Genomic DNA, 57,671 nt, shown 5'->3' with positions numbered 1-57,671 from the left:
TGGCGATATTGATTTTAAAGGGTCAATTGTAATACAGGGAATCATTAATGAGGGATTTAGTGTCCGTTGTTCAGGGGATCTTGTGATCTGTAACGGAATTTATAACGGACGTATTAATTCACTTGGACAGTGTATTGTCAGGAATGGAATTGTAGGTGAGAATTGCGTCGTTCGTGCTTAAGGTATAGTTCAGGCTGGCTATGTTGAGTATGCGACTGTTATTTCTGCGGAAGATATAGAAATTGCAGGTTATTCTCTTTTTTCGACTCTTAAAGCAAAGAATAAAATCATAGTAAAGGGTAAACGTTATCGTGGAATAATAGGAGGTACTGCCCACGCAGGGAGTGGCATAGATACAATTTCCGTGGGGTCTGTTATGGAGCCATATACCTATCTTCAGGTGGGAGTAGATCCTATTCTGGTAGAAGAACGAGAACGGAAAGATAAAAAGATAGAGGAGCTTTTATGGTTTAGAAATAGAATTGAACAGGCAATTTTATCTTTTACGTCGAATGATACCTCATTTGATATAGAAAATTTGTCTGAAAAAGAACGTCAAAAGCTTTTCATGCTCATACGGCAGATGAAAAGACTAGAGGAAACAGCAGAACAATTAAAAGTTTCAGTAGCAGAAATAAGTAAGGTCCTGGATAGCGAAAGGCAACATAATCCGCGTATCAAAGTTAGAAATGTAATTTACCCCAATGCAACAATTGGTATTTGGGAATCAGTTTTTAAAATCCAAAAAATAGATTCTTACTGTTCATTCTTTTATAACCGCCAACGTCGGGAAGTTGTTCGGGGAAGTTACTAATATAAAGGATGCAACTTCAAATAATGAATCAAAAAGGAGGGCAAAAGCCCTCCTTTTATATATCATCTCTCCATAGAGGCATAGTAGAACATCGAGGTCCGCCGCCGCCTTTCACAAGCTCGTCAGCTTCTACTGCGACTACATCAATGCCGCCTTTTTCCAATGCCTTTATAGTGGCGATATTGCGATCCCAGATACAGACCTTTCCGGGTTCAAGATTGAAAGTATTTCCGCCTGAGCCGGCGCGTTGTTCTGCAAAAGCAACGGCTTCACTTTCATCTCCGCCTACTTTAATAATGCGTATTCCATCAAGATTCAACACTTTTTTAATAGCTCCGAAAAGTGAACTTTCACGTTTGACTCGAAGATGTCCCTGCTTTCCTCGAGTTATGTGAAGCACTGTAATTTTCTTTTCTATATATGGGAAGAAAAGAAACGCGTCATGATCTATCATATTTAAGAACATATCAACATGAACAGAAAGACCGATAGAATCGGTGGAGCTTAATCTCGGATTTTCAAACATGAGAGCAAGCACATCTGTTATTTCTCCATCAGCCATTGTCCGCTGGGCAATTTTTTCTATAGAAGCAGGATGTGTTCTTTCGTTAATGCCGATAATAAAGACATTACGGCTGTAACAGTGCACGTTTCCTCCTTCTACAGGTGTTGTATCGTCGGGGCTTTCTCCATACCATGTCTTAAAACTCAAATTTTTAAAATCAGAGTGATTTTTGAAGATAGCCTGAATACAATATGGTTCTTTGATACGGTCTCGGTTAAACATATTCCCATACACTATTCCATTTCCTAATATGGCAGCAGGATCTCGGGAATAGAGCACGTTTGACATCGGGAAAAGACACCACTCATTTTTATTATCTACCAGGTCAACAAGAGAAACTTCTCCTGTGGCTTTGTTGAGCTCTTCCTTTGTCATCCCAAAAAAAAGTTGGTCTACAAGTTTGGAAGCAGAGAGATCTAGAAGGTATTCTTCGAGTACCTCCATTGTTTGTGTCGTAATAAACTGGTGTTCCGTTTGTACTATTTGAGATACAAGGTCTTTTTTTACTGTTGATATAGAGAGTACTTTGCGTAAAAGATCTTCAAAAAGGTATACCTTTGCTCCAAAGCTTTCTACAGCAGCTACCCATTTCTTGTGTTCTTCTGCCGCTTTGTGCGGGCTTGGTACAGAGTCCCATGCAAGGGAACCAATGTTAAGAGGAGTGCATCTTTCAATGCCTTTCCCGGGGGGTTGCATAATAACTGCGCGTAGCTTACCAATTTCTGAGTTGACCTGAATTTTCATTCCTGTTATCTCCGTCCCTTTCTAAATGCAGTCAAAATTGGTGTAAAAATTGATCATGAGAAAGACTACCATTCTTTGTTTTTTTCGGCAATCAGAAAATGAAGCAATTTTATTTATCTTCATACCGTGGTATCCTTTTAATTTAATTCTATTCCCAAAAGAGGAGGAGGTAATATCTTATGAATCAAGAGCAGCTGAAGAAAGAAGTATGTAAAGCTATCGATAAAAGGTCAGAAGAAGTTGTTCGCATAGCTCAAGAAATTCTCAATAATCCTGAGTTGGGTTTTAAAGAGAAGCATACGGCCTCTATTGTAACTCACTTTTTTAATTCGCTGAAACTTCCGGTCAAAAGTAATGTCGCTCAGACGGGAGTTATTGCGTCATTAGAAGGAAAGGAAAAGGGACCGAATGTAGCTCTTATGGGAGAGCTCGATGCTGTCTCTACATATGGAAGTCCTTACGCCAACCCTGATGCGGGCGCTGCTCATACCTGCGGACATCACTTGCAGGTAGCCATTATGCTTGCTGTTGCAGCTGCCTTTGTCGATGCTAATATCCAAAATTCTATAGCAGGAACGCTTACGTTTATGGGGGTTCCTGCAGAGGAGTATGTGGAGCTTGATTGGCGTCTCTCTCAGGTGAAAGAGGGAAAACTCCATTTCCTTGGTGGAAAGCAAGAAATGGTCTATCAAGGAATTTTTGATGACGTCCAAATGGCAATTATCACTCATGCTCTTGGAAATATGCCAGAAGCAGCGTTAGGCGTATGTAACGGATCGAACGGTTTTGTAGGAAAAACGATTCACTATATAGGGAAAGCGGCACATGCTGCGGCAACTCCCCATGAAGGAATCAACGCTCTTAATGCAGCCATGTTGGGATTAATGGGGGTACATGCTCTACGTGAAACATTCCGTGACGAGGATCATATCAGAGTACATCCCATCATTACCAAAGGTGGCGATACTGTAAACAATGTTCCTGCAGATGTTCGTCTTGAAGCTTATGTTCGAGGAAGAACTCCTGAGAGTATTGAAGACGCTCACAAAAAAGTAGACAGAGCCCTTCGAGCTGGAGGTGACGCCGTTGGCGCAAAAACAGAAATTCAGACCATCCCGGGATATCTTCCACTATCCTGTTCTTCCGAAATGAACGATATCTTTTTAGATAATTCGAGGCAGCTGATCTCGTCAGACAAGGTTTCTAATATAGGAGACTTTGCAGCATCTACTGATATGGGAGATATTTCTCAACTTATACCTTCCATACATGCCTTTATGGGAGGAGTAGACGGCACTCTCCATACGCCAGACTACAGAGTTGCCGATTATAACGCTGCCGTAATACTTCCTGCCAAAGCCGTTGCCATGACGATCATCGATTTAATGACAAATGGGGCGGAAAAAGCGGAGGGCATAATAGAACGTTTCAAGCCTTCTTTTACTATTGAAGAGTATATAAAACAACAAGAATCCTATTGGAATTGTCAATAAAGAATTAATTTTACTTTTTAAGGAGAAAACGTCACCATGAGAAACGTCAAAAATTACATTATCGCAATAATCCTCATTGTCATTGCTGAACGTATGGGCATAAAAGTATTACAGTTTGGCCCAGGGAAAGTAGTTCTTCTCCCAATGTTATATGCACTTGTTTTAGGTGGGCTCCTTGGGCCTAAGTTTTTTAAAACTCTTAACAACAAAGATATGAACGATGCAACGCCTTTTATTAGCTGGGGGCTTATGATTCTCATGGCTGAGTATGGTACTTTTGTGGGGCCAAGCATTCCTAAAATTATTCAGGCTGGTCCCGCTCTGCTTTTACAGGAGTTAGGTAATTTAGGAACAGTGTTATTTGCTGTTCCCATTGCAGTGCTCTTAGGTTTGAAAAGAGAAACAATAGGCGCTTCGCACTCTATAGCGAGAGAAGGAAACCTTGCCCTTATCGCTGATGTTTATGGCATGGATGGTCCTGAAGGTAGGGGTGTCATGGGCGTATATCTTACAGGAACATTACTTGGAACCATAATATTCAGTCTCATGGCCTCTCTTTCTATTGCCTTTCTTCCTCTTCATCCCAAAGCTTTAGCTATGGCTTCTGGAGTAGGTAGCAGCAGTATGATGGCCGCTGCGTCTGGAACGCTCAAAGCGATATTCCCTAACATGGGAGACGAACTTCTCGCTCTTGGCGCTACCAGCAATATGTTGACAAGCCTTGATGGAATGTATATTTCACTCTTCGTTGCATTGCCCTTTGCAGAGTGGCTCTATAGAAAGATGTACTACGTTCGTTACGGGGTGTTGCTCGAAAAAAAGCACATATTGACGTCTACTAACGATAGTGAAAACGGGGCATCTTCTAAAAAAGGACTGAAAGGATTAGGCAAAGAACTCGCAGTTGCATTCCCTGGTTTGCTCATTATGGGGTGTATGGCTCTTATAGGAAATAGAGTAGGTTTTTCTCATTCAATTATCACGGCATTCCCTGGAATGTTGATTTTTGTCTTTATTGCTATGGCAGGTATTATCGTTGCTCGCCTTATTCCCGGGAAAATTCCTAGTGTAGCCTTCATGGTGCTCATTGGTTGCATCTTGACGATTCCTGGAGTTCCTACCGCTGATTTTATCTTCAACTTCACCAAACATGTTAACTTTCTTTCGATGACAACGCCAATTCTTGCTTTTATGGGACTCGCTGTTGGCAAAGATCTGGATTCCTTTAAGAAGACTGGTTGGAGATTAGTTGTCGTCAGTGTTTTTGTGTTTATGGGAACATACTTTGGCTCAGCCATGATCGCTCATATTATTTTAAAGGTGATAGGACAAATTTAATAAGTATACATCATTGCAATTTTCTGTATATTTGGTCTATAATGTATCTGTACAACGAAAGGAGGAGTGATGTATGAAAAAAGCTTTGGTAGCGATTGACCAGAGTCAAAATAGTCAGTTTCTTATTAGTTACGCCTTTCGTTTTGCAGAGAAAAATAGTATAGAGCGCTTGGATTTTATTCATGTTGTAACTCGGATCGATCTTTCTATTCCAGGTTATGTAGACTATCCGCCCCACTATAATGAGGAATCTATTCGTCAGTCATTCCTCAATATGATTGAGAAAGGGATGAGAGAGTCTGGAGTTACAGCTACGCCCTTTGAGTTCGTATTATCGACGGGGACACCTTATGAAGAAATCATCAAGATGGCCGAGAAAAACAGATATGAGCTAATTCTTATTGGACATCGTGGACTTAGTAATCTTGAACGTTTCTTTATCGGTAGCGTTGCGGCTAAAGTTGTTCGCCATGCCCCATGCACAGTTCTCGTGCATCTGCCGAGAGAAACGGAGGAAGCTGCACAAACATGATTATTCGATCGAGCCAGATAGAAGATCTTGAAAGCCACCCCCTTTTTGGGGTTCTTGACGGGGTATCGAGTCGCTCTATTAACCCAGATGATTTTTATGAAGAGAGTGCTTTTCACGAAATTAACTGGGTTGAAATGGAACCGCGGTCTCTCATTCCAGAACATGAGCATGAGGGATGCGAAGAAATAAAAATAATAGTCTATGGCATAGGAATATATTCGGAAGACAAACAAAAAGAGCGCGTTGGCGCTGGGGATGTAATCCTAACGGAAAAAGGCTTAAAACATTCCCTTGAAAATATAGGGAATTACCCGTTGGTTTATATAGCTATTTCTTCGAAGTGTATGAAGTGAGCACCCCCTCCATTCAGCTTGGGCAGTCGGCGGCAGGGCCGAACTGCCCTTTTTTTATGAAAAAGGACTAGCCAAAAATAGAAGAAGTTGTTATAATACCGAGCGTTGCAGGTAAGGAGAAGTGGCCGAGTGGTCGAAGGCGGGCGCTTGGAGAGCGTCTGAACCGCGAGGTTCCGTGAGTTCGAATCTCACCTTCTCCGCCATGAATATTTAAGCTGCCCTTTGGGGCAGCTTTTTTTGTGCCCTTTTACTTTTGGGGTGTAGTTTATGTGTTGACGATGACTTTGACACTGACGATGCCAATAGTAAGGTTGCCCCTTTGTATGTATTCAGATAAATAGAATAATTTTCTGCCTACATTTACTTCCAAAAATGTACTAAAATATACTAGAGTTGCTTAATTTTAACGAACGTACCCATCTATGGATAATGAACGGACTTTGGGAGGTAATGTGAAATGTATCAGGTAGGAGATTTAATTTTTTATGGCAACACAGGAGTATGTGAAGTTAAGGGTATTACAACACGAGATGCAGGAAAAGCAAACGATAAAGAACTCTATTATGTCTTAGAACCCGTGTATCAGAACTGTAAAATATTTATTCCTGTTAATACAACTGAAGTATTTATGCGTCCTGTTATTTCTAAAGACGAAGCTAAACAGCTTATTGATACGATTCCTACTCTTCAGGTAGAAACATATGAAGACTATACTTCAAGTCAACTTACAGAATGTTATGAGTCTTTAATTAAAACACACGATTGTGCTGACTTAATAGAATTGACGATGTCTATTTATACGAAGAAGCAGCTTGCTGACCAAAAGAAACATAAATTTGGGGCTATTGACGATAAATTTATGAAACGTGCAGAAGAGCTGCTTTTTGGAGAACTAGCAATAGCTCTTGATATTCCAAAAGAGAAGGTGCCTGAATATATAGCCAAAAGAGTTGGCAGAAAAAATAGAGCTAATAAAAATGAATATAATTAATTTTCTCTAGTTTTACCATGCTATTTTATTTTTCCCTGCATTTTTAGCGTCGTAAAGCAGCATGTCTGCTCTGTGAATAAGAGATTGTAACGTATCTTCTTTTTGGAGGAATGTTATTCCTCCACTAATGGAGATGGTTTTATCTTTTTCAGCTATATTCTGTAATATTTTTTCTCTAAATCGCTCTGCTGCCTTTACGGCGTTGCCTAACGGTGTTTCCGGAAAAATAACTAAAAATTCATCGCCTCCATATCTTCCCAAGAGGTCAGTTTCCCTGAATGTTTGTTTCATTGTTTCCGTCGCTTTTATGATTATTCGGTCTCCTTCCTGGTGTCCGAATGTGTCGTTTATATTTTTGAAGCCATCCATGTCAAATATTCCCACAGATAAAGGTGTTTTATAGCGATTAGCTCGTCGTATTTCTTCTTCCAACCTCCTACAAATATGTTTATGGTTAAAAAGATCTGTCATTCCATCTTTAATAGACAGATTTTTGAGTGTCTGAATTTGTTTGTCGATAATTTTCTTATTCATAAAGGTTTTGGTTTTCATTTGATAGGTCAACCTGGAAATGACAAGAGCCAAAACCAACGCAGCGAAAGAATTAAAAATATGATTTCGCGCAATAACGGGGTTATGCTGAAATTTAGGAAGAAAAGTGACGAAAATCCATTGAGCTGCACTAAAGATAGCAATCATATGAGGAAATGGGATATAAAAAAAGGACGCAATGCAGAAAAGAACAATTACATATACTGTAATGGTTCCAGTATAAATTTGATTGGCAAAACTTAGCATTACTGCAAAGGTAAGAAGTCCTAAGAAATAAAAAAATAAGAACCAGGAAGAATATCGAGGTAATTTTTCATTTTTTTTATTATTGAAATAGATTATTACGGGTAGAAAAACAATATAGATAAGAAAAAGAGTCACATACAAAGGGATATAACAAGAGAGACCAGCCTTATAGACATAGCCAAATGCCATGCTTTCAATAAGCAGTCCTAAAAGGCTGAATATAAGAATGTGGTGTATGTTTTGTTGCCAAAGAAAAAAGCGTAGTTCCTCACGATAATCATTTGTTGAATTTTGCCGCAGATTTTTCATTAAGTAATCTCCATTAAAAAGACATTCTAACTCTGCTAATTCCATTTTACACAAAAGATTGTTAATTATAAACGCCTATTTAAGAATTTAATGATTTTTCCCTAAATGTAACAATTTCCTTCAAGTCAGTAGATTCCACCTTGACGAGTATATATAAAACTTTATAATACCTACCGTTGAATATGACTATTAAGTCATATTTTTGGCCTTATAGTCAAAACGACAGGAGGATGTGGATGTCTCAGCTTCAGAAAAAAAAGAAACAGATGTTAAATGACCTTATGCGTGAGACGCTATATAAGTCAGCTCGCACCGTTATAGAGGAATATGGTTGGAAGGGTACAACTATGGAAAGAGTTGCACTTGAGGCAGGAATTGCAAAGGGCACGGTTTATAACTATTTCAAAAATAAAAGAGAATTAATGCGTTTTGTTATGGAGAAGCATGTTGAACCTCTTAACAAAGAGATTGAATTTATTGTAAATCAAAAAATATCTTCTATGGCTAAAACATTAGCTCTCATAATAGAAACAGTAACAGTAGGGATGGTGAGAAACAAAAGAATAATTTCATCAATGATACTTGCTTTCCATGAAGATGTAGATCTACGCCGTGATTTTGATCCTAAGATTCATCCTTTAGAGCAAACGCAATTGGCTATAGTAAAAATTATTGAAAAAGGCATTCAAAATGGAGAGTTTCGTTCCACTATGGATGCTATGTTAGCTGGGGCAATGATACATGCCCTTTTTACAGGTCTTTCGCGTCAAATCGCTTTAGGCTTGATCGATGTTACAGAAGAAAAAATAGCACAGGATGTTACATCATTTGTGCTACGTGGTTTATTAGCTTCGCCTGAAGGAGGAACACTATGAAGATAACAGACTTCTCTTTACGCAGACCTGTTACTGTATTAATAGGAACATTTGCTCTTATCTTTTTCGGTTTATTGGCGATGAAAAACATGGGAATGGAGCGAGTTCCTGACGTTGACTTCCCCCTTGTTGCCGTTTCGACGACAATGCAGGGAGCAAGCCCGACTGTTATGGATAATGACGTAACAGACGTTTTGGAAGAACAGTTAAATACTATTTCAGGAATAGAGAATATCAGGTCAAATACATATGAAGGTCGCTCTATCATTTTAGTCGAGTTTGAGTTGGGGCGAGATATAGATGCGGCGGCGGCAGATGTTCGAGACAAGGTTAATCTGGCTGTTTCCGATTTGCCGGAAGAAGCAGAAACACCCATTGTCCAAAAATTCAATGCTGGTGACAGTCCGATTATTACGTTAGGTATTACAGGGGTAGCTTCGTATAAAGAGCAGTCGCATTTTGCAGACAAAGTAGTGAAAGAGCGTTTGCAGACTATTGATGGTGTTGGTAGTGTCGATACTATAGGACTTCGCGAACGTGAAATACGAGTTTGGCTTGATCCTGCTCTTTTGGAATCACGTAATTTAACAGTTAAAGACGTAAAAGATGCCATAAAAGATAAGCACGTTGAACTTCCTGCTGGGCGTCTCGAATCTGACCGTAGAGAATTGAGCATACGCCTTGAGGGTGAATATGGGTCTGTTGAAGAGCTTGAGCAGCTTCCTATAGTTTCACGACACGGGGCTGTTATACGTTTACGAGATGTGGCCAGAGTCGAAGATGGATACGAAGATGTGCGCTCTATAGCGACGTATAACGGGAAACCGGTTATACTTCTTGAAATCCTTAAGCAGCGAGGAGCAAATGAAGTTGCTTTGGCAGATGGTGTGTATAAGGAACTTGATTCCCTCAAAAAACTAGCTCCATCAGATGTCAATATTGAAGTCTTGTCTGATACTTCTTCATTCGTTCGTAAATCTATGGCCGGAGTCGGAAGTGATACTCTTATAGGTATTGGTCTTTGTTCTCTTATAATGCTTTTCTTTTTGCGAACGATGCGGGCAACCTTTGTAACAATTGTAACAATTCCAGTCTGTTTGCTCGGTAGCCTTATTATTCTTAAGGGGCTTGGCGTTACGATTAATAACTTGAGCATGATGGGACTCTCTTTAGCTGTAGGTATGGTCGTTGATGCAACTACAGTTGTTCTTGAAAATATTCATAGGCACCTTGAAAATGGCAAATTACCCATGGAAGCGGCATCACAAGGAACGAGCGAAGTAGGTTTTGCCGTTTTGGCAGGAGCTGCGACGACAATATGCGTTTTTGCCCCTGTCGCATCAATGGGTGGCGTTATTGGTCGTTTCTTTTATGCCTTTGGAATCACAGTTGTTTTAACTATTGCTATTTCACTTGTTCTATCTTTGACATTGACTCCCTTTTTATGTTCAAGAATACTCCGTAAAGATCGTCCTGGAAAAGTAGCTCTTAAAATTGAAGCTTTTCTGGAATGGCTGGAAAATACCTATCGGAAGTGGCTGGGACGTTGTCTGAGACATCGATTTATTGTTTTGGCTGGTGCAGTAGGGATCTTTGTTTTGGGTATCTTTATGGCAGGCTTTCTGGGCACAGGGTTTTTCCCAAATGAAGATAGAGGCGATTTCGCAATCAGGTTTGAGCTTCCAGCCGGAGCATCTCTTGATGAGGGCAAAAGATTTTTAGATGAGCTTGGAGAATCTGTTCGTCTCTATCCTGAAGTTGCATATACCTATGGAACCATAGGTTCAGGAATGGGACAAGAGGTAAACAAAGGAAAACTTAATGTTACATTGGTTCCGAGAAATAAACGCGCTTCGTCTACGGAAGTCATGGGAAAGATGAGAAAACAGTTTTCTACTTATAAAGACGTGGAACTTACATTTGGTACGTGGGGATCTGATATTAGTATTACACTTGTAGGTCAAGATACCGAACAATTAGATGCTGTAGCTCAAAAGATGAAGAAAGATATTGAAAAAGACGGTCGCTTAACAGACGTTTCTACTGACGTTCGACTTGATAGCCCCAGAATTAATGTAGAAATAAACAGAGGGCTGGCAGATGAATTGGATGTAAATGTTCGAGATCTTTCTCAGGAGATACAGGCTTATTTCGGCGGAGTCAAATCTGGTGTTATGAAAGATGGTGGGTATCGCTATGATATCCGTCTGAGAGCAGAGGAAGAATATAGGCGTAACATCCAGGATATTCAGAATATAGCTTTTAAAGATGGAAATGGAAATCTCATAAAAGCGCCAGGTCTTGTTAAAGTTAAAGAGGGGCAAGGTCCTACTCTTGTAAAACGTTATAACAGGCAACGTTCTTTAACAATTACTGCGAATGCAACGGGAATTTCTTCAGGTGAAGGTGTAACTCTCGTAATGGATTCCTTTAAAAAATATGCACCTTCTGATGGCAGTGTTCGTGTTATTCCAACTGGCGTTTCGAAGCATATGAAAGAAAATTTTCAAGAACTTTTCAAAGCTCTTGCTATTGCCATTATTTTGGTTTATATGGTTATGGCAGTACAGTTTGAATCTTTCATCTATCCTTTAATGGTTATGTTTTCATTACCCCTTGCAACGACAGGTGTTTTTGGAATCCTCTTAGTTACAGGCATGGACTTAGATATGATGAGTTTCATGGGAATTATTTTGCTCGTCGGTATTGTCGTAAACAACGCCATTATATTGGTCGATTTTGCTAACCAACGCCGAGCTGCTGGTTATGGTCGATTGGAAGCTATGCAAGAGGCTGGACCTTTACGCCTGAGGCCAATACTTATGACAGCGCTCTCTACATCTATAGCGGCTATTCCCATCGCCTTGGGGCTCAGTGAAGGCGGAGAGATACGACAGCCCATGTCTACAGCTGTTATAGGAGGAATGCTTACATCGACATTCCTGACACTGTTTGTAATTCCGGCAGTCTACGTTATTTTAGGTGATGCCAAAGAGAAAATAGCGCAGATTATTGTACGTTTGACAAAAAAGTCTACGGTGACGAGTATGAGTGGAGGGGAAAAATGAGATATGCAAAAAGAACAGCTTTAGTTTTTATGCTGCTATTGTTAATGGTGCAGATTGGATGGGCAGCCTCTGAGAATAGTATGGTCTTGACATTAGAAAAAGCACTTTCTATAGCGGAAGAGCAAAACTTGGATATCCTCTCAGCTCGCCAGGAACTTATTCGTGCTGGAGGAAAACAGGTAGAGGCAAAAGCCGGAGGACTTCCTTCATTAGATGCTGGGGCTACCTATACACGTAGAGAAAAACCTGATGCTGGTTCGGATGAAGAAAATGTAAATACTGCTTCTTTAACACTAACTCAACCTATATATCAGGGCGGACGGATCACGGCAGCAAAGCGTCAGGCATCCATAGAACAACGGCAAGCTGAGTTTTATTACAAAGAAGTATTTGAACAGGTTGCTTTGAATGTCTACAATCGTTTCTATTCCGTATTGCTTGAGAAGGAAAATGTTAAGACAGCTGAGGATGCACTCCTTTTTGCGGAGAAATATTTAGAGGAAGTCAAAAAGAAGAGAGCCTTGGGCTTAGCGACAGGATTAGAGATTACACGTGCGGAGAAACAGCTGGCTGAAAATAGAACGGGCTTGATCCGTGCAAATAATAATTTGGAAATAGCTAAAATAAATTTGCTTGAATTGCTGAATATACGACCGGAAACATCATATGAAATAGAAGGGGCGCTTTCATACAACCCTATTGAAGGGGATATGGAATCCTCTTTAACGAAAGCTCTTTCGTCTCGTGCCGATTATCAACGAGCAGAACTACAGGTTAATGTTGCCGATCAGCAGATTGAAATAGCGAAAAGTGGCATGAGGCCATCTGTATCAATAAAAGGTACATATCGGTATGATGACCCTGAACAAACTCTTTACAATAGTAAAGATACATGGCAGGCAAGTATCAATGTTGATATTCCTGTTATGGATAGTGGCCTTACGCATGGTAGAGTTGTGCAACAGAAGGCTGTGCGAGAACAAGCTGTTCATGCTGTAAACAAAAAGGAAGAGAGTATTCTTACAGAAGTAAATAGTGTTTATCTTGATTTAGAAACGGCATCGCAGGTTGTGGAAGAGGCTCAGATCAACTTGGAACTCGCAAAAGAGACATTGCGCTTGTCTGAGGTGGGATATAGAGAAGGGGTAGGCATTCAATTGGATGTATTGGATGCACGGGCTTCTTTAACGAATGCTCGTCGAGAGTACTCTTCTGCTGTAAAAGATTATGCCTACGCTATAGTACGTTTACGCAAGGCTGAGGGCATTTTAACTGAAGAACCAGTTCTTCCTTAAAAAGACTAAGGAGTGATTCAATAGTGCGGTCTACAAAAAAAATACTAATTGGCGTTATCGTTATCCTTCTCGGTGCCGGCTTCTTTGTTTTTGGCCCGTTGAGAAATAGACCAGAAGCTTCTCAAGACACTTCCTCCGCACTTTCAACAGCGGCAAAAGTATCTGTGATGTCTGCGAAAAAAACACCTGTCCTTCGTGATGGTTTTGAAGAGAACAGTACAATAGAGGCTATTGAAAGGGTCGTTGTCTATCCAAAAGTTACAGGACGCCTTGAATCTCTCAAGGTAAGCCAGGGTGATTTGGTGCAAGCAGGCCAAACGATAGCTGTTCTTGACCATAGAGACATTGATGCCCAAATTTCTTCGGTAAAAGCAAGTATTATTGTGGCAGAAGCTCAGGTTGCTGAAGCACGGGCGGGGCTTGATAATGCCAAAATAGAGAGAGAACGTTATCAGCGACTTTTAAAGGAAGGCTTCTCGACTCAACAGCAGCTTGATGCTAAAGAGACAGCCTATCTCCAGACAGAGGCCAGATATAAGTTGGCAGAGGCGACTGTTCTCCAAGCGCGTTCAGAGCTAAAAAATCTTGAGGTTAAACTTTCTGAGTATTATATAAAGGCTCCAATATCAGGAACAGTATTAAATGATTACTCCCATACTATTGGAACAATGATGAGCCCTTCTGTTGCTGTTGTCGAAATAGCAGATATGGGCACACTTAAGGCCGTTGTCAGAGTACCGGAGTCACGAGCTTTTGGTCTCTCTTCAGGAATGAAGGGGCTTGTTCGCAGCGATGGCCTTGGCAACAAAGTTTTTGAGGGAACAATAGCTCGGGTAAGCCCCTATGTAAAAGAGGACACGAGAACAGTACAGGTTGAAGTGTTTATAGATAATAATCAAAATGGGGTATCTCTTCGACCTGGAATGTTTGCTCGAGTTTTCTTAATACGACAAGAGGCAAAAGATGCTTTAGTTGTTCCTTCTGATGCTCTGATAGAAGGTGAAGAGGGAGTAGCGTTACGACTTGTTAAAGACGAGCAGTTGCGAATAATTCCTGTAAAGTTGGGAATACGAACTGACTCTACCGTTCAAGTTACGGAAGGTTTGTCTGAAGGAGATTATGTTGTAGTTGCTGGTGGCAAGCTTCTTAAAGACGGCGATAAGGTAGAGTTTTCAGTAAGGGAATAATTCTTCTTAATTTTATATAGACTCTTAATAGCAAAATAACAAAGCTCTCTGGGTAGATTTTCGTAGCTTCCCAGAGAGCTTTGTTGTAGTATTGGGTATCATCTTTTCTGGAGGTTTATTGCGAATAATGAAACGGTTTTCTTCGTTTTTGTTACTGTTTGTCTGGGGGATTCTTTTGTGTGTGTCGCCTGCTGCAGAAGGGGCTGTTACTTTAAAGGAAGAAAAAAAGTATGATCCCATAGAAGTTTTGCAAGCGCTCAATTATTGCACCTATTCACTGAGCAAAATTGTTTCATACAATGATCGTGTTGTCCTCTCGTTTGAGTATGACAATATCATAAATAACTTGAACTTAAATGCTATTCCTGACGAAGATATTGTTAAACTTCTGGCCAAACTTATGGATACGCTTAAAGATGAAATTATTTCTGAACGTAAACGTGAGCGTATAGAGAAGAGCTATCAGAGAAAATTGGAACGTACATTATATAACCTTCTTGCAGGGGTAAAGCTTTCCCCGCAAAGTGTAGTGTCTGCTGCCGTAAGTGCGGTTTCCTCAATGGGCTCTATGTATGTGAACTATCAACGACAGATAGAGGAGTACTTGAGCGAAAATGAAGAAATGATCGAAGCTCTCGACGATGAAAAGCTCAACTCGATTAATGCGATACGAAAAGATTTGTTAACGGCATCGTGGAATATAGTAAAAAAATATAATATTGATGATCAGTACAGATTGACAGAAAAACAGATCAATGAGTTTGTAGAAAGTGTGAAATCAGGGGGAGAAGAAGTTCAGCATCGAAAATTGGCGCGACTTCTTCGTGATAATGTTGCTTTTCAGTACTTCCCTCCCTTTTGGTATTATTATGCTCTTTCCAACAAGGAGAACGAGACGTTTTTCCTTGATTGCACGGATAAGTTTTTACAAACACACCGACCTATCTTCAGAAAGGATCCTCTTTGGGCGAGCGTCTTGATGGAACGTCTACGTTTGCAGAAAAAAGCGGATTCCAAAAACAGTGACGATATTCAAAGTGTAAGGGAAGATTTAGAGCAAATAATAAACCAGTCAAACAATTCAGATTGGCAGAATTTCCTTTTTGTCGGGTTAACATATGCCCAAATTGGTATGTTGGAAGAAGCCCGCGAAAACTTGCAACGTAATATTGACAACGGATATGAGGTGTCTCTGAATGGTCGACTGCTTGCAGAGCTCTTGCTGGATGGCGGAGATATAAAGGAGTTCAATACAACTCTCAATAAAATGCTCAACGACACTCGAGTTGTGAATAGCGACAAGCTCTATCTTATTGGTCGATGCCGTAACGCAACCTATCTAAATAGATTTAAGAATGAAATTTCAGAAATCCGGCTTATTGCTATGAACGAGGCTGCCGTTACGGAGCTTATGAGTCCTACATATCTTTTAACGATACCTAACAAGTGGCTTATTGAAGACGCTCCTTTTGATGTGAGGATCTTTAACGAAAATATGGATAAATCCCATCATTATGAATCTCTTGATGATCCGGAGCTTATCATAAGCACAAAGAAAAAACGTGTGGCGATTAAATTTCCCGAAGCAGATCATACAATAGCGAGGAAACCTGAGAAGAATATTTCAGTGAATATAAAACACCCATTGATAGATATGACGTTGAATTATGAGTTAGAGAAAAAAGACGTGGGGCGGTCTGCAAAAACATTAATTGAGGCTTTCGTTCCTTTTTATTCCGAAGTTTTGGGCACATATCGTTTAAAAGAGATAGTTTTTATGGATGATAAGTATGTTTTTACTCCTAAGGGAGTAATTGCTGAGAATAAAAATTGATTTTAACCTTTTTTTACGAGAGGCCGTTGAAAAACGGTCTCTTTTGTTTTTTCTCTTTTATTTTAAATTGACAAACCATCTAGAAGAATCTATTATTAACGAAGGAAAACCTTCATAAATAAAAAAATTAGTAGTCATTACTTCTCATGTTAACCTTCTTTATCTATATTTTATTCCTGCTTAATTTTCTACGTAATGTTTCGTATCGTTTTATCCTAATTATTTAGTTAAGGGATTTTCTCTGTGAGTTCCGGCCGGACGAGAACAGAGGTAGTTGGAATGTGTATTAAAACACAGAGAGGGGATGGTTTGCGTGCCAGAATATGGGGCGATGATTCCTCGTAGCTACAAAACTGCCCTTAAAAAAGCTGTTAGAGGTGAAGGAATATACCTTTTTGATGAGGATGGAAAAGCCTACATTGATGGGTGTAGTGGAGCATTGCTTTCCAGTGTAGGCCATGGAAACAAAGAGATAGCTGATGCTATATACAAACAGCTTACTTCTCTTGAGTTTGCCCATCCTTCACGGTGGTATAACGAGGCCACTATGGAAGCGGCTAAAGAAGTTGCTTCGTTTGCGCCAGAAGGGCTTAATTATGTTTGGCTTGTCAGTGGTGGCAGCGAAGCTATCGAATCGGCGCTTAAATTGGCAAGACAATATTTCGTCGAACGTGATGGAGAGAGTTCTTCAAAATATGTCATGATTGCTCGTTGGAACTCCTACCATGGAAGTACCATAGGAACTATGGGGTTAGCGGGTAGCATGGCTCGTCGTAGAACTTTTTATCCCTTGTATCAGGATTATCCCAAAATATCTTCACATTATTGTTACCGTTGTCCTTATGGATTGTCATATCCTTCTTGTGATATTCGTTGCGCTCACTCACTAGAACATGAAATCAGAAGAATAGGAGCTCAATATGTTGCCGCTTTTGTGGCAGAACCTATTGTAGGTTCCACTGTTGGTGGACTTCACCCTCCTAAGGAATATTGGCCCATTATTCGCGAAATCTGTTCTAAATACGATGTTTTGCTTATTGCCGATGAAATTATGACTGGAATTGGTCGTACAGGTGCTAATTTCTGCCTGAATCATTGGAACGTTATTCCCGACATGATTTGTTCTGCAAAAGCCTTGTCAGGAGGGTACTCACCAGTAGGAGCTCTTATAGCCAAAGACGAAATTGTTGAGATATTGAAACAGGGAAGCGGTGCTTTTCAACATGGTCATACCTATAACGCCAATCCAGCCACAGCTGCTGCTGTTACTGCAACTCTCCGTTTGATACAGCGAGAGAAGTTGGTAGAAAATGCACGCATTCAGGGAGATCGATTCTCAAAGAAACTAGAGTCTCTGTATAACATCCCTATCGTTGGAGAAGTAAGAGGAATGGGGCTCATGAGAGGCGTTGAAATTGTTGCAGATCAGAAGACACGCGAGGCCTTCCCATCTTCAGTAAACGCGGCTGGTGTTGCGACCGGAGAGTGTCTGAAACAGGGACTTGTTGTTTATCCAGGGCGGGGACAAATAGATGGAGTAGAGGGAGACCAATTTTTAGTTGCGCCTCCTCTCATAGTGACAGAGAACGAAATAGATGAAATTGTTGTGCGTTTGGAGAAAGGATTGAGGGCAGCAAGCGAAAAATTGTTGTCTGGTTTGTAGGGTAAGAGTCGAGGGCCTAAAGTTAAAGGAGGGTATGTGTATGAATAAGAAATGGATAGCCCTGATAGCTGTTTTAGCTCTTGTAGTATTTGGAAGTGCAGCAACAGCTGTGACATTTATTACTATCGGTTCAGGTGGAGTTGGAGGAACGTATTATCCCCTAGGTGGGGCCATGGCTGAAATATTGACGAAAGCCAACATTGGTGTCAAAGCTACATCCCGTTCAACTGCGGCTTCCAAAGAGAACTGCCGCCTTGTTGCTTCTGATAAAGCCCAGATAGGAATGTCTATGGGATCGACTTTATATCAGGCCTATACGGGAACCGAAGCATTCGGGCAAGATGGAAAACTTCCTTTAAGGATTCTTATGCATATGTATCCTGCCCCTCAGCATCTTGTAACAACAACTAAAACAGGGATAAAATCTTTTGAAGACATTAAAGGGAAAAAAGTTTCTCTTGGAGCTCCTGGTGGTGGAGACCAGATTTTAAGCCGAATTATTCTTGAAACTGCTGGAATAGATCCGGACAAAGATTTACAAAAACAACAGTTGACTCAGCCTGAAGGTGTTATGGCACTGAAAGATGGAAATGTTGATGCTGTCTTTTGGAATTTTGCAGCTCCAGGCTCTGCTGTATTAGAGGTTGCTGCTGTTCGCGATATCGTACTCATTCCTCTTCCTGAAGAGCTCGTTAAAAAGGTAGTTGAAACCCATCCATTCCTTTTCCCATATACCATAATCAAAGGAACATACCCCGGCATAGACAAAGACATAATGACTGTAGCAGATGGTAACTTCCTTGTTGTTCATGAGAATATGCCCGAAGAATTGGGGTATAACTTGGTTAGCACAATTATAGGAAATGCCAAAGCTTTCATGGATATTACTCAGCAGGCATCTCACTTTGTACCAGAAGAAGCGAGCGTTGGAATTATTCCATTTACATCTGGTTCAGTGAAATATTTCAAGGAAAAAGGCATAGAGGTGAAATAGGTCTCTTTTACTGCGGGGGAGAGTCTCTCTCTCCCGCCATTTTGAGATGAGACTGGGGAGGGAAACATGATGACAAATCCTTCAATACCGCCGCAGAACATTCAGCCAGTAGATGTAGATGTAAAAAAACGAGAACTTCACGGCTGGCAATATTGGATTGTAGCTGCTCTAGCCCTGTCGGCATCTGTTTTTCACCTCTATACGGCTGTTTTTGGGTTACGTTCAGCTATGTACCAGAGAAGTATCCACTGGCTTTTTATGGGAGCGTTAATGTTCCTTTTATATCCCATATCGAAAAAAAGGCCAAAAAATCGTATTGATTGGTGGGACTGGATTTTTGCAGCACTGCTCATCGTTGGTTGTCTCAACATTATTTTGAATTGGGAAACCATTACTATGCGTGAAGGTGCACCTATTACTTCAGATATTTACTTAGGATCGATGATGATCCTCCTCGTTCTTGATGGAACGAGACGGTCAATGGGACTACCCTTGCCAATTATGGCGACAATTGCGATGATTTATGCCTTTTTAGGCCCCTATTTCCCGGGGATTTTAGCTCATGGAGGCTTTGCCCTCGATGAAATCGCGCCGTTCCAGTATTTACGAACCGATGGTATATTTGGCGTTCCCTTAGGTGTTTCAGCATCATTTATATTTCTTTTCGTTTTGTTTGGAGCTGTTCTTAAAGTGTCGGGAGCTGGACAGTTTTTTATAGATCTTTCGATTGCACTGACTGGTAAAAGCCGCGGAGGTCCAGCAAAAGCGGCAGTGGTTGCCAGCGCTCTCATGGGAACTGTCTCGGGAAGTTCTGTTGCCAACACGGTGACGACAGGAGCTTTTACTATCCCTCTCATGAAAACGGCAGGATATAGCTCAGAATTTGCAGGTGCAGTTGTTGCCGCTTCTTCAACAGGAGGTCAAGTTATGCCGCCTGTCATGGGGGCAGCCGCCTTTATTATGGCTCAATTTCTTGGTATTTCGTATTGGGAAATAGTGGTTGCAGCGGCTATACCAGCGGCACTTTATTTCTTCTCAATTTGGGCCATGGTGCATTTCAGAGCAGGGAAAAAGGGTATAAGGGCGATGACCAATGAAGAGGTTCCTCCTATATGGCCTGTCTTAAGAGAAGGCTGGCATCTATTAATACCTATCATTACTCTCATAGGTTTTTTGGCAACAGGATATTCTGCTGTAAAGGCCGTTTTCTGGTCGATTGTCTGTCTGATTGGAGCCTCATGGTTAGGAGAAAAGAAATATCGTATGACACCGCAACGAATACTTAATGCTCTTATTGACGGAGCTATTGGCGCAGTCGATGTCGCTGCAGCTTGTGCGTGTTCTGGCATTGTCATTGGAGTTATTGGTATAACCGGAGTTGGGCTTGCATTCTCTTCTTTTGTTATGAGCCTTTCTCACGGAATACTTCCCTTGGCACTTCTATTGACAATGATCGGATCAATTATTCTCGGTATGGGAGTTCCTACCACAGCACAATACATCATTACATCAACACTCGCCGCTCCAGCGTTGGCTCAAATGGGGGTTCCCATGATGTCTGCTCATTTATTCTGCCTTTATTTTGGAGTCTTGGCAGATGTAACACCTCCAGTAGCTTTGGCTACATATGCTGCTGCTGGTATAGCACGTTCCAACGCTATGAAAACAGGATTTACGGCCCTTGTCGTTGCTGTGGCAGGATTTATTGTCCCATATATGTTTGTGTATAACAGCTATCTTCTTTTCCAGGGCAGCCTTATAAAAATTATTATTGGCTGTGCAACTGCTTTCCTGGGAATAATAGGGTTGGCAGCAGGTGTTCAGGGGTTCTTTGTTACTCATCTTCCAATTTGGGGAAGAGCTGCGTTGCTTGCGGTTCCTTTCTTGTTAATTCATCCAACCCTAATAGCCAATGTCGTTGCTGTTGCTATCGTTGCGTTTATGTTTATTACTCAGAAACGCAGAGCATCTCGTGTTGTCTCACCTATTTTAGAGAACACGGAACAACAATAAAAGGGAGGTTCGGCATATGCCCAAAAAAACCATTAAACCTGTTATGTCAGCAGAAGAGGCAATTCGCTATGTAAAGCCGGGAGCTTCGCTGATGGTCGGAGGGTTTAATTACGGAGGAGTTCCTTACACCTTAGTGGATGCATTGGCTGCTTCGAAAACAAATGATTTACACTTGATTTCCAATGATACTTTATATGCCAATGATAAATATCCAGAAGGTATTGGACAAGGCCAGCTCGTTGTTAATGGTCAGGTTCGTAAAGTTACAGCTTCTCATATCGGTTTAAATAAAGAGACGCAACGTCTTTTTAATGAGAATAAGTTAGAACTTGAACTTGTTCCTCAAGGGAGCTTTGTTGAACGTATCAGAGCGGGAGGTTTTGGATTAGGAGGCGTATTGACGCCTACCGGAGTAGGAACGTGTTATGAAGAAGATAAACAAGTAATAGAAGTGAATGGTAAACGATACATTCTTGAACTCCCCTTACGGGCTGATGTTGCTTTTATTCGGGCGTATCGTGCTGATCGTTGGGGAAATTTAACGTATTTTGGAACGAACCGGAATTTTAACCCTGTTATGGCAACGGCAGCGAATATTGTCATAGCAGAAGTCGATTCCATTGTTCGTGAAGGTGAAATTGACCCTAACGATGTTGTTACACCTGGAATTCTGGTAGATATTCTCGTGCTGAAAGGAGATGGATACTATGCTTCCAGAACTTGATGAAAAGGTAGTGCGAGAACGAATTGCAAAACGAATAGCCCTTGATTTTGATAATGGCGCCGTTGTCAATCTGGGCATAGGTATTCCTACGCTTGTTTCAGATTTCATCCCTCGTAGTGTCAGGGTAATCATGCAGACAGAAAATGGAGTTGTTGGTGCAGGCCCAGCGCCAGAGGAACACGATCTTCGCTTTATAGGAGCGGGAGGACGAGGGTTAAGCCTTATTCCAGGATCATCAATAGTTTCGAGCGATATGAGTTTTGGTCTCATTCGAGGTGGTCATCTCGACGCCACTGTTTTGGGTGCATTAGAAGTTGATGAAGAAGGCAATTTGGCAAACTGGTGGATTCCGGGAAAACTCATACCAGGGATGGGTGGAGCCATGGATCTCGTATCCGGAGCAAGAGCCGTCTATGTCGCCACAACGCATTTTGATAAGAAAGGACGGTCAAAACTTGTAAAGAAATGTGCTCTTCCTCTTACAGGTGCAGGCGTAGTTTCTACAATTGTGACTGAGTATTGTGTTGTAAGAAAGCGCGACGGGCACATGGTGTTAACAGAGATAGCTCCCAACGTGGATGTTAATGAATTGCTGGAAAAAACAGCTATGAGTTTTGAGGTGAGCAGTGATCTTTGCTTAATGAAAGGCATTGAAGAAGAATGTTGTTGCGAGGAGGCATCGAAATGACAAAGGCTGTTATTCTGAGTGCCTGCCGAACTCCTGGCGGAAAATATGGAGGATCTTTAAAATCTTTTGAAGCTCCTGATCTTGGAGGCGTAGCTATAGCTGAAGCCGTAAAACGATCTGGTGTTAAAACTGATGATATTTCAGAAGTAATTATGGGAAATGGCTGGCAGGCAGGTGTAGGAGCCAATCCCGCTCGTATCGCTATGGTCAAGGGAAAATTACCGCAAGATATTCCGTCATTTACCGTGAATAAACGATGTGGCTCGGGTTTGCGGACTATCATGCTTATAGCTGACCGTGTCCGTCTTGGAGATATTAATGCTGGAGTGGCAGGGGGAATGGAAAGCGCAACGAATACTCCCTATCTCCTTCCCGATGCACGCTGGGGCCATAGAATGGGAGAAAAGAAGGCTTTAGATGTGTTACATCAGGATGGTTTTGTGTGTCCCGTGGCAGGAGCCCTCATGGGGACACTAACAGAACGCCTGGTTACGGAATATAATATATCGAGACAAGAACAAGATGAATATGCTTTGCAAAGTCATCAAAAGGCAGTTCGAGCTATGGAAGAGGGCTTGTTCGCAGAAGAAACTGTGTCTTTAACCTATCGTGATCGTAAAAAAGGTGAAATCGTTGTAGACCGTGAAGAAATTCCAAGAAAAGATACCTCTCTTGAAGCTCTTGGCCGTCTCCCTGCTATCTTTAAAGAAAATGGAACAATTACCGCAGGAAGCAGCTCAGCTTTATGCGACGCTGGCAGTGCTGTTGTCGTAGCGAATGAAGAATGGGCCAAGCAACAAGGTCATAAGCCAATAGCGCGAATTTTAGGGTATGCAAATGCGGCTCTTGACGCTGGCTTGTTTGGAATAGCGCCAACTATTGCCATGCCTAAAGCTCTTGAAATGGCGAATCTAGCCCTTGAAGATATGGATCTTATTGAGATCAATGAAGCATTTGCTGCGCAGGTTATAGCTTGCCATAGAGTTCTTCCCTTAAATATGGAAAAACTTAATGTTCATGGTGGAGCCATAGCATTAGGACATCCCATAGGAGCTACCGGGGCTAGAATTCTTACTACATTACTTTATGCACTCAAGACAGCAGACAAAGAACTTGGCATTGCCAGTGCGTGTATCGGTGGTGGGCAGGCAGTAGCGATGGTCGTGCAACGACTTTAAAATACTTTACAAAAATTAGCTAGTTATAAAAATAAAAAGACTTCTGTTTTCAAATTGAGGCGGAAGTCTTTTTTTGTTGTACCACTCACCTGATATAATGACAATAACCATATTATCCCGAATATTAAAAATTAAATTCCTTATTAATGCTAGGTAAAATTGTTCATGAGTTTTAGATGAAATAGTTGCGCAAAATGTCTGTTTTTATTAAAATAAAATAAAATAAATTCTTCCGTTTGAAGGTGGAGGCTCATATGAAGGATGACACGATTTATACCAAGTTAAAAAGCATTCATAACAAAGTACAGGGGTATATCGCATCCAACCTATCAAGCGTTTCTGGTATTCGACATGAAGAAACCCAGAGGCTTAAAGAAGTGCGGGAAAAACTCGAATACATTCAGAAAAATATTTATGAAACTATTGAAGCTTCTGACAAAACGGAGCAGGCTTATAAAAGTGCTCGTCAACGTTTAGTTGATGCTACACGTGATGAAGATGAGAAGTCTCAGCAACAAGCTTATGATCGTGCCGAGCAGCTTATGAAAATGCAGGCCACCTTAGAAGAACGTGAGCGTAGCTTACGTCAACAGCGTGAATACTTAATGAAAGAAGAACGGGAAATCATACAATCCCTTGCACGCAGTGACGAAATGGCCAATAAGTTTCGTTTGGCCCTTGAACTTTTGGAAGACCAAGCTGTAAATGCTATGTTAGGTGCAGATAGCGAGAAAAGCTTTAAAATTCTTGCGGCAGCTTTCAGCTTAGCTGAAAGGGATAGTAGGGCGTTGGCCAGAGATCTTCACGATGGCCCCGCACAGAAGCTTTCAGGAGCAATTATGCTTTATGATTTAGCAGAACGATATATTGAAACTGGGAAAAATCATGAAGCAATAGAAGAGCTTCGCAAAGTAAAGAAACAGATGCAAGAGGCAATGGCGGATATTCGTACCTTCCTTTTCCAGATTTATCCTCAAGGTCTTGAAGAGGGGCTTGATGTAGCCCTTCAAAGATATGCGAAACAGGCAAGTGATCGTTATGGGGTAGAAATATCTTTTCAGGCTTCCGGAGATATTGTGAGTATTCCAATGGCTCTGCGCAGCAATCTCTTTAGAGTCATTCACCAAGCTATGGACAATGCTATACAAAAAGGAGACGCAAAGAACGTCAAGATTGCTCTCAGCGCTGGGACAGATGCTTTTAGTGCCAAAATCAGTGACGATGGCAAAGGCTTTGACGTTGAAGAAGCAAAAGCTGATGCCAGAGAACGAGGATCTTACGGTTTAATGAACATGGAAGAAAGAACGCGTCTTTTTGGAGGAAATATCTCTATCGATAGCTCCCCTGGCAGGGGGACCACCGTCTCAATGAGAGTGCCAATTCCGGAGGATGATTATTAATGGGAAAAATTACTGTAGTCATAGCAGATGATCATAACCTTTTTCGAGAAAGCGTTAGAAAAGTTCTTGATATGGAATCTGATATTGAGGTTATAGGAGAAGCACGAGATGGGCAAGAGACTATAGAAGTTGTTGAGCGTATGTCTCCACAAATTGTTATGCTTGACATACGTATGCCCAAACTTGATGGCATAGAAGTAGTCAAGAAATTACGTGAAAAGGGAGTTAATTGTGCTTTTGTCATTATCACGGCACTTGATGGTGAAAATCAGATAACACGTGTATCAAGAGCAGGTATTCAAGGGTATGTCTTAAAGTCATCGGGATTGGCAGAGCTTCTTACTGCGCTACGAATTGTTGCTTCTGGTGGTCGTTATGTAGATCCTCAAATAGCCTCAAAACTCCTCTCTTCTTTTTCTCCCCATGCCGAATTTAAAGAGAAAATTGAAACTTTGACGCTCAAAGAGAAACAAATCCTTTATTGGATCTCCCATGGACTCTCTTCCCGAGAAGTAGCAAAACGAATGATCCTTTCAAATAAAACAGTACAAAATCATATGAGCCAAATATTGAAGAAACTTGAAGTACAAGAAAAAGGCCAGGCTGTTGCCCTCGCATGGAAATGGGGATTGCCTGAGCATGCACCATCAGAAATTATGGATTCTGCTGGCGAATAAGTAAGAAAATACATACTTCTTCCCCTTATCCATTGGGACTTTTTCCCAACGGCATAGATTAACTTTCCCTTCATTTTGATGAATTTCACTTTTTTTTCGTGGAGCTTAAGATATAAACAAGCGGGGATTAAGCATTTATTATTATTGTAAAACAGTAGCAAAATATTCTACGTTAGAAGAGAAGGGGAGGGAATATAAATGATAGAAAAACTTCGTAACCTCGTGTGGGATGAGGAAGGCCAGGGGCTGGTTGAATATTCGTTAATAATAGCTTTAATTGCATTAGCTGTCTTAGTAGGAACTCAATTTGGCTTGGCGGATGCTATAGGAGGAATTTTCACTAAAACAACAACTGCTTTAAATGAAGCTGGAAACTGATACAGGGTTTTTTAAAATAATTGGGTCTTTCGTTAAAATTACAAATGTTTAAGCTGAAAAATTTTAGTCAAAGGGCAGGTTAACCTGCCCTTTGTTTCTAAAACGGGAGGAGCTTCTATGGAATGGGCAACTTTAGTAATTTTATGTTGGGCAGGTTTTTATGATCTCAAATATAAAAAGGTTCCTAATTGGCTCACATATGGGGTGCTCTTTGCAGCGTTGCTCTTTCATGGTTTCCAGGGTGCGTTTATGTCCTCTCTTTTAGGTGGTTTGTTGGGATTAGGATGGTTCCTTATTCCGTATATGCTGGGAGGAATGGGGGCTGGAGACGTTAAGCTTTTAGCTGCAACTGGGGCGGCAGTAGCTTGGCCTGGGGCTTTGTATGTTGTTTTATATTCATCTATTGTTGGTGGTCTTTTAGTTCTCGTTTTGGCTTTTAAAGATGTTGATTATAAAAGTGTTTGGTTAGCGTTAGCAGGTGGCGCGGGTAAGTTTTTCAAGAGTATATGGATATCAGGGCGAGAGCATAGAAAAGAAAAAGTTCCTTACGCACTTTCTATCGCTATTGGGTATGCTCTGTATCTCCTGCTATGAGCGGGGGTGATGAAATGAGAAAAATATTGAAAAAACGAAGTAAAGGGCAGGCACTTGTTGAATTTGCGCTAGTGTTGCCCCTTTTGCTTCTTCTCGTGATGGGAATTATAGATTTCGGTTTGATTATGCAACAATACTTAACCTTGCAACATAGCGTTCGAGAAGGGGCTCGCATGGCTTCTGTTGGTGGTAATGACACCGATGTTATCAGCAGAGTTGAAGAAATTTTAGCTTCACGTTGGGCAAGTGATGAGGTTACCGTAAATGTGGCAAAGACCAATAAGGGAACCTATGAAGAATCTGTTGTAACAGTAAATGCTCCTGTTGCGTTTATAACACCTCTTGGGTCTTTTGTGGAGGGGCTTGTGCCTAATTGGCAAGCGCAAGCCGTGGCCGCTTTTAGATCGGAGTGAGAGAAATGAGAGAAAAGAACCGAAAGGAAAATTTTAAACGAAGTCGGGGAGCTGTTCTTGTGTGGGTAGCTGCCAGCATGGTGGTGTTATTTGGTGCAGGTGCTCTTACTTTAGATTACGGTCGTCTTGTTATGACTCGCTGGCGTCTTCAGACAGCTGCTGATGCAGCAAGTCTTGCTGGGGCGTGGGAACTTGGAAATGCAATGGCAAGTCAGACTCTTCGAGAAGCAAGTGCTACGCAAGTTGCTGCTGAAGTCGCTGCTGATAACAAATCAGAAGGAAGTTACTCTGTAACTTTTCCAGATACGCTTACATGTCGTGTAACGGCGCAAGAGATAGTTGGCATGACTTTTGCCCGCATCTTGGGCATAACGTCTAGTGCTGTTTCTGCCCGTGCCGCAGCGCAAATTTCATCGGCCTCTTCTTCTATAGGATTACGTCCGTTAGGCATAGAAGAGCCTGAAACAGGATTTGTTTTTGGAGAACAGTATCTTTTAAAAATTGGTCCTCATGATCCTTCTGATCCCGAAGACCCAGGGTATCAGCATCACGGGAATTTTCATGCTCTAGCTTTTGGTGGAAAGGGCGCAAATAATTTTCGAGAAAAACTTAAATTTGGTTACGATGCCATTGTAAAAGAGGGCATGATGATAACAACAGAACCTGGAAATATGTCTGGTCCAACAGAAGATGGTATCGATTATATTATCGCTCTTGAAATCATCAAAGAAGGTGTAGATTATATTCTTGATGAAGACGGACGTATTTCATGGGATTGGTATTCAACCCATCTTGATGATTTATACGAAAGCCCACGATTGATTACTTTACCTGTCGTTGCAGGTTGGGAGGTATACGGACGCAAAGAAGTGGAAGTTGTGGGGTTTGCCAGTTTCTTTCTTGAAGGGGTAGAGGGTACCGGTAAAGATTCACGAGTTATTGGCCGTTTTGTGGAAAGAGTTATTCCAGGCAGTTCTGGTGGTGGAAGTGGCTCTTTTGGCGCTTACTCGGTTAGTTTAATTCAATGAAGGTGAGGTGAGGACGTGAAAAAGAGAGGAATTTTCTTAGTAGTTTCTTTGTTATTAGGAATTATGGCAGCTTTTTTAGTATATCAGCAGATCCGTAGTTACAAACTAAAGATTGCCCGGGCAGAAAGAGAGCTTATTTCTGTTGTGGTGGCAACACGTCCCAAAGATGCTTTTTCTATTATTACATCCGAAGATGTAAAGACTGTTAGAATGCCAAGAAGCAGCATTCCTGCAGATGAAGTGTTATCTTTAGACGAAGTTGTCGGAAAAGCTTCTATGATGGAGCTCTCAACTGGCGATCCTGTATTAAAAGGGAAATTGTCGCTAGATCCTGAGAAGCTTGGAGTAGCATTTCAGCTTCCAAATGGTCGCGTAGCCATAGCTTTACCTATTGATGAGGTACGGGCTACTGGAGGTCTTCTTCGCCCAGGTGATTACGTTGATGTTTTCCACGTTTACAGAGAGAAAGATGAGGTTAGTCCTACATCTCGTCTTCTTCTTTCTAGGGTAAAGGTTCTCGCTATTGGTGGAGTTATGGGACGTAAAGAAGAGAAAGAAACAAATAAAGAAAAACAAATGGTGGCACAAACAGCGGTAGTAGAAGTTTCTCCAGAAGAAGCGGCAGTGGCAGCCTGGGCGCAGAGTCTCGGCAATTTATGGTTGGCCTTACGTCCGGCTCATGAAGAGACACAGACCCCCCTAGTTGTGTATAAAGGGCCCGGAAACTCCAATTCACCGAAAGGTGTGGCCGAGGCAGCGCCAATGAAGTCTGTTGTTAAAAGAAGTGTACCTGCCATACCTAAGGGCTGGAAAATAGAAATGATTCAGCCTGGAAATATAACAACAGTAACAGTTTCTCCTGATGGGAGGTCTCGTTGATGACTCGTCTCGTTAGAAAGATAAGCACTTTTTTTGTTATAGCGTTAGTAGTAGCTCTTTGGGGCGTTATTCCAGCGGTAGCTGCAACTTATCATCTTGATGTGGGAGACAGTGCTGTTCTTAAATATCAGAATGTAAAGAGAATGTCGGTAGGAAATCCAGATGTTCTTGATGCTGTGCCTCTAGATAATAACCAGATTCTGCTTACGGGGAAAGTCGAAGGCGGAGCGGCTCTTATAGTGTGGGATGGCAAAGGAATGCATATGGAAAAGATACTCGTTCATCCTTCAACAGATGCCCCTTCGTGGGAGCTAAAGGAATTGCTGAAAGCAGAAAATGTTGATGTTACCGTTCGCGGAGGTGCTGTTGTTCTTGAAGGTAAAGTGAAAACTCCAAGAGATCGCATACGAGCTGTTGCTATAGCAGGTGCTTTTGGTGAAAAAATAATAAATTTGTTAGAAGTTGAAGACGCTCCTCAGATAAAGCTTCGTGCCATTGTTATGGAGCTTAAAAAGCAAGATGGGGATAAACTTGGCTTGAAAAGTTTAGAGTATAACGATAATCATTTTTGGGGCATTTTTGATTTCAATCCAGATAATGCTCACGTTATCGATTACACACAGAACAATGATTTGCCAACAAGCATCAATGCAGTAATCAACGCTCTTATAGAGAATAAGCAAGCTAAAATTCTAAGTAAACCCTACCTATCTACGTTAAGTGGAGAAGAAGCTTTTCTCAATGTAGGAGGAGAGATTCCCGTTCCAGTGGGAGTGGATAACAACGAGATTAAAGTTGAGTGGAAACCATACGGAGTGATTATGAAATTCACGCCAGAACTTGATGGACTTGGTGAAATTTGGCTGACATTTGAAGCAGAAGTTAGTGAAATTGATTGGGAGAATGCCGTTGAAACTGAAGGCATAAAGATCCCAGCTATTCGAAGTCGAAAAATAGCGAATAAGGTACGTTTGGCTCATAATGAGTCTCTTGTTGTTGGTGGTTTACTTGACAATAAGCAATCAAAATACGTAAAGAAGATTCCGTTGCTTGGCGATATTCCTATTATTGGGCAACTGTTTAGAAGCAAAGAGTTCACGAACGATGAGACAGAACTCGTGATCACAGTGACACCGGAGGTGGTGGGCCTATGATTCGAGTATTCATAGTAGATGATGATTCTGTAACAAGAGATGTTATTCGCGGTATGTTGCAGATGGAGCCGGATGTGGAAATTATAGGGGAGAGCGATCGACTTGAAGGTGTGATAGAGACTGTCACTCGATTGAGGCCGTCTGTTCTTCTTCTTGACGTTCAGCTTCCTGATGGAGATGGGCCGGAATTAGCTGAAAAATTGGCGGAAATGCCTGTCCACCCAGGGATCATTATGATCTCTGTGCAAAAAGACGTTGCGTTTTTGCGAAAAGCCATGCAGGCTGGCGCACGTGACTATTTGTTGAAGCCTTTTACGAGCGCTGAACTTGTAGATGCCATTAGACGAGTCAATACAGAAACTCTTTCAAAAGGTGGCACACGTCAGGCTGAGAGAATTGCTGTTTGGAGTTGCCGAGGTGGTGCCGGAGGTTCCTCTTTTTCTATATCTTTAGCATCTCAGCTTGCCATGATGGGCAAACGTACGGCTCTCATAGATGGTGATCTCTATATGGGTGACGTGGCCTTTCTTTTGAATACGCCCTATGAGTTAAGTTGGACAAACTGGGCAAATGAATGTCTTAGCGGAGTAGCCGATGGCGAACGTTATCTTGCTCTGGGGCCTAACAACCTCATGATTATGCCAACAGCTAAAAATCCTGTACAGGCCGAACTTATCAAAGCGGGAATGGCAGATCGCTTGATTCAATCTCTTTCTGATCGTTTTGACTATATATTTGTTGACTTGCACCGTAATCTTGATGACATAAGCGTCGAACTTGCTGAAGCATGCCAACGCTTATGGCTTGTATCAGATTGTAGCTGTACTGGCGTAAAAAATTTACATTTGGTTTCGGGTCTTCTCGATCAGTTACGTATTCCCTGGATTGAAAGAGCTGTCATTTTAAACCGAGTTGAACGAGAGCATCGTTCTATAGTAGAAAAAATTGATAAGGAATATACAGTAAAAGGTATTCTTCCCTTCGAATCAAAGCTTGAAAACGGGTGGCTAAGGGGGGAACCGCTTATTATCGACCAGCCTCGGGCAGCCTACTCGAAGATAATACGAGAGATAGCTTCTGCTCTTGAGGTGCGAGAGAAGGTGACAAGCTAATGAGCCTTTTACGACGTTTGGCTGGTGATACAGCAGGTCAGCGGCGAGGTCGAGGATCTGTTTCCGAGTTATATCGTGAAACTCATCGTCGTATCTTATCTCGGTTGGCTGATGAAGTTGATATGGAAGAAATAGCGGCTCAGCCTGATTGGGGTAAATCATCCTTGGTTAAAGAACAGATCACCCTTGAAATTCAATCTATGCTTGAGGAAGTTAAAGGCCTTAATGCGGCTGAATTAAGCCGTCTTGAAGACGACCTTTTAAATGAGGTTTTTGGGTATGGACCGATTCAACCCTTATTAGACGATGATACAGTGACAGAAGTAATGGTAAACGGTTGCGATATGGTGTATGTAGAACGGTGGGGCAAAATAGAACCTGCGGATGTTTTCTTTAATGACGACAATCACATACGCCGAATTATTGATAAAATTGTTGCCCCATTAGGCCGTCGTATAGATGAGGCGTCACCTATGGTCGATGCCCGTTTGCCTGACGGTTCACGTGTCAATGCTGTTATTCCGCCTATTTCCATTGACGGGCCGACGTTGACAGTTCGAAAGTTCAGACGGGAACCTTTTTCTGCCCAGGATCTTATTGCTTTAGGTACGCTTTCAGATGAATCCGTGAGTTTTTTACGTGTAGCCACAGAAGCTCGGTACAACATTCTTGTTACAGGTGGAACTGGTTCGGGTAAAACGACAACGTTAAATGTACTTTCAAGTTTTATACCGAATCGAGAGCGTATAGTCACTATAGAAGATGCGGCAGAGTTAAGTATGCAACAAGACCATGTTGTTCGTATGGAATCTCGTCCTGTAAATATAGAAGGAACGGGAGCTGTAACTATACGAATGCTTGTGAGGAACTCGCTCCGTATGCGTCCCGATCGAATTATCGTAGGTGAGTGTCGCGGAGAAGAAGCTTTCGATATGCTTCAGGCTATGAATACTGGTCATGATGGCTCTTTAACCACTCTTCATGCTAACTCACCGAGAGATGTTCTCTCTCGTCTTGAAAGCATGGTTCTTATGGCGGGGATGGAATTGCCTATACGGGCTATTCGTGAGCAGATATCGTCAGGTATAGATCTTATCGTTCATCAGGAACGACTGAAAGATGGTTCTCGTCGTGTTCTTACAATTTCAGAGATAACAGGTATGGAAGGTGACACGATTCAGATGCAAGATCTCTTTACTTTTAACCATCAAGGTTTTGACGATGCGGGGCGAGTTCGAGGAAATCTTGATCCAACGGGTATTCAACCCCATCGTAGCTATAAATTTGATATGGCTGGGGTAACATTGCCAAAAGATATTTTACGGGCCAAAAGGGGGAGTTAAGCATGGGAGGGATACTCTTTGCTTTGGTAATAGGTGTGCTTCTCTTCTTAATGGCGGTAGGGCTTTCTATGATCTGGATTGGAGAAGAGACAGATCAGGTTTCACGTACGGAATCATGGTTTACGCGAGGGCGAGAACAGAAAAAAGTTGACGATAAAAAAGTTTTTGCAAAACATCTTACATCCGATGCTTTTCTTAAAAAAATGGAGGCAGACCTTATAAAAGCAGATATGCCTCTTAAACCACAGGAAGCTTTACTCATATGGCTTGGCATTCTTATCGTTATCCCTTTTCTTTTCTTTATAGTACGAGGCCCCTTTGGGTTGGCTGTCGGGTTGGTTGGGGCTATTGTAACCCCTATTTTTGTTGCTAGAGTTCGTAAACAAAGAAGACTTCATAAATTTGAGCGCCAAATACCTCCAATGCTTGATATGATTTCTTCTGGATTGCGGGCTGGTTTTAGCTTTTTACAGTCTTTACAGAATACGGCGTCACAAATGGAAGCGCCTCTAGGGGACACGTTACAACAGGTTGTTGCAGAAATTTCTTTGGGTTTAGATCTTGAAGACGTTCTTAACCGTTGGGTTGATCGTGTTGGAAGTATGGATCTTGAGTTAGTAGTAACATCCATTCTTATTCAAAAAGAGATTGGTGGAAATTTGGCTAAAATTTTAGAGAATATAGCACGTGTTATGCGTGATCGGCAGGATGTGGCCGCTCAAATGAGAGCATTGACGTCGCAAGGGCGCCTTGAGGGACTCATTATCTCTATACTACCTGTAGCTATGGCCGTTATTATTAATCTTATGAACCCGGGTTATTTAACTCCTCTTTTCACCACGCCTACAGGACAGAAAATGTTGGGAGTAGCTGTTTTCTTTGCTTTTGTTGGAATCCTGATTATACAACGTATTGTTAAACCTCGTTATTAAGGAGGTGGAGACGTGGAATTTCTTGTTATTGTATTTTTAATGCTCATAGTTACGCTAGGAATTTTTCTGGTTCTCAATACAATTTCTCCTCAAAAAGCGGATTCTTTTGACAGAGCAGCGCGTTTTACGGGGGAAGAGGAAGAAGAAATTGCTACGTTCAAAGAGCGAGTTGTCGATCCTTTTCGCGTCAAAATAAGCCGTGTTGGTCGTTTCTTCTTTCCAAATGAGGCGATTGCCCGTATGGACCGATATTGTCTTTTCGCCGGCCGCCCTATGGGAATACGGGGGGAGGTTCTTGCCGGTCTTAAGGTATCATTTGCTTTGATTTTTGCTATGATAGCTGCTTTTCTTCTTCCTGCACCATTACGTATTACCGGGGCGCTTATCCTTGGTGCCTTGGCCTATCTTATTCCAGGAATATGGATTAGCGGCAAAGGTAAGGAGCGGCAGACACAGGCTCGAAATCAGCTTCCCGATGTTATGGATCTTATGGTAGTAAGTGTAGAGGCTGGTTTAGGCCTTGATGCGGCTATGTCTCGTGTGGCAGATCGTCTGCGTGGCCCAATGGGTGAGAATTTTGCACGTGCTCTTCATGAGATTAGTTTGGGAGAAAATCGTCAAAAGGCACTTCATGGCATTACGGAAAGATTGCCTATCGAAGAAGTGCGTCATTTTGTTACAAGTCTTATTCAGGCAGAAGAACTCGGTGTCTCAGTCAGTGATGTATTGCGCAGTCAAGCAGGAGCTTTAAAACGTTTCCGCCGTCTTAAAGCTGAAGAGCATGCTCGTAAGGCTCCTATTAAGATACTTTTTCCCATGATTCTTTTTATCTTCCCATCACTTTTTGTCGTTATCCTGGGCCCAGCTTTCATATCGATTATGGAAGCCTTTGCAAAATAATGGACAATGGATATTAGAAGGTTTAGAAATAAACGCCCATATAAAATCTTGAATTCAAGAGGAGATGTTATATTCTCTCCTCTCTATTTTGCTGATTCTTTTTCCTCTCGATTTATGGGACTCATGTTTGTTCCCCTACCCAATCTCCCGTGGGGAATCATTTTGAAGCCGTGCAATGCTATACATACCATAGGAATGCGTTTTAATCTCGATGTTTTTTTTCTTGATGACGACAATCAGGTTTTAGAAATACGGCGCGATGTAACTCCATGGTCGTTATGCAGGAATAAAAAGGCACGAAGTGTCTTGGAATGCCCCGCAGGGAATATTCCATTAAATGAAATTAATATAGGGAGTCGAATCATTTTTAAAGATTTTGTTTAACCCCCCTTTTCAAATAGGAAAAGTAGTTTATAATGTCCGCACAGAACGTTATACCAGAGGATGGTGAGTCGCATGACGACCGGAACGAGAGAAACACTGAAAGAGCTTTCTCTGGACATTGTGCGGAAGTATATGGAAGATAACAACTTCGAAAACATCGCATTACTTGAGGGAGCAACCATAGTTCATAATATTTACGGAGAAGGTGAAATAGTAAAAGGGGAAATATCCGATAAGGGAATAGCATATCTCCACATTGAATTTAAAGATCACTCTAGCGGCGCAGCTCTCCTTAAAAAATTCCCCACAAAAAATGTAGTAGAAGCTTTCTTTTCACGTCTTCATATCGCTCCTGAACTTTACTCCAAAATTTGTCCAGAAAAAACATGTAATGAAACAGAAAAACGATCTCCTCTCGAAGAGCGGTCAATTCACACCCGGGTACTTGATACAACAGAAAATAACGACGCTGGGAGGTCTCGGCAGGATATTTTAAAAGAATGCCGAGCTGGAGATCTTGTGCATTTTGTGGCTGAAGAAAAAATGATATTCGTAAAAACCGAGCAAGATGAAATTATTGGCTTTTTACCAGAAGAAGTAACCGCTCTTGTTCTGCCTGCTATGGAAAAAGAGTTACCAGTTGAAGCTATAATAACGAGCATCCCAAGAGAAGGAATGCCTCGTAAAAGAGGTTGTCGTCTTGAGGTTTATTTGAATCTTCCTGGTCGAGAAAGGCCAAGCCTGAAGGATTTGGCAGAAAAGAACAGAGGAGGAGAGAAAAATCCTCAAGGTGACGATAATGATACGGTAAGCCCTGAAGAGCGCTCTTGGAACGACCTGGGAGCCGACATAGATGACATGGGTAACGACGACATGGATGTAGATATTGATCCATGGGAGGGGTATGAAGGCTTCGAAGATTCTGGTTATGACTCTTAAGGTGGTATAGTTGTAGTATAAAGTTGTTTATATTGCTTTAAGAGGAGTGAAATGGCGTGTTACGTGTCAAGGAAATACTCGAAATTCCTTGCATGGAGGAATCTATTGTTATAGCGGGGGAACGGGGATTAAACAATCCTGTTCTCTGTATAGATGTATTAGAGGTGCCAGATGCGGACCAATGGGTGACGCCTGGCACCTTTCTTCTAACAACAGCATACGCCTATAAAGAAGATGTTTCCCGTTTAGAACGACTGGTGCGTCTTCAAGCTGAAGGTGGCGCTTCCGGCATGGGAATAAAGTTGGGACGCTTTATTCAGGAAGTGCCCCAGGAAGTTTTAAAAACAGCTGAAAAAATGGGGTTTCCCATTATTTTATTACCCCCTAAACTTCCCTATGTTCCTGTGATTAAAAAGGTCATGTTTCTTATTTTTGAAAGAGAGCGTCTCCTTAAGGGGGCTTTAAATAAGCAAGATGTACTAAGACATATGATCGAAGACAACATTTCTCTAGAGGAAAATATAGATTTACTGAAACAACTTAATTTATCTCCTTTGGATTTGTGTTGTTTCATGCTTTTAGAAATTCCTAATAATGGTGGAGTTCATAACGTTGTTATTTGGGAACTTGTAGAAAAGATAAAGGTAAAGTGGCAGGATTTCTTTCTTGTTCAATTTGAAAACATGCTTGGTCTTCTCTTTGTGGTGCAAGATGAGACAAGGTTCTCTGCTGTTAAAGAGTTGGCTCAGAATGTAGCTTTGTCTTTCCAATCTGAACCAGAGTTACGTTGTGTGAGCATAAGTGGGCTGCATACTCTTGAAAAGGGGATAAAGAAAGCCTATAGAGAGGCTTTTTTTACTCTTAAAGTTGTGAAGAAGCTTATGAACCAAGAGTCAGGTTTTGTTGATTTTGATAGTCTGCGTCATCTTTCTTTTTGGTATACCCACCCCGATAGAAAGGAACTTGTTCTAACAAGTCGATTGATACTTGACCCTATTTTAACTTACGATAAAAACAATAATGGTTCTTTGTTACAAACACTTAAAGTCTTTTTACTAATGGATCGTAATCAGAAAAGAACAGCCGAAGCTTTGCATCTACACAGAAATTCATTGCGTTATCGCTTAAATCAAATAGAAGAAATTTTCGGATCTGATATATTTTCTGGTTTTAAGCTTCAAAAACTCTTTTTTGCACTTATCACGTATACACTTCTTGATGATGAAGTTCTTATATAAACACTTTGTGCATTGAGCATAAAGTGTTTACCCTTTCTTTGTGTATCAATTCCATTGTTTCCTTTTCTTTTGAACGGTATAAATGTATGTGTAAATTTCCAGAATAGTGTTTTTTAAATTGAATATGTTCTCGGTACGTTTCCTGAATATATAACTGCGGATTTAAAAAAATACGCGGACAATTGTGTTTTTGACTTTAAATTTAAGCACATAAAATTAAAGGAGGGAAAAGTATGAATGAACGCAAGAAACACGTCAAAGCTTTGGAACCACGCACTCTTATTTTAAGTTTAATTGTTTCGGTTCTTTCCGCTATTATCTGTATGCAAATCATCTCAAGAATAGGTATTACACCAAATACCTCAATTATAGGGGCCATTGTTGCAATGACTCTTGCACGGATTCCTTTATCATTTTTAAAAGATTTTCGTTCTCTTGATCGGCAAAATTTAGTTCAAACCATGACTTCTGGCGCAGGTTTTGCTGCGGCAAATTGTGGGTTGCTTTCAGTTGGGATTATGTATGTATTTGGCACTCCCAAATTAATACTTCCAATGTTGATTGGGTCTGGTCTCGCTACCCTAATAGGAATGCACTTTGTTTATAAAGTCTACGACTCTGACCTTTATCCTGCGGCAGGAGCATGGCCTCCTGGCGTTGCAACAGCTCAAGCCCTTATCGCTGGAGATGAAGGCGGGAAAAAAGCACGCCGTCTTTTAGAAGGAGTTCTTGCTGGTGTTGTGGGACGCCATTTTGGGCTTCCTATGGCTGGCATTGGAATAGTCTTTATTGCTAACATTTTTGCCATGTCTGCTCTTGGTGTCGGACTTGTGATCCGTGGATACTCCGGAACATTATTTGGTTTCGATCTAGGTAAAACGTATATTCCTCATGGAGTCATGATTGGGGCGGGTATAGTTTCTCTTGTTCAGGCTCTTGCTATTATTTTCCGCCGGGGTTCTTCGTCTCGTAATAATAGTGACGGACCTCTTCCCACTGTTTCTCATGAAAAAGTAAAACAAACAATTTTCTTCCATACCTTCCTTTTCGGTTTGGGAGCTGTCGTTTTGGCTCTTCTAAGCGGTATTTGGGCTGAAATGAGTGTTGGAAAATTGATTTTATGGATTGTCTGGACAACCTTCTCTGCCATTGTTGCACCTATTCTTGTTGGCTTAAGCGCTATGCACTCAGGATGGTTCCCGGGGTTTGCCATCAGTGTTATTTTCTTGAGCCTCGGACTCTTCATGGGCTTCCCTGGAGCTCCCCTTGCCCTTTTAGCTGGATATGTTGCAAGTACGGGTCCTTGTTTTGCTGATATGGGTTACGACCTCAAGACTGGTTGGATTATTCGTGGAGAGGGAAAAGATTTGGAGTATGAATTAGATGGACGGCGTCAACAGGCGATAGCAGAAATTGTAGGTGGTTTTGTCTCTGTTGTAACAGTCTTTTTCCTTATGAAGATGCATTTCAGATTGGATATGTTACCTCCAGTAAGCAGAGTTTTTGCAGCGACAGTACAGGCAGGAGCTAATCCAGATATCCTTCGTCAATTACTCATGTGGAGCGTTGTTGGAGCGATCATTCAGGCTATAGGTGGGGCTAAGCGTGCTATAGGAATTCTTTTTGCTACGGGTCTTCTTATCAAGAGTCCCTTATATGGAATTGGAGTGCTAGCTGCTGTCATTTGCCGTCTTATTTGGGGTACCAAATGGATGGAAATGCGAGAAGCAGGTCTTATCGCAGGAGACGGCATTTACGGATTTATTTCTGCAGTTGTAAGAAGCTTTATGTAAAAGGAGATGTTTAGATGGAGCATTCACGTCGTCGAATAGCCCTTATTCGGGTCTTGACTTCAAGGGATCCGCAGGTGTTGGAATCACATGGGAAAATTTTGATGGCTCTTTTCCCTGAATGGGATGTGTGCTCTTACTGCATTCCAGATCAACCGGAAGGCATACATGATGAAGAAACTAAAAAGAGAGCTCTCCCTAAAATTGAGCGACTGGCTTTTTCTCTTTTGCCTGAAAATTTTGATGGAATTATCGTAAGTTGTGCAGACGATCCAGCAGTAGAAAGTTTGCGACGGCAACTTTCTATTCCTGTAATAGGGGCGGGGCGTTCCACAGCTCTTCTTGCTCTTGGAGTTGGAAGACGTGTTGGTGTTATTGGCATAACAGATGAAACTCCAGCAGGAATGAAAGATATTTTGAAAGATTTTTTAATAAAAGAAATACGCCCAAAAGAAGTTCATTCTACTCTTGATCTAATGACTCCTGAAGGAAGAGCCGCTGTTTTGAAAGAAGCAATGAATTTAAAAAAGGAAGGCGCCGATGTCATCGCATTGGCTTGCACGGGTATGTCTACGGTTTCTTTAGCATCGGAAATAAAAAAAGAGGTCGATATTCCTGTTATAGATCCTGTAAGTGCTGAGGGAGCATTAATGTGGGCTACGTTGGGGTTTTAAACAAATGGAGTTGATGAAATGTCTCAAACAGTTTTGAAGAAGGAACATGTAGAAGCTGCTGTATTAGGTGGTGCCGTTCTTGGTGGCGGTGGCGGCGGAGCTATGAAACGAGGTCTAGATTTAGGGTATTTAGCTGTTCAAATGGGACGTCCCATTCTTATTGATGCTGAGGATTGTTGTGATGAAAACATTCTCGTTACCTGCTCGGGTGTAGGTGCGCCGGCAGCAAAGGAGGCTTTTGTTTCTCCACGAGCCTATTGGAGAACAATCGATTTGCTTCAGACACACAATAAAGAGCAAATAGGCGGTCTTATTACTAATGAGTGTGGCGGAAATGCAGTAGTAAATGGTTGGCTTCAAGCCGCTCTTTTAGATTTACCCATAGTTGATATTCCCTGTAACGGTCGAGCTCATCCTACAGGAGTAATGGGATCAATGGGGTTACAAAAAGATAAAAATTACGTGTCAATTCAGGCTTTTGCTGGAGGGAATCCAGATAACAATACATATGTAGAGGGATGTGTTTCTGGAGGACTTGCCGAGACATCTGCTCTAGTTCGCCAGGCAGCCGTTCAGGCCCGAGGTCTTGTTGGTGTAGCTCGTAACCCTGTAAAAGCTTCTTTTGCCAAAATGAATGGAGCTCCAGGAGGCGTAGCAATGTCTATAAAGTTAGGGCGGGCTATGTTGAATGTAAAAGATAAGGGAGCGGAGAAGCTTGTTTCTTCCGTTGTAGAGTTTTTAGGGGGAGAGATTATTACGCGCGGGATTGTTCAAAATCTGGAGCTTGAGACAGCAGGAGGTTTTGATGTGGGGCGTGTGGATATAGACGACATTGCTCTTACTTTCTGGAATGAGTATATGACCCTCGAAAGAACAAATGGAGAACGTCTGGGTACGTTCCCAGATCTTATTATGACAATGGATGGGCATTCAGGCATGCCAGTAACCAGTGCAGAAATAGAAAAAGGTCAATCTATTTATGTTATTACGGTTCCCAAAACAAATTTATGTTTAGGTGAAGGAATGCGCTGCATAGATCTTTTACGCGATGCAGAACGCATTATCCATAAAGATATATCGTCGTATCAATAAAAGGAGTGGTGAGTATGTCATTTACTAGAACTCTTGAGGCTTTAGACCTTCTTGATCGCTCAGATGTGAGCGGTGAAATGGTAAAAGATGTTTTTCTTAAAGCTGGAATTAAGGAAGTAGAAGTAAAAAAAATTGAAGGTCCCAAGGGACATACAGATTTTATAAAAGCGGTTATTCCTGGGAGTCACGGAAAGCGCATGAATGGAACGGCTCCCACATTAGGTATCATTGGTCGACTAGGCGGAATAGGTGCCCGTCCGGAGCGTATTGGACTTGTTTCTGATGGAGATGGAGCAGTGGCTGCTGTTGCAACGGTTTTAAAAATGGCAAAGATGCTTTCTGTCGGCGATGTACTTCCTGGAGATGTCATAATTTCTACCCATATTTGTCCCGATGCTCCCACTCAGCCTCATGAACCTGTGCCTTTTATGGGATCCCCTGTTGATATGACTACAATGAATCAGCAAGAAGTTGATCCTGAAATGGATGCCATTTTAATTGTGGATACTACTCGTGGCAACAGAGTCATAAATCATAAAGGGTTTGCTATCTCTCCCACCGTTAAAGAGGGATATATCTTGCGAGTAAGTGAAGATATTCTTTCTATTATGGAAATCGTTACAGGAGAGCTTCCAGTTGTCTTTCCTCTTACTATCCAGGATATTACACCTTATGGCAATGGCCTCTACCACTTGAATAGCATATTGCAACCTTCAACTGCGGCTAAGGCCCCATGTATTGGAATTGCTATTACGTCTCATTCTGCTGTTCCAGGGTGCGCTACAGGTGCAAGTCATGCAACAGATATAGAACAGGTCGTTCGTTTTAATATTGAGGTAGCCAAGAATTTTACTAGAAAGAGCTGCTCTTTTTATAACACAAAAGAATTCGAATTGCTTATTGATTTATACGGTCCTATGAATCATTTTCAGACTGCTGGTAAAAAATAGATAATGTATAAAGCTCAAATAACATTGACTGTTCCAATGGGAAAGCGGCTGATTGCGAAAGCAATCGCCGTTCTTCCTGATGTACAAAGAGCGTTTAAAGAAGGTCGGATTCTTTTAAAAGGGGGAACGACAGTTTCTGCAGTTGCTGAAGAGCTTGTTGGTTCTCCCTTGCGGATTAGCGGAAGAATTACACCTCGCGGAACGGTATCGTGCAATAAATCTCTCCCATCTTTTCCTCATAGTATTCTTATTTATAACGGACAAATTCAGAACGTTGACCAATGTCTATCACAAGTTGTCGCTGAAATGAACGCTTCCGATATAGCTATATGCGGGGCTAATCTTGTTGATGTGCACAAACAGGCAGCCATGATGGCAGGAGCACCTCTGGGAGGTGTCCCCGGGCAGGTGATTTCCACTTTGCGATCTGAAGGAGTTATTACTTATATTGCGGCTGGGCTTGAGAAGTTTGCTCCCTGTTTTCTTGATGAAGCCATACTTGAAAGCGGACGGAAAAAAATCAATACATCTATGGGCATGTCGGTAGGTCTTATCCCTGTTCCAGGTTGTGTCGTAAGTGAAATTGAAGCTTTTTCAATCCTTGCATCTGTGAAAGCATACATTATTGGCAGGGGGGGAATTAGTGGAGCAGAAGGGGCTACAACGTTTGTCATAAGTGGGGAAAAAGACGAGGTCAAAAAAATTATTAATATCATTTCTGTTTTGCCAGAAGTTCCTGAAAGTGGGAGTGATGGTTCCCTCGATGAATGTTTACATGGGGGCCCGGGGTGTAAAAGTCATCTGGGATGTTGGCACCGTGATCGTATATTGAAGAGGTGATACACATGAAACGAATTTTGGGAACCGTAACTATAGGCCAAGCTCCGCGAGTAGATATAATTCCAGATATCTTGCCTATTCTAGGGGAGAATCTAAATGTTGTTGAATCTGGTGCTTTAGATGGTTTGACGAAAGAAGATATTGCAAAAATGGCACCTCAAAAGGGAGATTACGTTCTTGTAACGAGAATGAAAGATGGAACTTCGGTTACAGTTGCAGAGCGTTATATCACACCTAGAGTTGAAGAGAAAATTCGAGACCACTTCCAACATAATATTCCTGTTGTTCTTCTCCTTTGTACCGGTGAATTCCCTTCTTTTGGTGAAGAGCGACTTTTGATTCGGCCTCAACGTATTCTTTACAATGTAGTACAGGCAGTGGCTGAAAATAGAAAATTAGGTGTCATTACTCCTTCTGAAGATCAGATAGCACAATCTAAAAAAAGGTGGGAAACTGTGTCAGGAAGAGTATCAGTTGTTGCTGCTTCTCCATATGCAGACTCTTTGCAACTTGATAATGCTATAGAGAAGCTACAAGAATATAATCCAGATATAGCTATTATGGATTGCATGGGCTATACAATAAAAATGCAGCAGAAAGTAAGAGACAGCCTTGGAAAACCTGTATTTCTAGCCCGAAGTGTTGTGGCCAGAGTGATTAAAGATATGTTTGGATAGGGGGCAAGGGTAAATGAATTTTGAGAAAATGATTAATGTGTCGAAGTGTCTTCTCACAGATAATATGGGACTTCGTCGAGAAGAAAAATTATTGATAATATGCGATAGCGAGACTGTAAATATTGCTAAAAGTCTTTTTGAGGCGGGGCAATTACTAGGAAGCGAATCTCTTCTGGTTCAAATTTCGCCTATGAAAAAAAATGGAGAGGAACCATCTGCACGTGTGCGTGAATTGATGTTAGCTTCAGATGTTGTCATTATTCCTACAAGTAAGTCTATGACTCATACCCACGCCAAAAAAGATGCATGTTCTGCTGGAGCTCGTGTTGCTACCATGCCTGGAATTACTGAGGATATGTATTTTAATGGGCCTATTACTGCAGATTATAAAGAAGTTGAAATTTTAACAAAAAAACTCACATCTCTTCTTGACAAGGCTAAAGAGGCTGAGATACGAAAAGACGGCTGTTCCCTTACGTTGTCTCTTGATGGGAGAAAAGGTATTCCGAGTACAGGTGTATATCGGGAAAAAGGGCAAGCTGGCAACTTACCATCTGGTGAAGCTTTTATTGCTCCCGTTGAGGGTAGCGCTTCAGGAGAAGTTGTTATCGACGGTTCATTTGCTGGAATTGGAGTCTTAAGTGCTCCTTTGAAACTTTTTTTTGAGAAAGGGCAGCTTGTCGATGCGAAGGGTCCTGAGCGTCAAAAACTCTTTGACCTTCTGGGAGATAATCCTTTGGCAAGAAATGTAGCTGAACTTGGAATAGGAACTAATAATAAAGCTCGAGTCACAGGGGTTATTCTCGAAGATGAAAAAATATATGGAACTGTACATATTGCCCTTGGCAGTAACGATACCTTTGGAGGAACAGTTGCGGCAGGAATCCATGTAGATGGAGTAATTACCAACCCTGAACTTTACATTGATGGAAAATGTATTCTTTCTGAAGGGAAAATCCATATTTAACTATATTCTTTTGTTTCAGAAGGCGGGAATTCAGTTTCCCGCCTTTTTTGTTAAAATAGATAAGTTAACGTCGACTTTAATAAAAAAAAGGAGGTAGGTTTGAATGGACGACGTTCCTAGTAGCAGTACATGTTTAAAATCTGCTGCGTTATTCAAACAGACCTCTACACGTCACTTTTTTTCAGAGGTCCGAGGTCTGTTTAGACACTGAAAAGGAGTGATATCCGATGAATATGTCATTAGGCCAAGCTCTGCAAACTTTTCTGCTGAGCAAAGATTTCTCTTTGATTAAGGATTTTTGTATCTCAAACCATCCTGCAGTTGTTGCCGACTTCTTATCCCCACTGAAGCCTCAAGAGATATGGTCAATTCTTTCCATTCTCAATCCTCAGAAGAGGGCAGAAGTCTTTTGCCAAATAGATGAAGATAGGCAAATTGCTTTAGCCAGTCAGTTGGCGAGACATGATCTAGCAGCTTTAGTTACAGATATGTCTTCTGATGATAGAGCTGATTTGTTTAGGCGCTTACCAGAAGCAACGCAAAAGATACTCTTACCAGCCCTTGCCCAGGCAGAGCGAGACGATATTAGACGTCTTGTTTCTTATGCAGAAGGCACATGTGGTTCTGTTATGACTTCCGACTACGCAACACTACCTGAGAATATAACAGTAGCTCAAGCTATTGAAGAACTACGCAGAGAAGCTCCAGATAGAGAAACTATTTATTATATTTATGTTTTAGGGGAGCAGCGTAAGTTATTGGGTTTTGTGTCGTTAAAAGACCTTATTGTTTCTTACTCTGCTCTCAACGTTGCTGATATTATGCATCGTGACCTTATCTTTGTAAAAGCAAATGATGACCAAGAAGAAGCAGCCAGAAAAATCGCTAAATATGATCTTCTTGCTTTGCCTGTTGTTGACGAAGCAGGTTCCTTAGTTGGAATTATTACACATGACGATGCCATTGATATTATTACTCAAGAACACACTGAAGATATGGAAAAACTTATGGCCATTGGTGGGCGACATGACGTAGGTACATATTTAAAGACATCTGCTTTTGAACACTTCAAAAATAGAGTTTTTTGGGTTGTTGGGCTAGCTGCGGTAGGACTTCTTTCTGGTATGGTTATTCACCGTTTTGAGGCGACCTTGGCTCATTTTATGATTTTAGCGTTGTATTTGCCAATGCTTACAGATAGCGGTGGAAATACTGGTAGCCAGGCTGCAACTGTAATAATACGGGCGTTGGCACTTCGCGAAATTAAAATAAAGGATATTTTTAAAGTTTTGCTAAAAGAGTTAAAAGTATCAGTTATGCTCGGTGTTATTTTGGGAGGACTTTCTTATGGAAAAGTTCTTTTCTTATCTAAAGATTTGATACTACCTGTAGGAATGACTCTTCCTATGATAGCTACGGCTATCGCTATGGCACTGATGATACAAGTTGTAACCTCTACATTGATAGGTGCTCTCTTGCCCATGGGGGCAGTTTTTCTGGGATTTGATCCCGCTATTGTTGCGAGCCCAGCATTAACAACAATAGTGGATATAACTGGTCTGTTGATCTATTTTAATATTACACGAATGATCTTAGGGCTATGAATAAATTTTAATAAAAAGGCATACAGAAAACCTATTTTATGTTAGAATAAGGCATATTCGAAAAAATTATATTAGGCCAAAACGATCTCCCCCCTTTTGGATTCCTTTTGGTCGTGGTATTTTAGAGGCTCTGTATGTGAGAGCCTCTTTTTGTTGTCATTTTACAGAATATTTAAATTTTACCCATTAAGTCGAATAGCGCTCTTATTTTCAATTTGCTATTGACTTACATTAGTTGCACTAGCATAATTGTTTATTGCAAAAAAGCCTGCCAACACCCAAAAAGTGTAGTATTTCCAATATTGAATAAGAATATGAATTTTTAGAGAAGCAAAATAATATGAAGGAGATGAAAGGATGAAAAAGGGAAAGTTTTTTAGTCTTACTGTAGTCGCGATTTTAGTCGCATTATTCTGTGTTGCTTCTGTTGGCTTGGCAGCAGAGAAAAAAGACACCTTGGTGGTAGCTAATATTTATGATGCAAAAACTCTTGATCCTCAAGCTACCAATGACGTTGCATCTTCTGGAGCTATGATGCAGATTTATGAAACACTTGTTGCGCTTGATGATGATAACAACGTTGTTCCTCAGCTTGCTGAAAAGTGGGAGAAACTTGATGACCTTACATACAAGTTTTATCTCCTGAAGGGTGTTAAATTCCATAATGGTGAAGAACTTAAGGCTAGCGATGTGAAATACACTATCGACCGTGCCATGTCTCCCAAGGGTGCCGCTATTCAGAACTATTCTGGAGAAGTCGAGAAGGTTGAAGTTCTTGATGATTATACATTGATTATCAAGACCAAGAAACCGTCCACCCCCTTCCTTGCCTCTCTGAGCCACACATGGGGCAGCATTATGAATGCTAAAGCAGTTGAAGAGGCTGGAGATAACTATGGTATGCATCCAATCGGAACCGGCCCCTTTAAGTTTTTAAGCTGGGCAAAAGGTGACCGTTTGACCCTTGAGCGTTTTGAAGACTTCCATGGTAAGAAACCTGCCTATAAAACCCTTGTTATGCGTTCTATTACAGAGCCCACAAGCCGTACAATCGAGCTTGAGAGCGGAGCTGTAGATATCGCTTATCAGATCACAACTAATGATATTAAGAGAGTTGAAGAGAACCCTAACCTCAAATTGATGAGAGTTATGGATAACTCCACATCATATCTTGGCTTTAACTGTGAAAAAGCTCCTTTCGATAACGTGAAAGTTCGCCAGGCTATCAACCTTGCTATTGATACAGTGGGTATTAACAAAGCTGTCTATCGTGGAATAGGACAGGCTCCAACTGGACCAATTGCTCCCAATGTAAAATACTTTGATAAATCACAGCCTGTACATGAGCAGGATATGGAGACAGCTAAAAAGCTTCTTGAAGAAGCTGGCTACAAAGATGGATTCAAAGCTCAGATCTGGACAAATGACAAGAAAGAAAGAGTTGACATGGCTACCATCATTCAGAGTCAGCTTTCTGAGATTGGCATTGATGTTGAGATTAAAGTTCTTGAGTGGGGAGCTTATCTCGATGGTTTGAAGGCCAAACAGCATGATATGTTCATCGTTGGCTGGGTTTCTACAGTTCCAGATCCTGAATTTGCCGTTGGTGGCGTTTTCCACTCTTCCATGAAAGGTAAAATGAACTTCTCTTTCTTTGGAGATCCTAAAGTTGACGAACTTATTGAAAAAGGTAAAACTCTTCCTGATGGTGCAGATCGTGAAGCTGTGTATGTTGAATTGCAGAAAGAGCTTAATGAAAAACGCCCCTGGGTTTACCTTCTCAATGATGAGCAGATCTGTGGAATGCAGAAAAATGTAAAAGGATTCAGACCCAGTCCCAGAGGATATCACGAGCTTTACAACGTCTATTTTGAAGACTAAAAGTTCATGGTGGTAGTGCCTCGTTATTGTTATTTCTTAAGTTTTTGAGTTTAAATTAATGGTTGCAGGAGCTGAAATGTTCCTGCAACCATCGTGTTTCAGGAGGAAAACGGATGCTCAAGTATATTTTTAAGCGAATTATATCTCTTATCCCTGTTCTTATAGGAGTCGCTTTCATCGTCTTCTCTCTGCTTTATTTCACGCCTGGTGATCCGGCCAGAATGGTTCTTGGTGATATGGCTACAGAAGAAGCTCTTCAGGCGTTTAGAGAGACAGAAGGGCTAAATGACCCCTTTATTGTTCAATTTGGCAGATATCTGTATAAAGCGACTACTCAAGCAGATATTGGCCGTTCATATGTGACCAAAAGACCTGTAACAAACGAAATAATGACAGTTTTCCCAGCTACATTGAAACTTGCTGCCTTTTCTATGTTTCTTGCAGTTATTTTTGGCATTCCCTTCGGAATAATTTCTGCTATAAAACAATACTCGTGGTTTGATTCGATAACTATGATATTTGCCATGATTGGAATATCCATGCCTGTCTTCTGGTTAGGTGTTTTGCTTATACTTTTCTTCTCAGTTCGGCTTAATTGGTTGCCATCGTCAGGATTTGGAACTTTTAGTGCCATGATCCTGCCTTCTATTTCATTGGCTGCACAAGGAGTAGCAATTGTTACTCGTATGACACGTTCGACGATGCTAGAGGTTATACGACAGGATTATATTCGTACCGTACGAGCAAAGGGCCAAAAAGAATCACTGGTCATTTGGCGTCATGCTTTGCCGAATGCCTTGATTCCTGTTATCACAATCGCTGGTATTCAGTTTGGTCAGCTTTTAGGCGGAGCTGTTTTGACAGAATCAATATTCTCTATTCCTGGAGTTGGGCGTTTGATGGTAGAAGCTATTAAAATGAGAGACTTCCCAGTTGTGCAAGGTGGAGTTTTGTACATTGCCGTAGCTTTTAGTTTGGTCAACCTCCTTGTGGATTTGATTTATGCATGGATCGACCCGCGCATAAAAGCTCAGTACAGATAATCGGAGGGTACACGATGAGTCAGATGAAAAAGAGAAAAATGGGGAACTTCGGAGAAATTATGCGTCGTTTAAAGAAGAACCGTCTTGCCATGTTTGGTTTAACAATAGTTGTTCTTCTCTTTATTACGGCGCTCTTTGCTGATTTTATTGCTCCATACAGCTATGCAAAGCAGCATTTAAGCGATGCCTTCCAAGCTCCCAACAGTAAATATATTTTAGGAACAGATGAGTTTGGTCGTGATATTTTCAGCCGCATTGTCTATGGATCTCGAATTTCCTTACAGGTAGGATTTATAGCAGTTGGATTGGCTGTTGTCGTTGGTGGCTTCTTGGGAGCAGTATCCGGCTTTTATGGTGGAAAAATTGATAACCTTATTATGCGGGCAATGGATATATTGCTTTCCATTCCTCAAATTCTATTGGCCATTGCTATAGCGGCATCTTTAGGGCCTGGACTTTTCAACCTTATGATTGCCGTAGGTATTTCCTCGATTCCGAGCTATGCTCGAATTGTGCGCAGCGCTGTTTTGTCAATTCGCAACCAGGAGTTTGTTGAAGCAGCTAAAGCGATGGGATCAAGTGATTTTAGAATTATTATGAAGCATATCCTGCCCAATAGTATGGCACCCATTATTGTTCAGGCAACTTTAGGAGTAGCCTTTGCCATTTTAACGGCAGCTGGTTTAAGCTTCATCGGGTTAGGAATTCAGCCTCCCATGCCAGAGTGGGGAGCCATGCTTTCGGGAGGACGAGGTTATATTCGTGATTATCCATATATGACCCTTTTCCCTGGTTTGGCGATTATGATTACCATTCTTGCTTTGAATTTCCTTGGTGACGGTCTTCGCGATGCCTTAGATCCGAAATTAAAGCGTTAGAGTAAGAGAGGGACGTTTTATGACAGAAAAAAAAGATTTTTTACTGGATATACAGAATCTTACAGTTCATTATGAAACTGATAGCGGTGTCGTTCATGCAGTTGAAGGATTGAATCTTCAGCTTGGACATGGTGAGTCATTGGGTTTTGTCGGCGAAACAGGAGCAGGAAAAACTACAACCGCTTTAGCGATTATGCAGCTTATTCCAAATCCCCCCGGAAAAATTCTTAATGGCAACATCATTTTTGATGGCCAGAATTTAAATACATTGAATGAAGAAGAGAAACGCCACATTCGAGGTGGCAAAATAGCAATGATTTTCCAGGATCCCATGACATCTCTTAACCCTGTCATCCCTGTTGGAGAACAGATTGCTGAAATGATTGAATTGCACCAGAACGTAACAAAAGATGAAGCTTTTAAAAAAGCAGTTCAAATGTTAGAACTTGTGGGAATCAGGCCGGAACGTGCGAAAGATTTTCCCCACCAATTCAGTGGAGGAATGCGTCAGAGAGTGGTTATCGCTATTGCTCTAGCATGTGATCCCACCCTTCTTATAGCTGATGAACCGACAACAGCTCTAGATGTTACTATACAGGCTCAGGTTTTGGAACTAATGAAGGAGCTTAAGAAAGAATTCAACACTTCCATGATCATGATTACCCATGATTTAGGAGTTGTGGCTGAGATTTGCGATAAAGTAGCCATTATGTATGCAGGAAGTGTCGTGGAGTATGCTGATACGCGTGTTCTTTATACGAATCCGCTGCACCCATATACCAATGGCCTTTTTAACTCTATTCCTGATCTTGATGAAGATGAGGAAGAATTGAAGGTTATTCAGGGACTAATGCCAGACCCAACGAACTTGCCTTCTGGGTGTACATTCCATCCTCGATGCCCTCTGGCTCAACCTGAGTGTTCACAAAAGAAGCCAGAAATGATCGAGATTGAGCCTGGACATTTTGTAGCGTGCCCCGTTTGTTGCAACGCTTTTGTGAAGAAGGGGTAGGAGGAAACAAGATGAATGGAAGCAGAGAAAAATTAATTGAAGTCAATCACTTGAAAAAGTATTTCCCAACAAAGAAAGGGATGCTTCACGCAGTAGACGATGTGTCGTTTTTTGTTTACGAGGGGGAGACTCTTGGATTAGTTGGGGAATCTGGATGCGGTAAATCAACATTGGGACGCGTTATGATCCGCCTTCTTGACGCTACTGATGGAGAAGTTATCTATAGAGGGGAAAATATTTTAAAGTACAACAAGAGACAGATGAAAGATCTGCGAAAAGATGTTCAGATTGTTTTCCAAGATCCATATTCATCTCTTAACCCTCGTCTTTCTGTATCAGAACTCATTGCTGAACCGTTGATCGTTAATAACGTGTATAACGGATCAAAGGCAGAGCGTGATGCTCGTATTCGCACTCTCATGGATACGGTAGGTCTGGCACAACGCCTTGTTCATGCCTACCCTCATGAGCTTGATGGTGGTAGACGTCAGCGAATTGGTATAGCACGTTCTTTGGCGTTGGATCCAGATTTCATAGTTCTCGATGAACCTGTTTCGGCCCTTGATGTATGTATTCAGGCTCAGATTTTGAATCTGTTGAATACCCTTAAAAAGGAAAAAGGATTTACCTATATTTTCATTGCTCACAACCTCAGCGTTGTAAAGCACGTTTCTGACCGTATAGCTGTTATGTATTTAGGAAAGATCGTAGAGCTTTCAGATTATCGCACTGTATTTGCTGATCCTCTTCATCCTTATACGCAAGCTCTTCTTTCCGCTATACCTATTCCGAAGGTGGATCAACAGAGAGATCGAATTATTCTCGAAGGAGATGTTCCAAGTCCTATCGAGCCGCCTGAAGGATGCCGTTTTGCTGGTCGTTGCCGTTATAGGAAAGATATTTGTTCTCAAAAAACACCGGAGCTTCGGGAAATAGAAAAAGGACATTTTATAGCTTGCCATTTTGCCCGAAACCTTTCGATGTAGTTTATACGGAGGTGTTTCATGTTGCGTATTGATATGGAGTATGTAAATTCACTTATGCTTGAGCTTTTGTCCATTCCTTCTGTAGGTGGAGATTGTGAAGAGGCAATGGCAAGAGTGGAAGAGGAATTCAATCGTTTTAATATTTCTGTAAGCCGTACAAATAAAGGCGCACTCATAGGAACAATGAAAGGAACAGATGACGATCACCATGTTCTTATTGCGTCTCATGTAGATACCCTTGGAGCTATTGTGCGTGAAATAAAAAGTAACGGACGCCTTAAAATGCTTCAGATAGGTGGCTTTGCCTGGAATTCAGTGGAAGGCGAAAATGTTCTTGTCAGAACAATGGATGGAACAGAATATTCTGGTTCCATTCTTCCTTATAAAGCTTCAATACACGGTTTTTCAGACGAAGTACGTGATATGAAACGTGATGACGACTCGATGGAACTTCGTCTTGATGAGCTTGTGAAGACAAAAGAAGACGTTTTGAATTTAGGAATTCATGTTGGTGACCTTATCTTCTTCCAGCCACGAGCGGTTATTACCCCTTCTGGTTTTGTAAAATCTCGCCATTTAGACGATAAAGCGTGTGTTGCCCTCATGTTCGGAGCTATCAAATCCCTTTGCGATGAGGGAAAAATGCCATCTCGCACCACTCATTTTTACGTTACCAATTACGAAGAGATGGGACATGGAATTTCGCGTATTCCTGAGAAAGTTACAGAATTCGCAGCTCTGGATATAGGAATAGTTACAGAAGCATCTGCTTCAGAAGAGACAGCTGTAACTATTTTGGCCAAAGATAGCCGCACTCCCTATGATCTGTCGTTCAGAAAGCGCCTTGTCGCTTTAGCTGAAAAATATGGAATCGACTATAGAGTGGATGTTCACTATCGTTATGGAAGTGACGCGAGTATTGCAGCCATAGCCGGATTCGACGTTAACTTTGCTTGTTTCGGCCCTGGTGTTGATGCAACACATCATTATGAACGTACTCACGTAAAGGCGATAGAAGAGACTGCCAAACTTCTTACTGCTTACATAAGCGATTAATTACCAAAAAACGATATTGGATATTAATGGAGGATTGAAAATATGTCTTCAGTTGTTGAGCGTTTTTTACATTACGTATCCTTCGATACCCGGGCGATAGAAGAATCAGGTAACGTTCCCAGTTCTGAGGGGCAGTTTGATCTCGCCAATGCCGTTGCAGAAGAAATGAAAGCACTTGGCATGGTTGATATCTCTGTTGATGAACATGCTTACGTTATGGGAACTCTCCCTGCAAATACAAAGAAGGCAAACGTTCCTTCTGTTGGGTTTATTGCTCACCTTGATACCTCTACAGAAGTAACAGGTGCAAATGTTAAGCCCAGAATAGTAAAAAATTATGATGGGGAAGATATTGTCCTTAATGAAGAACTTAATGTTGTTCTTTCTACGAAAGATTTCCCTGAATTGAAAAATTACAAGGGAGAAGATCTTATTGTTACCGATGGAACCACTCTTCTTGGTGTAGATGACAAGGGGGGCATGGCTCAGATTATGGCAGCAGTAGAGTATTTTACAACTCATCCAGAAATTGAGCATGGTCCGATTAAAGTTTGTTTTACTCCAGACGAAGAGATTGGTCATCAGGCTGTGTTACTTGACCTTAACGCTTTTGGCGCAGATTTCGCTTATACAGTCGATGGGGGACCTGTCGGGGAGCTTAACTTCGAGACATTCAATGCCGCGAAGGCTGTTATAACGATTCATGGACGTAATGTCCACCCAGGAACGGCTAAAAACAAAATGGTTAACGCTGCTCTCATCGGGACTGAATTTGCTGCTATGCTTCCCACAGAAGAAACTCCTGAGAAGACAGAGGGATATGAAGGCTTTTATCATCTTATTTCCTTCAGCGGTGATGTCGAAAAGGCCGAATTACAGTACATTATTAGAGATCATGATTGGGATAAGTTCCAAAATCGTAAAGCTTTTGTCGAAAAAGCTGCACAGAAACTACAGGAGAAATATGGTTCTCACGTTTTAGAGTGTGTTCTTTCAGATCAATATTACAACATGGCTGATAATATTAAAGAAGCCATGCATATTGTTGAAACTGCTCAGCAAGCGATGAAAAATGTTGGTATAGAGCCGATTATTGTTCCTGTACGTGGTGGCACTGATGGCTCAAGCCTTTCTCACCGTGGTCTCTTGACTCCGAACCTTTTTACTGGCGGTCATAATTATCACGGACGTTTTGAATATGTTCCTGTTTTTGCCCTTGAAAAGGGAGTCGAAGTGATTGTTAATATTCTAAAACTTTACGCGGAGTAGTTGGGCAACGAAAGAGTGTAATATACAATAACAAAACAACAAAACAACAAAACAACAAAAGGGAAGCTTTTACTTACAAAAAAGCTTCCCTTTTTATTACAATTGTTGATACTCAAATACGTGAAGATTCGACAATAAGTTTTTGGAATAAAGGAAGCATGGTATCTGAAGAAGAAAGCATCATTTCCGGATGCCACTGCACTCCAACAACGAATGGGTTGTTTTCTTTTTCTATAGCTTCAACAATTCCATCAGCTGCACAGGCTGTGACTTTAAATCCTTTTGCGCATTGTTTTATACTTTGATGATGGTAGCTGTTAACAGGAATTTTTTGTGAAAACAGAGATGAAAGTATAGACTCAGATTCAATATTGATTGTATGTGTAGCATTTCCTCTGAGTGCTTTTTGAGAGTGTTTGACAAAAAAATTCGGGTCAGAAGCTATGTCCTGATATAAATTCCCTCCAAAAGCCACGTTGAGAAGTTGTGCCCCCTTGCATATTCCCAAGAAAGGTTTACCTGCATCTACGGCGGCTTTCACAGAGGCCAACTGGGAGCGATCAATAGACGTGCAGATAAATTCAAGTTTATTATGTGGTTCCTCACCATAAAGAAGTGGATCAATATCATATCCGCCCGAGGCAAGCACCCCATCTACAGTAAGTGGAAGTTCCTTCGCCAATTCGAGATTGTCTACCACAGGCAAAATAAGAGGAATGCCGCCTGCTTTTTCTACAGCACGAATATAATCTGTATTGACATAGCTTCGTTCTAATCCATACATGCTGTCGTTCTTATCAAAAAGGATATTACCTATTATTCCTATAACGGGTTTTTTCATTGTCGTATTCCTTCCTTTTGTGAAAGAGCCTGTATCGTATTGAAGAGAAGAGTTACTCCAATAGGTAAAGAGGCTTCATCAATATCAAAGTATTCATTGTGATGTCCTGCCGTTAGTGTAGAGCCTACAATAATATAGGTAGCTTCTCCGCCATGATCTTGAACTCTTTTCATCATCCACGTAGCATCGTCACTTCCACCAGAAGGAGTATTTCTCTCTATTTCTTTGATTCCTTTTATCTTAGAAGCTTCAGAGACTATAAGATCTACAAGATCATCACTGCTGCGAGTGGTTGTAGCTGCGCCGGTTTCCTTAATACTACTCGTAATGCCGTACATTGTAGCAGCTCCATCGATGATCTCACAGGCTCTTTTATAAACATATGATGCTATCTCTTCTGTTTCTCCGCGAGTTTCTACCTTCATGATAGCTTTGGGAGGAATAACATTTCTTCCTTCTCCTGCCTGGAGAACACCAACATTAACACGTGTCATGCCTTTTGAATGAGGAGCAATTGCATGAAGATTTAGCGCTGCGGAACAGGCGGCTAGAAGTGCATTTTTACCATTTTGCGGAGCGGCTCCGGCATGGGACGAAACTCCGGTGAATTGAACGTCAAATTTCGTTGTGCAGAGAAAACCATAGGCACCGGCAGTTATTTTCCCCGTAGGATTGGGCATCCCAAGATGAACAGCTATAAAGTAGTCGCTGTCATCAAGAATCCCCTTATCAGTAATGGCTTTAGCACCTCTGACTCCCTCTTCTGCTGGCTGAAAAATAAGCTTTATTTTGCCAGTAAGGGTTTCTTTGTGTTCCATAAGAAGCTCTGCAAGTCCGAGTCCCATGGCGGTATGACCATCATGCCCACAGGAGTGCATTGCTCCAGGATTAACAGATGCGAAGCCTTCTTTTACAGGGCGGTGTTTAGGATCTTTTGTTTCAGAAACGTCTACTGCATCAAAATCGAAGCGGAGTGATGTTGTTGGACCTGAACGTTTCGTATCGAGAATAGCGACTACCCCGGGATGACGATCCATTTTTTCGATCCACTTTTTTATCGCACCTTGTTCTATAGCACGTTCGATGTGTTTGTCTATTTCTTTTTCTTCTGGTCGACCCATTACAGATGCAAATTCGAATATTGATGATCCAAATAAAAGATCTTTATAGCCTAGTTTGTCGAGGTATTCTGCTACGAGAGAGGCCGTTCTGAACTCCGTCCAGGCCGTTTCAGCATATTTATGAAAATCACGGCGATACGCAATAATTTTCTCAGTAAGTGTTTGAGAAATCATTTTTGAACCTCCATAAGTTTGAAAGCGGCGAGAACAAGATATCTGACGCCATAGGGCAATGCTGCTTCATCGGGTAAAAACTGGTTGTTATGAAGCTTAGGCATTTCCTCCAGAGGGACATCAGTAGGACGGCAACCAATCCAGGCAAAGGCTGAAGGAACCTTTTCGCTGAAGAAAGCAAAATCTTCTCCCCCTAAGTCAGGCATCGCTATTTCTATAAGATTCTCTTCTCCTACAAGTTCGAGAATAGCTTGGCGAGCAATATCTGCAACGAAAGTATTGTTTTGAAGTGAAGGGTAACCAAATTTGTAGTCGACAGTAGCTTCGGCACCGATTCCTTGAGCTGCTCCACTAACGGCACGTTCAATCCAAGCTGGCATTTGCTTTCGTGTCTCAGGGTTGAATGTGCGCACTGTCCCATCCAGTTTAACATCCTCAGGAATAATGTTATATCGAGTTCCGCCGTGTATTGTGCCTATAGTGATGACAGCTTGATCAAGAGGACTAACATTTCTGGAAATAATGGCTTGTAAGGCGTTGATAACCTGAGCTGATGCAACTATGGCATCGACTCCGAACTGGGGAGTAGAGGCATGCGCAGATTTACCCTTGAGGTTGATATTCAGTCTGTCAGAAGCTGCTGACATGGCTCCATTCCTTATGCCTACTTGTCCTGTAGTCAGTGTCGGCCATACGTGTACGCCAAGCATATAATCAACTTTAGGATTTTCAAGTACTCCGTCGCGAATCATTCCCGGAGCGCCCCCGGTTGGGCTATTTTCTTCGGCTGGTTGGAAAACAAATTTTATCGTTCCTTTAATATCTTTTCGTAACTCTGAAAGAACGTGTGCTGCACCAAGCAACATAGCTGTATGTGAGTCGTGACCACATGCATGCATTACCCCCATGTTCTGTGATGCAAAAGGAACATCTGTTTTTTCCTCTATGGAAAGAGCGTCCATGTCAGCCCGAAGGGCTATAACAGGGCCACTTTCATTGCCATGCAGTATCCCGACTACACCAGTTGTTCCGATTTCTGTTTGTACATCAAGATTGAGAGATTTTAGAATGGAAGCGACCTTTTGAGCTGTCTTGAATTCCTGGTTGCTTAATTCAGGATGGGCGTGAATCTCTTTCCAGTAACTAAGATATGTTTCCCTAAAGCGTTTTTCCAACTGTTGGATATATTCAAGCATACAAAAACCTCCTCATTTTTGCATGATAGAGAAAAGGTTACCTAATAGAGCTTATTATTTTATCATGGTCGATTGGTTCCTCCTAACTTTTCAGTTTTGTTTGTATTGTCTTTGGTGCCAGTATCAATGATAATAAAGAAAAGAAAGGGGTGGAAAAAATGGAATTGCACTGCTCTGATTTCGAACATGAGGAAATGATGCCCCAACAGCATGGGCGTTCTTTCGATAATAAGGTTCCGTCTTTTTCATGGGAACATGTTCCTGAGAACACAAAAAGTTTTGCACTTGTATGTCATGACCCTGACGCTCTTTCGGGGACGTGGATTCATTGGGTTGTTTATAATATCCCTTCTGATTTACGAAGTCTTCCCAATGATTTAGGACGGGCCGTCGAAGCTGCTAATGGAGTTTGTCAGGGGCTGAATAGCTGGGGCGAGGTTGGATATGACGGGCCACAACCTCCATCTGGGTCTGGAATCCATCGTTACTTTTTTACCCTTTATGCGTTAAATACATCTTTTGATTTCAAAGGTGAGGTTCCCCTTCATGTACTGACTGAAGCTATGAAAGGACACGTTCTTTCTCAGGCAGAATACATGGGACGTTTTGGGAAATAGAGGAGTCAGGTTGCCAGCATTGGAAAAGGCTGATAAAATACCCTTTGGCGGTCTTCTCCAGGAGATTCAGCCCTGTGCGGCAAAACACCGCGAATCCTGTCAGGCCCGGAAGGGAGCAGCAGTAAGCGGAGCGTTTTGGGTGCCACAGGAAGCTGGGTCTCCTAGAGAGGACCGCC

Annotated in this window: 52 protein-coding genes, 1 tRNA gene, 1 other RNA gene and 1 pseudogene (1 of these 55 running past the window's edge); 50 read left to right on the top strand and 5 right to left on the bottom strand. The window is 41.5% G+C overall.

The window, feature by feature from the left end; translation table 11 throughout:
- Positions 1-814, top strand: a pseudogene (locus ACZ5GY_RS05965) (DUF342 domain-containing protein); it begins 701 nt to the left of the window's first position.
- A 55-nt stretch (positions 815-869) separates the two neighbouring features.
- On the opposite strand, the gene ACZ5GY_RS05960 reads toward ACZ5GY_RS05965, so the two are convergent.
- Complete coding sequence (locus ACZ5GY_RS05960) at positions 870-2,123, bottom strand: arginine deiminase (RefSeq protein ID WP_213699864.1); 1,254 nt, start codon at positions 2,121-2,123, stop codon at positions 870-872.
- 179 nt (positions 2,124-2,302) lie between these two features.
- On the opposite strand from ACZ5GY_RS05960, the gene ACZ5GY_RS05955 reads away from it, so the two are divergent.
- The 6 genes from ACZ5GY_RS05955 to ACZ5GY_RS05930 all read left to right on the top strand — a co-directional run bounded on the left by ACZ5GY_RS05955 (position 2,303) and on the right by ACZ5GY_RS05930 (position 6,830).
- Positions 2,303-3,616, top strand: a complete 1,314-nt coding sequence (locus ACZ5GY_RS05955; RefSeq protein WP_464111617.1) for an amidohydrolase — start codon at positions 2,303-2,305, stop codon at positions 3,614-3,616.
- A gap of 36 nt (positions 3,617-3,652) precedes the next feature.
- Entirely contained in the window at positions 3,653-4,954 is a 1,302-nt protein-coding gene (locus ACZ5GY_RS05950) for a DUF3100 domain-containing protein (RefSeq protein WP_307879980.1), read from the top strand.
- A gap of 73 nt (positions 4,955-5,027) precedes the next feature.
- Positions 5,028-5,486 (top strand): universal stress protein, encoded by a 459-nt coding sequence (locus ACZ5GY_RS05945; RefSeq protein WP_213695880.1) that lies wholly within the window; start codon positions 5,028-5,030, stop codon positions 5,484-5,486.
- Entirely contained in the window at positions 5,483-5,839 is a 357-nt protein-coding gene (locus tag ACZ5GY_RS05940; protein WP_213695879.1) for a cupin domain-containing protein, read from the top strand. The genes ACZ5GY_RS05945 and ACZ5GY_RS05940 overlap by 4 nt, the downstream gene beginning before the upstream one ends.
- Positions 5,840-5,954: 115 nt before the next feature.
- Positions 5,955-6,042, top strand: a tRNA-Ser gene (locus tag ACZ5GY_RS05935).
- Positions 6,043-6,296: 254 nt separating this feature from the next.
- Entirely contained in the window at positions 6,297-6,830 is a 534-nt protein-coding gene (locus ACZ5GY_RS05930; protein ID WP_213690374.1) for a CarD family transcriptional regulator, read from the top strand.
- A 12-nt stretch (positions 6,831-6,842) separates the two neighbouring features.
- Here ACZ5GY_RS05930 and ACZ5GY_RS05925 read toward each other — a convergent pair whose 3' ends face one another.
- On the bottom strand, positions 6,843-7,982 hold the full coding sequence (locus ACZ5GY_RS05925; protein WP_464111616.1) for a GGDEF domain-containing protein: 1,140 nt from the start codon (positions 7,980-7,982) through the stop codon (positions 6,843-6,845).
- 191 nt (positions 7,983-8,173) lie between these two features.
- On the opposite strand from ACZ5GY_RS05925, the gene ACZ5GY_RS05920 reads away from it, so the two are divergent.
- From ACZ5GY_RS05920 to pepT, 41 genes are all read left to right on the top strand, one after another.
- A complete protein-coding gene (locus ACZ5GY_RS05920; protein WP_213690372.1) occupies positions 8,174-8,812 on the top strand; it encodes a TetR/AcrR family transcriptional regulator in 639 nt (212 codons plus the stop codon).
- Positions 8,809-11,880, top strand: a complete 3,072-nt coding sequence (locus ACZ5GY_RS05915; RefSeq protein WP_213699862.1) for an efflux RND transporter permease subunit — start codon at positions 8,809-8,811, stop codon at positions 11,878-11,880. The genes ACZ5GY_RS05920 and ACZ5GY_RS05915 overlap by 4 nt, the downstream gene beginning before the upstream one ends.
- Positions 11,877-13,175: a TolC family protein gene (locus ACZ5GY_RS05910; RefSeq protein ID WP_464111615.1), complete on the top strand. Its 1,299-nt coding sequence runs from the start codon at positions 11,877-11,879 to the stop codon at positions 13,173-13,175. The genes ACZ5GY_RS05915 and ACZ5GY_RS05910 overlap by 4 nt, the downstream gene beginning before the upstream one ends.
- A gap of 23 nt (positions 13,176-13,198) precedes the next feature.
- Positions 13,199-14,362, top strand: a complete 1,164-nt coding sequence (locus ACZ5GY_RS05905) for an efflux RND transporter periplasmic adaptor subunit (protein ID WP_213695877.1) — start codon at positions 13,199-13,201, stop codon at positions 14,360-14,362.
- A 127-nt stretch (positions 14,363-14,489) separates the two neighbouring features.
- Positions 14,490-16,196 carry a hypothetical protein gene (locus ACZ5GY_RS05900; RefSeq protein ID WP_307879988.1) on the top strand — a complete coding sequence of 569 codons (1,707 nt, stop codon included), beginning with the start codon at positions 14,490-14,492 and terminating at the stop codon, positions 16,194-16,196.
- 304 nt (positions 16,197-16,500) lie between these two features.
- Complete coding sequence (locus ACZ5GY_RS05895; RefSeq protein WP_213690367.1) at positions 16,501-17,859, top strand: aminotransferase family protein; 1,359 nt, start codon at positions 16,501-16,503, stop codon at positions 17,857-17,859.
- Positions 17,860-17,899: 40 nt separating this feature from the next.
- Positions 17,900-18,853, top strand: coding sequence for a TAXI family TRAP transporter solute-binding subunit (locus tag ACZ5GY_RS05890; protein WP_464111614.1), 954 nt, complete (start codon positions 17,900-17,902; stop codon positions 18,851-18,853).
- Between the two features lie 69 nt (positions 18,854-18,922).
- Positions 18,923-20,866, top strand: coding sequence for a TRAP transporter permease (locus ACZ5GY_RS05885; protein ID WP_213690375.1), 1,944 nt, complete (start codon positions 18,923-18,925; stop codon positions 20,864-20,866).
- 16 nt (positions 20,867-20,882) lie between these two features.
- A complete protein-coding gene (locus tag ACZ5GY_RS05880) occupies positions 20,883-21,590 on the top strand; it encodes a CoA transferase subunit A (RefSeq protein WP_213699859.1) in 708 nt (235 codons plus the stop codon).
- On the top strand, positions 21,574-22,278 hold the full coding sequence (locus ACZ5GY_RS05875; RefSeq protein WP_213701163.1) for a 3-oxoacid CoA-transferase subunit B: 705 nt from the start codon (positions 21,574-21,576) through the stop codon (positions 22,276-22,278). Before ACZ5GY_RS05880 ends, ACZ5GY_RS05875 begins: the two co-directional genes overlap by 17 nt.
- Positions 22,275-23,456 (top strand): thiolase family protein, encoded by a 1,182-nt coding sequence (locus ACZ5GY_RS05870; protein WP_213699857.1) that lies wholly within the window; start codon positions 22,275-22,277, stop codon positions 23,454-23,456. The genes ACZ5GY_RS05875 and ACZ5GY_RS05870 overlap by 4 nt, the downstream gene beginning before the upstream one ends.
- 254 nt (positions 23,457-23,710) lie before the next feature.
- Positions 23,711-24,856, top strand: coding sequence for a sensor histidine kinase (locus ACZ5GY_RS05865; protein ID WP_213696074.1), 1,146 nt, complete (start codon positions 23,711-23,713; stop codon positions 24,854-24,856).
- A complete protein-coding gene (locus tag ACZ5GY_RS05860; RefSeq protein WP_464111613.1) occupies positions 24,856-25,533 on the top strand; it encodes a response regulator in 678 nt (225 codons plus the stop codon). The genes ACZ5GY_RS05865 and ACZ5GY_RS05860 overlap by 1 nt, the downstream gene beginning before the upstream one ends.
- 198 nt (positions 25,534-25,731) lie before the next feature.
- Entirely contained in the window at positions 25,732-25,911 is a 180-nt protein-coding gene (locus ACZ5GY_RS05855; RefSeq protein ID WP_464111612.1) for a Flp family type IVb pilin, read from the top strand.
- A 117-nt stretch (positions 25,912-26,028) separates the two neighbouring features.
- Positions 26,029-26,505, top strand: coding sequence for an A24 family peptidase (locus ACZ5GY_RS05850; protein ID WP_464111611.1), 477 nt, complete (start codon positions 26,029-26,031; stop codon positions 26,503-26,505).
- Positions 26,506-26,519: 14 nt separating this feature from the next.
- Entirely contained in the window at positions 26,520-26,918 is a 399-nt protein-coding gene (locus tag ACZ5GY_RS05845) for a TadE/TadG family type IV pilus assembly protein (protein WP_213690340.1), read from the top strand.
- Positions 26,919-26,923: 5 nt separating this feature from the next.
- Complete coding sequence (locus tag ACZ5GY_RS05840; RefSeq protein ID WP_464111610.1) at positions 26,924-27,946, top strand: pilus assembly protein TadG-related protein; 1,023 nt, start codon at positions 26,924-26,926, stop codon at positions 27,944-27,946.
- A gap of 15 nt (positions 27,947-27,961) precedes the next feature.
- On the top strand, positions 27,962-28,825 hold the full coding sequence (cpaB, locus tag ACZ5GY_RS05835) for a Flp pilus assembly protein CpaB (protein ID WP_213690342.1): 864 nt from the start codon (positions 27,962-27,964) through the stop codon (positions 28,823-28,825).
- Positions 28,825-29,979 (top strand): type II and III secretion system protein family protein, encoded by a 1,155-nt coding sequence (locus tag ACZ5GY_RS05830; RefSeq protein ID WP_464111609.1) that lies wholly within the window; start codon positions 28,825-28,827, stop codon positions 29,977-29,979. The genes cpaB and ACZ5GY_RS05830 overlap by 1 nt, the downstream gene beginning before the upstream one ends.
- Positions 29,976-31,091 (top strand): AAA family ATPase, encoded by a 1,116-nt coding sequence (locus ACZ5GY_RS05825; RefSeq protein WP_464111608.1) that lies wholly within the window; start codon positions 29,976-29,978, stop codon positions 31,089-31,091. Before ACZ5GY_RS05830 ends, ACZ5GY_RS05825 begins: the two co-directional genes overlap by 4 nt.
- Complete coding sequence (locus ACZ5GY_RS05820) at positions 31,091-32,434, top strand: CpaF family protein (RefSeq protein WP_213695997.1); 1,344 nt, start codon at positions 31,091-31,093, stop codon at positions 32,432-32,434. The genes ACZ5GY_RS05825 and ACZ5GY_RS05820 overlap by 1 nt, the downstream gene beginning before the upstream one ends.
- 2 nt (positions 32,435-32,436) lie before the next feature.
- Positions 32,437-33,366 carry a type II secretion system F family protein gene (locus tag ACZ5GY_RS05815; RefSeq protein ID WP_464112101.1) on the top strand — a complete coding sequence of 310 codons (930 nt, stop codon included), beginning with the start codon at positions 32,437-32,439 and terminating at the stop codon, positions 33,364-33,366.
- Positions 33,367-33,378: 12 nt separating this feature from the next.
- Positions 33,379-34,266 carry a type II secretion system F family protein gene (locus ACZ5GY_RS05810; RefSeq protein WP_213699412.1) on the top strand — a complete coding sequence of 296 codons (888 nt, stop codon included), beginning with the start codon at positions 33,379-33,381 and terminating at the stop codon, positions 34,264-34,266.
- Positions 34,267-34,314: 48 nt separating this feature from the next.
- Positions 34,315-34,650 (top strand): DUF192 domain-containing protein, encoded by a 336-nt coding sequence (locus ACZ5GY_RS05805; protein ID WP_213690348.1) that lies wholly within the window; start codon positions 34,315-34,317, stop codon positions 34,648-34,650.
- A 72-nt stretch (positions 34,651-34,722) separates the two neighbouring features.
- Positions 34,723-35,589 carry a hypothetical protein gene (locus ACZ5GY_RS05800; RefSeq protein WP_464112100.1) on the top strand — a complete coding sequence of 289 codons (867 nt, stop codon included), beginning with the start codon at positions 34,723-34,725 and terminating at the stop codon, positions 35,587-35,589.
- 56 nt (positions 35,590-35,645) lie between these two features.
- Positions 35,646-36,827, top strand: coding sequence for a PucR family transcriptional regulator (locus ACZ5GY_RS05795; protein WP_464112099.1), 1,182 nt, complete (start codon positions 35,646-35,648; stop codon positions 36,825-36,827).
- A 233-nt stretch (positions 36,828-37,060) separates the two neighbouring features.
- Complete coding sequence (locus ACZ5GY_RS05790) at positions 37,061-38,620, top strand: OPT/YSL family transporter (RefSeq protein WP_464112098.1); 1,560 nt, start codon at positions 37,061-37,063, stop codon at positions 38,618-38,620.
- Between the two features lie 14 nt (positions 38,621-38,634).
- Positions 38,635-39,291 carry an aspartate/glutamate racemase family protein gene (locus ACZ5GY_RS05785; RefSeq protein WP_464112097.1) on the top strand — a complete coding sequence of 219 codons (657 nt, stop codon included), beginning with the start codon at positions 38,635-38,637 and terminating at the stop codon, positions 39,289-39,291.
- A gap of 18 nt (positions 39,292-39,309) precedes the next feature.
- Positions 39,310-40,383, top strand: coding sequence for an S-methyl thiohydantoin desulfurase domain-containing protein (locus ACZ5GY_RS05780; RefSeq protein ID WP_464112096.1), 1,074 nt, complete (start codon positions 39,310-39,312; stop codon positions 40,381-40,383).
- 14 nt (positions 40,384-40,397) lie between these two features.
- A complete protein-coding gene (locus ACZ5GY_RS05775) occupies positions 40,398-41,333 on the top strand; it encodes a DUF1177 domain-containing protein (RefSeq protein ID WP_213695892.1) in 936 nt (311 codons plus the stop codon).
- Between the two features lie 3 nt (positions 41,334-41,336).
- Positions 41,337-42,173 (top strand): hypothetical protein, encoded by an 837-nt coding sequence (locus tag ACZ5GY_RS05770; protein WP_213695893.1) that lies wholly within the window; start codon positions 41,337-41,339, stop codon positions 42,171-42,173.
- A gap of 5 nt (positions 42,174-42,178) precedes the next feature.
- Positions 42,179-42,850: an AroM family protein gene (locus tag ACZ5GY_RS05765; protein ID WP_213695894.1), complete on the top strand. Its 672-nt coding sequence runs from the start codon at positions 42,179-42,181 to the stop codon at positions 42,848-42,850.
- A 13-nt stretch (positions 42,851-42,863) separates the two neighbouring features.
- Entirely contained in the window at positions 42,864-43,817 is a 954-nt protein-coding gene (locus ACZ5GY_RS05760) for an aminopeptidase (RefSeq protein WP_464112095.1), read from the top strand.
- 227 nt (positions 43,818-44,044) lie between these two features.
- On the top strand, positions 44,045-45,421 hold the full coding sequence (gene mgtE, locus ACZ5GY_RS05755) for a magnesium transporter (protein ID WP_213695896.1): 1,377 nt from the start codon (positions 44,045-44,047) through the stop codon (positions 45,419-45,421).
- Between the two features lie 357 nt (positions 45,422-45,778).
- Entirely contained in the window at positions 45,779-47,302 is a 1,524-nt protein-coding gene (locus ACZ5GY_RS05750) for an ABC transporter substrate-binding protein (protein ID WP_213690420.1), read from the top strand.
- Between the two features lie 113 nt (positions 47,303-47,415).
- Positions 47,416-48,345: a nickel ABC transporter permease gene (gene nikB / locus ACZ5GY_RS05745; RefSeq protein ID WP_213695898.1), complete on the top strand. Its 930-nt coding sequence runs from the start codon at positions 47,416-47,418 to the stop codon at positions 48,343-48,345.
- Between the two features lie 14 nt (positions 48,346-48,359).
- Positions 48,360-49,223 carry a nickel transporter permease gene (nikC, locus tag ACZ5GY_RS05740; protein ID WP_213690418.1) on the top strand — a complete coding sequence of 288 codons (864 nt, stop codon included), beginning with the start codon at positions 48,360-48,362 and terminating at the stop codon, positions 49,221-49,223.
- Between the two features lie 19 nt (positions 49,224-49,242).
- The gene (locus tag ACZ5GY_RS05735) at positions 49,243-50,235 is read left to right on the top strand and encodes an ABC transporter ATP-binding protein (protein WP_213695899.1); all 993 of its coding nucleotides are present in this window, start codon (positions 49,243-49,245) and stop codon (positions 50,233-50,235) included.
- 11 nt (positions 50,236-50,246) lie between these two features.
- Entirely contained in the window at positions 50,247-51,221 is a 975-nt protein-coding gene (locus tag ACZ5GY_RS05730; RefSeq protein ID WP_213690416.1) for an ABC transporter ATP-binding protein, read from the top strand.
- 18 nt (positions 51,222-51,239) lie between these two features.
- Positions 51,240-52,277, top strand: coding sequence for a M42 family metallopeptidase (locus ACZ5GY_RS05725; RefSeq protein WP_323402017.1), 1,038 nt, complete (start codon positions 51,240-51,242; stop codon positions 52,275-52,277).
- A 42-nt stretch (positions 52,278-52,319) separates the two neighbouring features.
- Positions 52,320-53,546, top strand: a complete 1,227-nt coding sequence (gene pepT / locus ACZ5GY_RS05720; RefSeq protein ID WP_464112094.1) for a peptidase T — start codon at positions 52,320-52,322, stop codon at positions 53,544-53,546.
- Positions 53,547-53,658: 112 nt separating this feature from the next.
- Here pepT and ACZ5GY_RS05715 read toward each other — a convergent pair whose 3' ends face one another.
- Genes ACZ5GY_RS05715 through ACZ5GY_RS05705 form a run of 3 tightly spaced genes read right to left on the bottom strand, consistent with a single transcriptional unit; the run spans position 53,659 to position 56,878 of the window.
- Positions 53,659-54,387 (bottom strand): gamma-glutamyl-gamma-aminobutyrate hydrolase family protein, encoded by a 729-nt coding sequence (locus ACZ5GY_RS05715; protein ID WP_213691451.1) that lies wholly within the window; start codon positions 54,385-54,387, stop codon positions 53,659-53,661.
- Positions 54,384-55,682, bottom strand: a complete 1,299-nt coding sequence (locus ACZ5GY_RS05710) for an amidohydrolase (RefSeq protein ID WP_213695900.1) — start codon at positions 55,680-55,682, stop codon at positions 54,384-54,386. The genes ACZ5GY_RS05715 and ACZ5GY_RS05710 overlap by 4 nt, the downstream gene beginning before the upstream one ends.
- Positions 55,679-56,878: a M20 metallopeptidase family protein gene (locus ACZ5GY_RS05705; RefSeq protein WP_213691453.1), complete on the bottom strand. Its 1,200-nt coding sequence runs from the start codon at positions 56,876-56,878 to the stop codon at positions 55,679-55,681. Before ACZ5GY_RS05705 ends, ACZ5GY_RS05710 begins: the two co-directional genes overlap by 4 nt.
- Before the next feature lie 158 nt (positions 56,879-57,036).
- Here ACZ5GY_RS05705 and ACZ5GY_RS05700 point away from each other — a divergent pair, with 158 nt between their 5' ends.
- Both ACZ5GY_RS05700 and ffs read left to right on the top strand, forming a co-directional pair.
- Positions 57,037-57,495, top strand: coding sequence for a YbhB/YbcL family Raf kinase inhibitor-like protein (locus ACZ5GY_RS05700; protein ID WP_213695901.1), 459 nt, complete (start codon positions 57,037-57,039; stop codon positions 57,493-57,495).
- A gap of 63 nt (positions 57,496-57,558) precedes the next feature.
- An RNA gene (ffs, locus tag ACZ5GY_RS05695) (signal recognition particle sRNA small type) lies at positions 57,559-57,657 on the top strand.
- Positions 57,658-57,671 lie beyond the last annotated feature (14 nt).

Source organism: Aminobacterium thunnarium, from assembly GCF_055390565.1.
The sequence above is the reverse complement of the archived record's forward strand: the minus strand, read 5'-3'. Positions and strand labels throughout refer to the sequence as shown.

Bases quoted from the DNA above. Each gene is read 5' to 3' on its own strand.
- ACZ5GY_RS05960 (WP_213699864.1), bottom strand. From the start codon at position 2,123: ATGAAAATTCAGGTCAACTCAGAAATTGGTAAGCTACGCGCAGTTATT.
- ACZ5GY_RS05955 (WP_464111617.1), top strand. From the start codon at position 2,303: ATGAATCAAGAGCAGCTGAAGAAAGAAGTATGTAAAGCTATCGATAAA.
- ACZ5GY_RS05950 (WP_307879980.1), top strand. From the start codon at position 3,653: ATGAGAAACGTCAAAAATTACATTATCGCAATAATCCTCATTGTCATT.
- ACZ5GY_RS05945 (WP_213695880.1), top strand. From the start codon at position 5,028: ATGAAAAAAGCTTTGGTAGCGATTGACCAGAGTCAAAATAGTCAGTTT.
- ACZ5GY_RS05940 (WP_213695879.1), top strand. From the start codon at position 5,483: ATGATTATTCGATCGAGCCAGATAGAAGATCTTGAAAGCCACCCCCTT.
- ACZ5GY_RS05930 (WP_213690374.1), top strand. From the start codon at position 6,297: ATGTATCAGGTAGGAGATTTAATTTTTTATGGCAACACAGGAGTATGT.
- ACZ5GY_RS05925 (WP_464111616.1), bottom strand. From the start codon at position 7,982: ATGGAATTAGCAGAGTTAGAATGTCTTTTTAATGGAGATTACTTAATG.
- ACZ5GY_RS05920 (WP_213690372.1), top strand. From the start codon at position 8,174: ATGTCTCAGCTTCAGAAAAAAAAGAAACAGATGTTAAATGACCTTATG.
- ACZ5GY_RS05915 (WP_213699862.1), top strand. From the start codon at position 8,809: ATGAAGATAACAGACTTCTCTTTACGCAGACCTGTTACTGTATTAATA.
- ACZ5GY_RS05910 (WP_464111615.1), top strand. From the start codon at position 11,877: ATGAGATATGCAAAAAGAACAGCTTTAGTTTTTATGCTGCTATTGTTA.
- ACZ5GY_RS05900 (WP_307879988.1), top strand. From the start codon at position 14,490: ATGAAACGGTTTTCTTCGTTTTTGTTACTGTTTGTCTGGGGGATTCTT.
- ACZ5GY_RS05895 (WP_213690367.1), top strand. From the start codon at position 16,501: ATGGTTTGCGTGCCAGAATATGGGGCGATGATTCCTCGTAGCTACAAA.
- ACZ5GY_RS05890 (WP_464111614.1), top strand. From the start codon at position 17,900: ATGAATAAGAAATGGATAGCCCTGATAGCTGTTTTAGCTCTTGTAGTA.
- ACZ5GY_RS05885 (WP_213690375.1), top strand. From the start codon at position 18,923: ATGACAAATCCTTCAATACCGCCGCAGAACATTCAGCCAGTAGATGTA.
- ACZ5GY_RS05880 (WP_213699859.1), top strand. From the start codon at position 20,883: ATGCCCAAAAAAACCATTAAACCTGTTATGTCAGCAGAAGAGGCAATT.
- ACZ5GY_RS05875 (WP_213701163.1), top strand. From the start codon at position 21,574: ATGCTTCCAGAACTTGATGAAAAGGTAGTGCGAGAACGAATTGCAAAA.
- ACZ5GY_RS05870 (WP_213699857.1), top strand. From the start codon at position 22,275: ATGACAAAGGCTGTTATTCTGAGTGCCTGCCGAACTCCTGGCGGAAAA.
- ACZ5GY_RS05865 (WP_213696074.1), top strand. From the start codon at position 23,711: ATGAAGGATGACACGATTTATACCAAGTTAAAAAGCATTCATAACAAA.
- ACZ5GY_RS05860 (WP_464111613.1), top strand. From the start codon at position 24,856: ATGGGAAAAATTACTGTAGTCATAGCAGATGATCATAACCTTTTTCGA.
- ACZ5GY_RS05855 (WP_464111612.1), top strand. From the start codon at position 25,732: ATGATAGAAAAACTTCGTAACCTCGTGTGGGATGAGGAAGGCCAGGGG.
- ACZ5GY_RS05850 (WP_464111611.1), top strand. From the start codon at position 26,029: ATGGAATGGGCAACTTTAGTAATTTTATGTTGGGCAGGTTTTTATGAT.
- ACZ5GY_RS05845 (WP_213690340.1), top strand. From the start codon at position 26,520: ATGAGAAAAATATTGAAAAAACGAAGTAAAGGGCAGGCACTTGTTGAA.
- ACZ5GY_RS05840 (WP_464111610.1), top strand. From the start codon at position 26,924: ATGAGAGAAAAGAACCGAAAGGAAAATTTTAAACGAAGTCGGGGAGCT.
- ACZ5GY_RS05830 (WP_464111609.1), top strand. From the start codon at position 28,825: ATGACTCGTCTCGTTAGAAAGATAAGCACTTTTTTTGTTATAGCGTTA.
- ACZ5GY_RS05825 (WP_464111608.1), top strand. From the start codon at position 29,976: ATGATTCGAGTATTCATAGTAGATGATGATTCTGTAACAAGAGATGTT.
- ACZ5GY_RS05820 (WP_213695997.1), top strand. From the start codon at position 31,091: ATGAGCCTTTTACGACGTTTGGCTGGTGATACAGCAGGTCAGCGGCGA.
- ACZ5GY_RS05815 (WP_464112101.1), top strand. From the start codon at position 32,437: ATGGGAGGGATACTCTTTGCTTTGGTAATAGGTGTGCTTCTCTTCTTA.
- ACZ5GY_RS05800 (WP_464112100.1), top strand. From the start codon at position 34,723: ATGACGACCGGAACGAGAGAAACACTGAAAGAGCTTTCTCTGGACATT.
- ACZ5GY_RS05790 (WP_464112098.1), top strand. From the start codon at position 37,061: ATGAATGAACGCAAGAAACACGTCAAAGCTTTGGAACCACGCACTCTT.
- ACZ5GY_RS05785 (WP_464112097.1), top strand. From the start codon at position 38,635: ATGGAGCATTCACGTCGTCGAATAGCCCTTATTCGGGTCTTGACTTCA.
- ACZ5GY_RS05780 (WP_464112096.1), top strand. From the start codon at position 39,310: ATGTCTCAAACAGTTTTGAAGAAGGAACATGTAGAAGCTGCTGTATTA.
- ACZ5GY_RS05775 (WP_213695892.1), top strand. From the start codon at position 40,398: ATGTCATTTACTAGAACTCTTGAGGCTTTAGACCTTCTTGATCGCTCA.
- ACZ5GY_RS05770 (WP_213695893.1), top strand. From the start codon at position 41,337: ATGTATAAAGCTCAAATAACATTGACTGTTCCAATGGGAAAGCGGCTG.
- ACZ5GY_RS05765 (WP_213695894.1), top strand. From the start codon at position 42,179: ATGAAACGAATTTTGGGAACCGTAACTATAGGCCAAGCTCCGCGAGTA.
- ACZ5GY_RS05760 (WP_464112095.1), top strand. From the start codon at position 42,864: ATGAATTTTGAGAAAATGATTAATGTGTCGAAGTGTCTTCTCACAGAT.
- mgtE (WP_213695896.1), top strand. From the start codon at position 44,045: ATGAATATGTCATTAGGCCAAGCTCTGCAAACTTTTCTGCTGAGCAAA.
- ACZ5GY_RS05750 (WP_213690420.1), top strand. From the start codon at position 45,779: ATGAAAAAGGGAAAGTTTTTTAGTCTTACTGTAGTCGCGATTTTAGTC.
- nikB (WP_213695898.1), top strand. From the start codon at position 47,416: ATGCTCAAGTATATTTTTAAGCGAATTATATCTCTTATCCCTGTTCTT.
- nikC (WP_213690418.1), top strand. From the start codon at position 48,360: ATGAGTCAGATGAAAAAGAGAAAAATGGGGAACTTCGGAGAAATTATG.
- ACZ5GY_RS05735 (WP_213695899.1), top strand. From the start codon at position 49,243: ATGACAGAAAAAAAAGATTTTTTACTGGATATACAGAATCTTACAGTT.
- ACZ5GY_RS05730 (WP_213690416.1), top strand. From the start codon at position 50,247: ATGAATGGAAGCAGAGAAAAATTAATTGAAGTCAATCACTTGAAAAAG.
- ACZ5GY_RS05725 (WP_323402017.1), top strand. From the start codon at position 51,240: ATGTTGCGTATTGATATGGAGTATGTAAATTCACTTATGCTTGAGCTT.
- pepT (WP_464112094.1), top strand. From the start codon at position 52,320: ATGTCTTCAGTTGTTGAGCGTTTTTTACATTACGTATCCTTCGATACC.
- ACZ5GY_RS05715 (WP_213691451.1), bottom strand. From the start codon at position 54,387: ATGAAAAAACCCGTTATAGGAATAATAGGTAATATCCTTTTTGATAAG.
- ACZ5GY_RS05710 (WP_213695900.1), bottom strand. From the start codon at position 55,682: ATGATTTCTCAAACACTTACTGAGAAAATTATTGCGTATCGCCGTGAT.
- ACZ5GY_RS05705 (WP_213691453.1), bottom strand. From the start codon at position 56,878: ATGCTTGAATATATCCAACAGTTGGAAAAACGCTTTAGGGAAACATAT.
- ACZ5GY_RS05700 (WP_213695901.1), top strand. From the start codon at position 57,037: ATGGAATTGCACTGCTCTGATTTCGAACATGAGGAAATGATGCCCCAA.